Genomic DNA, 57,076 nt, shown 5'->3' with positions numbered 1-57,076 from the left:
CTCCATCGACGGCTCCACCGGCAAGGTGTACCTCGGGGAGGTCCCCGTCGTGCCGTCCCCGGTCGTCGAGTACTTCGAGGGCCGGATGCACGCGGGCGCCGACGACGCCGACGAACTGGTCGCCGCCGTGCACCGGATCATGGCGTACGCGGACCGGGTCCGCCGACTGCGGGTGCGGGCCAACGCGGACAACGCCGAGGACGCCCTGCGGGCCCGGCGGTTCGGCGCCCAGGGCATCGGCCTGTGCCGCACCGAGCACATGTTCCTCGGCGAGCGCCGCGAGATGGTCGAGAAGCTGATCCTGGCCGACACCGACCAGGAGCGCGAGACGGCCCTGGAGGAGCTGCTGCCGCTCCAGAAGGCCGACTTCATCGAGCTGTTCGAGGCGATGGACGGACTGCCCGTCACCGTACGGCTGCTGGACCCGCCGCTCCACGAGTTCCTGCCCGACATCACCGAGCTGTCGGTCCGGGTGGCGCTCGCCGAGTCCCGCAAGGACGCCAACGAGAACGATCTGCGGCTCCTCCAGGCCGTGCACAAGCTGCACGAGCAGAACCCGATGCTGGGTCTGCGCGGGGTCCGGCTCGGCCTGGTCATCCCCGGACTCTTCGCCATGCAGGTCCGGGCGATCGCCGAGGCCGCCGCCGAGCGCAAGAACGCCAAGGGCGACCCGCGCGCCGAGATCATGATCCCGCTCGTCGGCACGGTCCAGGAACTGGAGATCGTCCGCGAGGAGGCCGACCGGGTCATCGCCGAGGTCCAGGCCGCCACCGGCACGAACCTCAAGCTGAAGATCGGCACCATGATCGAGCTGCCGCGCGCCGCGCTGACCGCCGGTCAGATCGCCGAGGCGGCGGAGTTCTTCTCCTTCGGCACCAACGACCTGACCCAGACCGTGTGGGGCTTCTCCCGTGACGACGTGGAGGCCTCGTTCTTCACCGCGTACCTGGAGAAGGGCATCTTCGGGGTGTCGCCGTTCGAGACGATCGACAAGGACGGCGTCGGCTCGCTGGTGCGCAGCGCGGTCGCGGCCGGCCGGGCCACCCGCCCCGATCTGAAGCTCGGCATCTGCGGCGAGCACGGCGGCGACCCCGAATCGGTGCACTTCTTCCACGAGGTGGGCCTGGACTACGTCTCCTGCTCCCCGTTCCGCATTCCGGTGGCGCGCCTCGAAGCGGGCCGGGCGGCGGCCGAGGCGAAGGGCAGCGACAGCCGCTGACCCCGGAGCGACCGATTCCGGAGGCCGGTGCCGGACCGGGTGACCCTCGGCGGTCCCGGCGGCGGCCACGGAATTCCCCCTGAGCGGCGGCACCCTGTGCGGGGGTGCCGCCGCTCCGCCATTCCCCTTTTCGTTTAATGCGCAAAGAGATCGGCCCATGACTCCGGGCGGGCCCGGAACGGACCGGGGTGCGGTCCATGGATCCCCACCCATGGACCGCACCCCTCTTACCCCCGTCGCGTGCGGAGCCGCACCGTCACCAACCGCCGCCGAACGAGCAAAACCCCCCACGGCCTTCACCCGCTCTTCCGGTGGTTCCGGAATCGCACCCGACGCCGTACAGCCTTTCGGTTGGCGACGGGTCCGGGCGAGACGTTTCAGCTCTGGCCGAAACCCCGTGGTGACGGGTAGTTACGCTTCGCATACTCTTGGGCAGGGGTAATTGCACGTGCAAGGGGTGGGGGTTCGGTGCTGCGTATCCATGTGTCCGGATGGGACCTTTCCACAGTGCGGATGGCCACCCGGCCGGACGCATTATGGGAGACCATTCTCAGCTTTCACCGGCTCAGGGACCGCCGGGCTTCCACGGTCTTCGGGAAATGGCGTACGGAAACCCGGACCCGGTTGAATAGTGAAGTACGCCTGCTGTCCTCCGTCGTGCCATCCCGCGGCTATTTCCCCGACTTTCTGACGCCTTCCGGAGGCGGTCCCGAGCCGCTGGACTTCGCCACCGGAATCGAGGTCCTGCGCGACACCCCGCCCGAGCGGCTGCGCGCCGAGCTGGCGGTGCTCGACACCCAGGCCGCGGCCTGCGGCAGGGGCGCCGCCCGGCGCGCGGTCCGGCCGCTGGAGCCCGACGCGCTGGGGGAGGGGCGCACGGAGCCCCTGGGGCGGCTCATCGGCGCGCTGCGCGCCTACCACCGCGCCGCCGTCGAGCCCTACTGGCCGCACATCCAGGCGAGCATCGAGGCCGACCGGACCGTCCGCGGCCGGGCCCTGCTGGACGGCGGCCCCGAGGAACTGCTCGCCTCGCTCCCGCCGGTCATCCGCTGGCGCGCCCCGGTCCTGGAGGCGGACTACCCCTTCGACCGCGAACTGCACCTGGACGGCCGCGGGCTGCTCCTCCAGCCGTCCTTCTTCTGCCGGGGCACCCCGGTCGTCTTCCGGGACCCGCTGCTCCCGCCGGTGCTCGTCTACCCGGTCACCCACGCCGCGGCCCCCGCCTTCGCCGAACCGGGCCCCTGGCTCGGCCGGCTCCTCGGCTCCACACGGTCCACGGTCCTGAGGGTGATAGGCGACGGCTGCACGACCAGCGAGCTGGCCCGCAGGGCCGGGGTCTCCCTCGCCTCGGCCAGCCAGCACGCCTGCGTCCTCCGGGAGGCCGGCCTCGTGCACACCCTGCGCCACGGCAGCGCGGTCCTCCACACGCTCACCCCGCTCGGCGGGGCGCTGCTGCGCGGGGGCGCACCGCTGGCCGTGACCTGATCCCGGCCGCCGTCCCGCCACTTGAGGAAAGGTTTTCTCTCCGATGCCGCACGGAAGGGATTTTCTCGTCCGGCGCCGATGAGTTCCCGGCGGTCCGGGCGTCTACCCGGTGTGAGCGCGTTCGAGCGACGCACCGACCACACCACCGAGAGAGCGTGACGGCCATGCCCCAGATGATCTTCGTGAACCTGCCCGTCAAGAACCTGGCGACGACCAAGGACTTCTTCGGCAAGCTGGGCTACTCCTTCAACCCCCAGTTCAGCGACGAGCACACCGCCTGCATGGTGATCAGCGACGCGATCTTCGCCATGCTCCTGGAGGAGCCGCGCTTCAAGGACTTCACCAAGAAGGAGGTCGCCGACGCCTCCGCGACCACCGAGGTGATCCTCGCGCTGAGCGCCGACAGCCGCGAGAAGGTGGACGAGCTGGTCGACGCCGCCCTCGCCCACGGCGGTTCGCCCGCCAACGACACCCAGGACCTCGGCTTCATGTACGGCCGGTCCTTCCAGGACCCCGACCACCACATGTGGGAGGTCGTGTGGATGGACCCGGCGGCCGTCGAGAGCGGCGGCGAGCCCGCCTGATCGCCGGGGAGACAGCCGCGCGGCGGCCGGTGCGGACGCCGCGCGGCCGGGGCCGGGACCGGGGCGCTCAGCCGCGGAACGGCCCCGTGACCTCGTAGGTGATGCCGCCGGACGAACTGCCGCTCGTGCCGCGCTGCGAGGAGAAGTAGAGCCGGCTGCCGTCCGGGGAGAAGGCCGGGCCGGTGATCTCCGAGCCCGACTGGCCGCTGATCCGCAGGAACGGGGCGACCGTGTCGTCCGGGGTGATCAGGCAGATCTCCATGTTCCCGCCGTCCTCGGCGACGTACAGATCGCCCGAGGACGACCGGGTGACGTTGTCGACGCCCGTCAGCGGGGCGCTGCCGCCCGTGACCAGCGAGTCGTCGTAGGCGAGCGAGATGCTGGACGCGTCCGCGTCGTACGCCCACACCCGGTTGTCGCCCTTCGTGGTGAACCAGCAGGTGCCCGCCGCGTAGAAGCAGCCCTCACCGCCGTTGAACACCTTGGCGCCCGCGACCTGGTAGCGGGTCTGGGTGGGCGAGCCGTCCGGGTCGGGGACCGTCGACCAGGTCACCGGGCCCGAGGTGCCGGTCCCCGCCACCAGCACCTGGAGCGTGCCGGCGGACAGGTCGCCCCAGGTGGTGGGGCGGAAGCGGTAGAAGCGGCCGTCCGTCTCGTCCTCCGTGAGGTAGACGTATCCGTGGTCCGGGTCGGCCGCCGCGGCCTCGTGCTTGAAGCGGCCCAGCGCCGGGCGCTGCACGGCCGCGTTCACCCCCCACGGGTCGGTCTCGTAAACGAAGCCGCGGCTGACCTCCTCGCAGGACAGCCAGGTGTTCCACGGGGTGCGACCGCCCGCGCAGTTGTTGTTCGTGCCGGACAGGATCCGGTACGCGGAGGTGACGGTGCCGGAGGCGTTGAAGCGCACCGCGCTCGCCCCGCCGCCGCTGCCGGAGGAGACCTCGGCGTTGGAGACGTAGATCCAGCCGCTGCCGTCGGCGAACGTGGCGCCCCCGTCGGGCGCGCTGTGCCAGGCGTACGAGGTGCCGGGGACGGTCTGCCCCGAACGGGCCACGATCCTGCTGGTGAAGCCGGCCGGCAGCAGGATCCCGTTGCCGTTGGCCGCCTGGAGCGCGCCGTACGGGCCGGTGGCCGGCTGGGCGGGACCGGCGAAGGCGGCACCCCGCCACAGGGTGCCGCCGAAGGCCGCGGCCGAGCCGCCGATCACGGCGGTGCGAAGGAAGGTCCGACGTTCCACGATCACTCCACGGGTGAGTGAGGGCCCGCCGGTCCGGGCGGCCGGCGGGTCGAACGTCAGGACAGTAGAGGCACGCAGTTGACGGAGCGTCAACACGCGGTGAACGGAACGCGATCAGTCCGCCCGGACCTCGAAGACCGGTACGGACACCTCGTCGTCGTCCAGACAGGCCCCCGTCGCCAGGTCGAAGCGCTGCTTCAGCAGCGGCGAGGCGACGAACGGCTGCCCGTCCGCCGAGCCGAGCAGTCCGCGCGAGAGGACGTACGCCCCGGTGAACGGATCGCGGTTGTCGATCGCGTACGCCCGCCCGGCCCGGTCCAGGAACAGCGCCACCTGCCGGCCGTCCGGCAGCAGCGCCGCGACGCCCCGGCCGGGCGTCAGCACCGAGCGGTCGCACACCGTGAGCCAGCCGTCCCCGGCCGCCAGCCGCACGGCACCGGCCGCCGCCCGCTCCGGCCGCGGGGCCGTCGTCCGCGGGGTCATCGTCTCTGTCGTCATCAGGAGGGGGTCCCTTCAAGCGTGCGGATGGCGAGTACGGGGCCGGCGAGGATGTCCAGGTCGGGCTTGACCTGGTCGCGCTCGGGCACGAACCTCACCGACGGATCGGGCGCGTCGGGCGCGTTGACGAAGGTGACGAAGCGGCGCAGCCGCTCCGGGTCGTTGATGGTCTCGGCCCACTCGTCGCGGTAGCCGCGGACGTGGTCGGCCATCATCCGCTCCAGCTCGTCGCAGAGCCCGAGCGAGTCGTGCACGACGACGTCCCGGACGTGCTCCAGGCCGCCCTCGATGCGCTCCAGCCAGGCGGAGGTGCGCTCCAGCCGGTCCGCGGTGCGGATGTAGAACATCAGGAAGCGGTCGATCAGCCGCACCAGTTCGGCGTCGGACAGGTCCTGGGCGAGCAGATCGGCGTGGCGCGGGGTCGCGCCGCCGTTGCCGCCCACGTACAGGTTCCAGCCCCCGGCGGTGGCGATGATCCCGAAGTCCTTGCCCCGGGCCTCCGCGCACTCCCGGGCGCATCCCGAGACCGCCGACTTCAGCTTGTGCGGGGAGCGCAGGCCCCGGTAGCGCAGCTCCAGGTCGATCGCCATCCTCACGGAGTCCTGGACGCCGTAGCGGCACCAGGTCTGCCCCACACAGGACTTGACCGTCCGCAGCGACTTCCCGTACGCGTGCCCCGATTCGAAGCCCGCGTCGACGAGCCGGGTCCAGATCAGCGGCAGCTGGTCCACCCGGGCGCCGAACAGGTCGATCCGCTGGCCCCCGGTGATCTTCGTGTAGAGGCCGAAGTCGCGGGCCACCTCGCCGATCACGATCAGCTTCTCCGGGGTGATCTCGCCGCCGGGGATGCGCGGCACGATCGAGTACGAGCCGTTGCGCTGGAGGTTGGCGAGGAAGTGGTCGTTGGTGTCCTGGAGCGCGGCCTGCTCGCCGTCCAGGACGTACCCGCTCGCGCCGACCGTGGGGGCCAGCGAGGCGATGACCGAACCGACCGCGGGCTTGCAGATCTCGCAGCCGTCGCCGCCGCGCGCCTCCTCCCGCCCGTGCGAGTCGAGCAGTCCGGCGTAGGAGGTGATCCCCAGGGTGCGGACGATCTCGTACAGCTCGCTCCTGGTGTACGCGAAGCAGCCGCACAGCCCCTGGTCCACGCTCTGCGGGAGCAGTTGGCCGATCACCTTGACGCAACTGCCGCAGCCGGTGCCCGCCTTGGTGCACTTCTTCACCTCGGGCAGGGTGGTGTGCTCGCAGATCGCGCCCTTGGTGACGTTGTGGCAGGAGCAGATCACCGCCTCGTCGGGCAGCGCGGACGGGCCGAGGGCGACCGGTGCGCCGGCCCCGGCGGGCAGGACCAGGTGCTCCGGGGCGACCGGCAGCACCGTGCCGGTCAGCGGGCGCAGCGTGCCGTACTGTTCGGCGTCCCCGACCAGCACCCCGCCCAGCAGCGTGCCGTCCCGGCCGATGACGAGCTTCTTGTAGACGCCGGAGCGGGCGTCGGCGTACACCACGTCGAGGCAGTCCTCCGCGGTGCCGTGCGCGTCGCCGAAGGACGCCACGTCCACCCCGAGCAGCTTCAGCTTCGTCGACAGGTCGGCGCCCGTGAACGCGGCCTCCTCGCCCGCGATCACCTCGGCGGCCGTCCGCGCCATCTCGTAGCCCGGCGCCACCAGCCCGTACACCCGGCCGTCGGAGGCGAGCGCGCACTCGCCGATCGCGAAGACCGCCGGGTCGGAGGTGCGGCACGCCTCGTCGACGACGACGCCGCCGCGCTCCCCGACCTCCAGTCCGCACTCCCGGGCCAGCTGGTCGCGGGGGCGCACCCCGGCCGAGAACACCACCAGGTCCGTGGCGAGCACGGAGCCGTCCGAGAGCGCCATCCCGGTCACCGCGCCGTCCTCGCCGGTCAGGACCTCCTGGGTGCCGACCCCCGTGTGGACGCCCAGCCCCATCTCCTCGATGGTGCGCAGCAGCGCCGCGCCGCCGCCCTCGTCGACCTGGACGGGCATCAGCCGGGGCGCGAACTCCACGACGTGCGTCTCCAGGCCGAGGCCCTTCAGCGCGCCCGCCGCCTCCAGCCCGAGCAGTCCGCCGCCGACCACCGCGCCGGTCGTCGCGTTCTTCGCGTACGCCTCGATCGCCAGCAGGTCCTCGATCGTCCGGTAGACGAAGCAGCCCGTGCCGTCCCTGCCGGGGACCGGCGGGACGAACGGGTACGAGCCGGTGGCCAGCACCAGCGTGTCGTACGCGAGGACCTCCCCGGACCGCGCGGTGACCGTGCGCGCCGACCGGTCCACGGACACCGCCGGATCGCCGGTGCGCAGCTCGAAGCCGTGCCGCTCCATGAAGCCGTCCTCGACCAGCGACAGCTCCTCGGGGGTCCGCCCCGCGAAGTACGAGGTCAGCTGCACCCGGTCGTAGGCGGGGCGGGGCTCCTCGCAGAGCACGACGACCCGGGCGGTGCCCGCGGCGGCCGTCAGTCCGCGCTCGGCCAGGGACTCCAGGAAGCGCTGGCCGACCATGCCGTGCCCGACGACCACGATCGTCGGCACGGTCGTCGCGGTGGAGGTGCGGTCGGTCGGGGAAGGGGACACCGGCATCTCAGAGGCCTCCGTCGTCGCTCAGCGGACACCACGTCCGTGTCCTCATGCCAGGAAGCGTGCCGGGAGGGTGTTACCCGGCCGGATCCCCGCTGTTTCCCGGGAGGAACCGTGCGCTCAGCGCCCCGGACCGCCGTCTGTGAGGGGCCGGGGGAGGGCCGTCGGCGTCCCCCGCCCGCCGCCGGGCTCAGATGTAGCTCAAGCTTTCGATCACGGTTGGACGCGATACATGCCCCTTCCATACAGTCGCGGACATGCCTGACATCACCCTGACCACCCTGGTCGTGCTGTGCCTCGCCGCGGCCGCGGCCGGCTGGATCGACGCCGTGGTCGGGGGCGGCGGACTGCTCCTGCTGCCCGCGCTGCTGCTCGGCCTGCCGCACCTGCCGGCCGCTCAGGTCCTCGGCACCAACAAGGCCGTCGCGATCGTCGGCACCTCGGGCGCGGCCGTCACCTACGCGCGCAGGGCGCCGGTCCGCGTCGGCACCGCCGTCCGGATCGGTCTGGCCGCCCTGGCCGGTTCGATGACCGGGGCCTTCTTCGCCGCCGGGATCAGCAGCGAGGTGCTGCGCCCGGTGATCATGGTGGTGCTGCTGGCGGTCGCCGCGTTCGTGATGCTGCGGCCCCAGTTCGGCCGGGCCTCAGGCGACGGTACGGCTCCGAAGGTCACCCGGGCCCGCACCGTCACCGCGATCGTCCTGGTCGGCGGCGGGATCGGCCTGTACGACGGGCTCTTCGGGCCGGGCACCGGGACCTTCCTGGTGCTGGCGCTGACCGCGGTGCTCCACCTCGATCTGGTGACGGCCTCCGCCACCGCCAAGATCGTGAACGTCTGCACCAACGGCGGCGCCCTCGCGATGTTCGCCTACCAGGGCAATGTGCTGTGGCAGCTGGCCGCCCTGATGGCCGTGTTCAACCTGGCGGGCGGGCTGCTCGGGGCGCGGATGGCGCTCAGCCGGGGCAGCGAGTTCGTGCGCGGCGTGCTGCTGGTGGTCGTCTTCTCCCTGGTCGCGAAGCTCGCCTTCGACCAGTGGCAGGCCTGAGCGGCACCGCCCCGGGCGGTCCGGTCAGCGCACCCCGGTGAGATGGGCGTACGCCACCACGTTCCCCCGGTAGCCGGTCGCGGGGGAGAAGCCGCCGCCGCAGGTGATCAGCCGCAGCGAGGCGTGCTCCGAGGCCCCGTAGACCCGCCGGTCGGGGAAGTCCTCGTTCTCGTACACCTCGATCGCGTCGAGCGCGAAGACGGCCGTGCGGCCGTCCTGGCGCAGCACCTCGATGGTGCTGCCCTTCTTCATCGCCCCGAGGTCGTAGAAGACCGAGGGCCCGTCGGCGTTGTCGACGTGGCCGGCGACGATCGCGGTGCCCTTGGCGCCGGGCGGGGTGCCGTCCTTGTACCAGCCGACGATGTCGGTGTTCCCGGCCGGAGGGACGTCGAGACTGCCGTCCGGACCGAGTCCCAGCCGCATCATCGGGGCGTCCACCCGGATGGCGGGGATCCTGATGCGCACCGGCGCCGAGGGCTTCAGCGGTGCGGCGACCGGGGAGCCGGGCAGCAGCCCGGGGCCGGCGGCGAACGCGTCGGCGGCGGCCGGGGCGGGCGGCGTCAGCTGGGTGCCGGCCCCGTTGCGGATCAGCCAGAGACCGGCCAGCGCCGCGACGACGAGCAGCCAGCCCTTGGCCTTCTGGGACACGGTCGTCCTCCGGGAGACGAGTGCCGGACGGGGGAAAAAGGGGTCCCGTCCCGGTGGCGCGGGGCCACCGGGACGGAGACCGGGCGGTCACGGAGAGGTGGAAGTCTCCGTCAGCCGTCCCGCGTGCCGCTCGCCCGGCGACGCAGGAGCCAGGCTCCGCCGACGGCGGTCGCGGCGAGGACGCCGGCTCCCGCCGCGATCTGGGTGGTGTCCGGGCCGACGCTGCCGCCGACACCGGTCTTCACGTGCCCCGTGGGGGCGGTGGGCTCGGCCGAGGGGTGGCGGCCGGCCGGGGTCTCGTGGCCGGAGGACGTGCCGTCCCGGCCGGGGGAGGAGCTCGCGTGACCGGGTGCGCTCGGGCGCTGCGACGGGCTCGCCCAGTCGCCGGACGAGGACAGGCCGGCGGCGTCCGGGGCGTCCGGCACCAGCGCCGAACCCTCCGCCTCCGCCTCGTCGAGCCCGGCCGACCCGTACGGCTCGGTGCCGTACGCGTCCGAGGGCAGACCGCTCCCGGCGGCGTCGTCCGCGGGCTCGTCCGACCCGGGCGCGCGGTCCGCGGCGTCCTGTCCGGCCGTGTCGCCCCCGGGCCGGTCCCCGGCGGCCTGCCCGGTGCCGGCCGGCTGCGTACCGGCGTTCTCCTTGTCCCCGGCGGCGGCCGCGCGCACCTCGATCTCGCCCGTGGCCCGCTTGCCGTTCGCGCAGTCCACACCGATGCGGTACGGCCCCGGCTCGGCGTTGCCCGGCACGGTGAACGTCCCGGCCAGCACCTCCTGGAGCGTGGCCGGGGCCAGCGGGAACTCCGGCGCGTCCAGCGACTTCGCGTCCCCGGTGGCGGCCGTGTCGCCGCCGCACGCGGTGGTGTTCACGGTGACCACGGCACCCGGGGCGGCGCTCGCCGGAGTGATCTCCAGGGACGCCGCCGGCTCCCCGTACGCGGACGGGGCGGCGGCGCCCAGGCCGAGCGCGGCGGCGGTGAGGGCAGCGGCGGCGGTGCCGGTCACGAGGCGGGCAGGACGGCGCATGGGGAGTTCCTCCGAGCGGGACGGCGCGGGCTGGTGTGTCCTGCCCCGAGCCAACCGCCGCCCCGCCGCCGACGCGCGCTGACACCGGGTCAGCTTTCACCCGACCGGACCGGTGCCGCCTCCTTGCCAACCGGCATGACCGCAGGTCACAGCGGTGAGAGCGGGGAACGGCGTGGCCGGTCCGGTGCCGGGTGCCGATCGGGTGACTCCGCCGCGCGGAAAATCTCGTACGTCCCGCGCATGAGCCGGCCGACGGCGGGCACATGAAGCACACCCCCCACGGGACGGTGCGACACCGCCGCCCCCGGCCACCGCCCCCACCGGACCCACCCCCCCCTGGGCCCGGTGGGGGCGGATCGTCGGAGACGGGCGGGCGCCCTCCCCGTCGGGTCCGGTCCGGGACCTCAGATCTCGTCCGCCGGGACCGCCTCGTACACCGCGGCCAGCCGGCCCATCAGCTCCTCGTCGACGGCGAACCGGGCCTCCCCGATCCGGGCGACCGGGGCCATGCCCCGCGCGTTGGTGACGAAGGCCGCGCGGTAGGCGCCGAGCCCGTCCACGGTCACCCGCCGGCGCACGGAGGGGACGCCCGCGCCCGGCAGGTCCCGCTCCAGCAGCGCCATCGTGATGCCCAGCAGCGCGGGGGCCTGCGGCCACACGACCGACGCCCCGTCCCAGAACCCGATGTTGGTGATCGCGCCCTCGGTCACCTCGCCGTCCGGCAGGGTCAGCAGCGCGTCGTCGAAACCGGCCCGGCGGGCCAGCTCCCCGTGGTGGACCGGTCCGAAATCGCCGGGCCGCTTGAGGTGCGGCGCGGTGCGCGCGTGCGCGACCGGCAGCAGGCTCGTGGGCCCCGGCGCCATCCGGGCCGGCTCGCGCACCGTGACCACCGGCACCGCCCCGGCCCCGTCCGGCGCCCGCATCCCGTACACCCGGACCGAGGCGTCCACCGCCCCCGCCCGCTCCAACGCCCCCCGGACCAGCTCCCGCACCCGGTCCCCCTCCAACGGCAGCCCGAACAGCTCCCGGTGCGCGGAGTCCAGCCGCGCCAGATGCAGCGCCAGGCCCCGCACCCGGCCGTCCCTGACCTGCATGGCCGTGAAGTGCCCGAATCCGGCGAAGGCCATCGCCCGCAGATCGTCCTCGGTGGCGGGGCGCCCGTCGAACTCGGCGTACGGGAGCGGGGTGGTGGGAGTCGTCATGGCGCCCACCGTAAGCCGCGCGGAGACGCGCGCCGGAACCGGCCGCTTGACCTCAACCAAACTTGATGTACGAACCTCTCGGCATGGACCTCACCACAGCCGGAAACCCGGCCACCGCCGCATCCCCGACCGCCCCGCTGAAGGTCGCGGTCATCCTCGCCAGCAACCGCGAGGGACGCTTCGCCCCCGTCGTCGCCGACTGGTTCCTCTCCCGGACCGGGGAGCACTCCGACATCACGACCGACCTGGTCGACGTCGCCGAGCTGGATCTGCCGACCGCCCTCTCCTACGCCCCCGGGCCCGAGGACCGGGCGCTGCTCGCGGAGGTGTCGGCGCGGCTGGCGGCGGCCGACGCGTTCGTCGTCGTCACCCCGGAGTACAACCACTCCTACCCCGCGCCGCTCAAGAACCTCATCGACTGGCACCGCGCCGAATGGCAGGCCAAACCGGTCGCGTTCGTCTCCTACGGCGGGATCTCCGGCGGCCTGCGCGCGGTCGAGCACCTGCGCCAGGTCTTCGCCGAACTGCACAGCGTCTCCATCCGCGACACCGTCTCGTTCCACAACGCCGGCGCGCTCTTCGACGACGAGGGCCGGCACCGCGAGCCGGCCGCCCCCGCGGCGGCCGCCAAATCGCTCCTGGACCAACTGGTCTGGTGGGGAAGGGCGCTGAGGGAGGCCAGGGCCGCGCACCCGTACGCCGGCTGAGCCGCGGACCCGGGCGGCGGGACCGACAATGGAGAGGACCCGCCGCCCGCACCGAGGAGAGACCGACCATGACCCGGACACCGCCCGCCTGGCTGACCGTGCTCACCACGACGGACAGCGAGGAGAAGGCCCGGACGCTCGCGCGGGGCGTGGTGGAGGCCCGGCTCGCCGCCTGCGTCCAGATCTCCGGCCCCGTCACCTCCGTCTACCGCTGGCAGAACGGCATCGAGACCGCCGAGGAGTGGCAGCTGTTCCTCAAGACGACGGCCGAACGGTACGAGGAACTGGAGGCCCACATCCAGCGCGAGCACGACTACGACACCCCGGAGATCATCGCGCTCCCCGTGGTCCGGGGCAGCGCCGGCTATCTGGGCTGGGTCTCGGCGGAGACGGCACCGGTCACCGCGCTCTGACCCGGGCCGCCGGCCGGTGCCGTCACCGCCCGGCCGCCGCCAGCGCCTCGCGGACCCCCGGCTCCTTCGGCCCCAGGAAACGGGGGTCCGGTGCGAACAGCGCGTCCAGCGCCGCCTTCCCGGCGGCGAACACCTCGCGCGTCCCGCCGTAGTACCAGGTCACATCGTGGACGTCGTCGACCCCGACGCCGTACGCGTCGATCCCCGCCGCCCGGCACAGGGCCGTCGCCCGCCGGATGTGGAAGCGCTGGCTCACCAGGACCGCCCGGTCGACGCCGAAGATCTTCTTGGCCCGGACGCAGGAGTCCCAGGTGTCGAAGCCCGCGAAATCGCTGACCACACGGTCGTCCGGCACGCCCCGGGCGACCAGATAGGCGCGCATCGCGTCCGGCTCGTCGTACTCCTTCCGGCTGTTGTCGCCCGTCACCAGCACGACCCGCACCTTCCCCTCCCGGTACAGCCCGGCCGCCGCCCGCAGCCGTTGCGCCAGATACGGGGACGGCTTCCCGTCCCACAGCCCCGCGCCGAACACCACGGCCACGTCCCGGGCGGGCGCGTCCGCCGCCGTCCCGGTCCGCCCGTCGGCCGCCAGATACAGCCAGGTGGCCGGGGCCAGCGCCAGCACACACGCGGCCATCACCCCCTGAACGGCCCGCCGCCGCCCGCGCCGGGTCCGCGGCACGCAGCGCCCGGCGGCCCCGCGCACCCGCGTCGCGGCCCTCCGCAGCCGCTCCCGCACCGCCCGGCCGCTCCGTGGCCTCCACCGCATCCGGCATCCCGTCCCTTCGTCACCGGGGCGGTGTTCCACCGCACCACCCCTCAGAGACGGACGAACTGACGGCCGAAAGGGTTCTCCGGACCCGGCCGCCGGTAACATCACCCGATGGTGTTCCCACGGCTGATCGCCTCAGATCTCGACGGCACGCTCCTGCGCAACGACGGCACCGTGTCGCCCCGCACGCTGCGCGCCCTGCGCAGGGCGGAGGAGGCCGGTACGGAGATCGTCATCGTCACCGCCCGGCCGCCCCGCTTCGTCGACCGGCTCGCCGAGGCCGCCGGCCTCACCGGCACGGCCGTGTGCAGCAACGGCGCCCTCGTCTACGACATCGCCACCCGCACCGTCGTCACCTCCCGCGTCCTGCCCCTGCCCACCGCCCGCCGGGTGGCCGACGCGCTCGCCGCCGCACTGCCCGAGGTCGGCTTCGCCCTGGAGACCGGCAACCAGGTCCTGTACGAACCCGCCTACCGGCTCAGGCTGTCCGAGGACGCCGGCGCCGAACTCCCCGTCCCCTCCCTCGCCGACCTCTGGCTGACCGAGGCCCCCGTCACCAAACTGCTCGCCTGGTCCGACCGGCTCGACGCCGACACCCTGCTCGCCGCGGCCCGGCGCGGCACCGGCGACGAGGTGCAGCTGACCCACTCGGGCGGCCACGGCCTCCTGGAGATCAGCGCCCCCGGCGTCACCAAGGCCGGCACCCTGGACCTGCTCTGCGCGGCCCGGGGCATCACCGCCGCCGAGGTCATCGCCTTCGGCGACATGCCCAACGACCTCACCGTGCTCACCTGGGCGGGCACCGGCTACGCCATGGCCAACGCCCACCCGTCCGTCCTCGCCGCCGTCCCCGTCCACACCACCAGCAACGAGGCGGACGGCGTCGCCGAGGTCATCGAACGCCTCTTCACGGACTGACCACCCGGGCCGGTCCGGACACGCTCCGGGCCTGACGGCGGTCCGGGGCGCCCCGTGAGGCGGTCCGAAAGCTCCCGTGACCGGCACGCAACGCGGCGGCAACCCGCACCCGGCACCCTCGGTCCATGAACCCGTCGGCATCCCAGGAGCCCCCGCCCCTCGACAGCACGGCGCACCTGCTCACGCGCATCGGCGCCGAGCTCGGTGCCGGGCTCGGCACGCTGCGCCCGGCGCACCGCACCCGGCCGCGCCCCGCACCGTCCGGGCCCCCCGCCCTCGTCGCCGTCGCCCACGGCAGCCGTGACCCCCGGGCCCTGCACACCGTGACCCGGCTGCTGGACCGCGTACGGGAACTGCGCCCCGGACTCGACGTCCGGCTCGGCCACATCGAGCTGAACGCACCGCTGCTGCCCGACACCCTGGCCGGGCTCCGGGGCCAGGACGCCGTCCTCGTCCCGCTGCTGCTGGGCCGGGGCCACCACGTCACGTACGACATCCCGCGCGCCGCCGAGGCCGCACCCGCCGTCCGCACCCGCCGCGCCGCCCCGCTCGGACCGCATCCGCTGCTGGTCGAGGCGCTGCACGGGCGGCTCACCGAGGCGGGCTGGCGGACCTCGGACGACGGCAACCGGAACAGCGCCGTGGTGCTGGCCGCCGCCGGCTCCCGCGCCCCCGAGTCCGCGGCCGACACCCGCCGCACCGCACACCTGCTGTCCGAACGGCTCGGTGGAGTGCCCGTCGTGCCCGCGTACGCCTCCGCCGCCTCCCCCACCGTCCCGGCCGCCCTGCGCGCGCTCGCCGCCCGGGGCCACCGCCGGATCGCCGTCGCCTCGTACTTCACCGCACCCGGACGCTTCGCCTCCGCCGCGGCCGACGCCGCGCCCTGGATCGCGGCCGAACCGCTGGGCGCGCATCCGGCGATGGCCCGGCTGCTGCTCCACCGCTACGACCGCGCCCTGACGGATCCGGGCCCGTGGGAGGCCGGCCCCGGCCGGGACCACCGCACCCCGGTGCCCACCCGCTCCCCGGCCCCCGCCTGAGCCGTACGGCCGCCGCCGCGGCCCGTTCGTCAGAGGCGCGGATTACTGTCGATGCCATGGACGGCACCCAGCCCACGCACCCCGCAGCCGGCAGACAGGACCACGGCACCGCGCCCTACGGCCCGGCCGACGCCGAGCGCTGGGACCCCGAGCCGGACAAGCGGCCCGGCCGCACCGCGTTCCAGCGCGACCGCGCCCGGGTGCTGCACTCCGCGGCGCTGCGCCGGCTCGCCGGGAAGACCCAGGTCGTCGCCCCCGGCACCCGCAGCCACGTCTGGGACGCCAGCCCCCGCACCCGGCTCACCCACTCCCTGGAATGCGCCCAGGTCGGCCGGGAACTCGGCGCCGCGCTCGGCTGCGACCCCGACCTCGTCGAGGCCGCCTGCCTCTCCCACGACATGGGACACCCGCCCTTCGGCCACAACGGCGAACAGGCGCTGAACGACTTCGCCTCCGACTGCGGCGGCTTCGAGGGCAACGCCCAGTCGCTGCGGCTGCTCACCCGCCTGGAGCCCAAGCGCTTCGTGCCCGACACCCGCACCGGCGACCTCGTCAGCGTCGGCCTCAACCTCACCCGCGCCGCGCTCGACGCCGCGACCAAGTACCCCTGGCCCCGGGGCGCCCACCCCACCGCCCCCGGCTCACCCAAATTCGGCGTCTACGAGGACGACCTGCCCGTCTTCCGCTGGTTCCGCGAGGGCGCCCCCGAGGACCGCACCTGCTTCGAGGCCCAGGTCATGGACTGGTCCGACGACGTCGCCTACTCCGTCCACGACTTCGAGGACGGGCTGCACGCCGGACACATCGACCCCAACTGCCTGGACGCCGAACCCGAGCGCCGCGCGATCTGGGACGTCGCCGTCGGACGGTACGTCCCCGCAGGCACCGACCCGGGGGAACTGGCCGAGGCCCTCGACCGGCTCATGGACCAGGAGTGGTGGCCGCACGGCTACGACGGCTCGGCCGTCGCCCAGGCCCGGCTGAAGGACGCCACCAGCCAGCTCATCGGCCGCTTCTGCCTGGCCGCCGAGAGCGCCACCCGGCAGACGTACGGAGGCGGCCGGCTCACCCGCTACGGGGCCGCGCTCGTCGTCCCCCGCGAGACCCGCAACGAATGCGCCGTCCTCAAGGCGGTCGCCGACCGCTATGTGATGCAGCGCGCCGAACAGGAGACGATCCGCGCCGAACAGCGCGTCGTCATCGCCGAACTCGCGGCGGCGCTGACCGCCCGCGCCCCCGAGGGCCTCGAACCGCAGCTGCGCGCCCTCTACGAGTCCGCCCCGGACGACCGGGCCCGCAAGCGCGTCCTGGTCGACCAGATCGCCGCGCTCACCGACGCCTCGGCCCGCACCCTGCACCACACCCTCACCACACACCCCCGCTGACCCGCCCGGCCGGCACCGCCGCCCGCGCGTCCCGCCGGTGCGCCCCGGCGGACGGCGCCGGGCACGCCCGCGCGGGCCGCGCCGGGTACTCCCCGTTCATCAGCGCGTCGCCCAGCGCCGTCCGCCGGTGCACCACCGAGGGCCCGCACCGCTCCGACACGACCAGCCCCGCCTCCCGCAGCACCGAGGCGTGCCGGCTCGCCGTCGACAGCGCCAGCCGCAGCACCGTGCCCAGCTGCGTCGTGCTCAGCGGCCGCTCCAGCACCTCCAGCACCGCCGCCCGGGTGTGACCGACCAGCTGCGCCACCGCCGGCCGGACCGTGTCCCCCTGCTCGCCCCGGTCCGCCCCGGCCCGCTCCAGCCAGCCCGGCCGCGGGGTCAGCGGATGGACGAGGACCTGGTCCAGCCCCGGATCGGCCAGCGCCACCGGATGACGGACGCAGAAGAACGCCGGGATCAGCGTCAGCGCCCGCCCGTCCAGCCACTTCTCGCTCGTCACCGGATACGGCGCCTCCAGCACCCGGTTCTCGTCCCGCCAGGTCAGATCCGGCTGATAGGTCGCGAGCAGCCCGTCGCTGCCCCGGTCCAGGGCCGCCTGCGCCCGCACCGGCCGGTCGGCGGCCACCGTCGCCCCGATCTCCGCGGCGTACGGCGCGACCGCCACCGCGTAGTAGCGGCGCAGCGCGTCCCCGAGCCGGTCCAGTGCCGCGCGGTCGCCCCCGGCCAGCCGCCGCGCCCCCGCGGGCATCCGGCCCGGACCGTACAGCTGGGACACCTCGGCGGACAGCCGGGGCACCGGGGTGGACAGCACCCGGTCGATCCCGGTCTCCAGCTCCGTGACGCCCTGCCCCGGCGTCAGGAAGTCCGGGAAGTACGTGGCGAACGGGCAGAGCCGGGCCAGGCCCGCCACCGTGTCCGTCAGCCCGGCCCGCGCGAGCCCCGCGCGGACCTCCCGGCGCCACGGGTCGAAGACCAGCGCCGCCTGCCGGTTCTGGAGCAGGTGCAACGACAGCACGAGCTCCCACATGGGATCGGGACCCGTGGCCACGCGCAGCCTGGTCAGGTCCTCGCTGGTGAAGTGGATACGTAACATGCGTCCCCCGAGCGCTCCACGTACACACCGCCCGGCGCGCCGCGAGTCAGGTGCGCACCGGCCGGACCTTCACCGTAACCGGATCCCGGTCCCCTCCGCCCGCCCTGCGGACACCTTTGCGTTCTCGTCGAAAGGTGCGGCGCGGCCGCCGGCGAGGGGTTCGGCGGATCCGCGGCGACCACTGGGCGTGACCTGATCGGGCCACACCCCCTTTCGCCATTACGCTGCGTGCGGGACGCTCGCAGTTGGCGCCGCGCAGCAAGCACCGAGGAGGCATCAAGTGGTCGACGCACATCGGACGTTCGTGATCGTGGGCGGAGGGCTGGCCGGGGCGAAGGCCGCCGAGACGCTCCGGGCGGAGGGGTTCAGCGGCCGGGTCATCCTGATCGGCGACGAGCGGGACCACCCCTACGAACGCCCGCCGCTGTCCAAGGGCTACCTCGCCGGGAAGGAGGACCGCGACAGCGTCTTCGTCCACGAGACGGGCTGGTACGCGGGGGCCGAGGTCGAACTGCACCTCGGCCAGCCGGTCACCGCGCTGAACCGCGAGGCCCGCTCCGTGGAGCTGGGCGACGGCACCGTCGTCCGCTACGACAAGCTGCTCCTGGCCACCGGCGCGGAACCGCGCCGCCTCGACATCCCCGGCACGGACCTGGCCGGCGTCCACCATCTGCGCCGCCTCGCCCACGCCGACCGGCTGCGCCACGTGCTGGCCGCCCTCGGCCGCGACAACGGGCACCTGGTGATCGCCGGGGCCGGCTGGATCGGCCTGGAGGTCGCGGCGGCCGCCCGCGGCTACGGCGCCGAGGTCACCGTCGTCGAACCGGAACCGACCCCGCTGCACCGCGTCATCGGACCCGAACTCGGCCAGATCTTCACCGAGCTGCACCGCGACCACGGCGTCCGCTTCCACTTCGGCGGCCGGCTCACCGAGATCGTCGGCCAGGACGGCATGGTCCTCGCGGTCCGCACCGACGACGGCGAGGAGCACCCCGCCCACGACGTCCTCGCCGCGATCGGCGCCGCCCCGCGCGCCGCGCTCGCCGAGGCCGCGGGCCTGGCCGTCGCCCCGCGCGAACAGGGCGGCGGCATCGCCGTGGACGCCTCGCTGCGCACCAGCGACCCGCACATCTTCGCCGCCGGGGACGTCGCCAACGTGGCCCATCCGCTGCTCGGCTCCCGGCTCCGCGTCGAGCACTGGGCCAACGCGCTGAACAGCGGCCCGGCGGCGGCCCGCGCCATGCTCGGCCAGGAGGTCTCCTACGACCGGGTGCCGTACTTCTTCTCCGACCAGTACGACCTCGGCCTGGAGTACTCCGGCTGGGCCCCGCCCGGCTCCTACGACCAGGTGGTGATCCGCGGCGACGCCGGAAAGCGCGAGTTCATCGCGTTCTGGCTGAAGGACCGCAAGGTGCTCGCCGGGATGAACGTGAACGTGTGGGACGTCACCGAGACGGTCCAGCAGCTGATCAGGGCGGGCAGCCCGGTCGACCCGGACGCCCTGGCCGACCCCTCGGTGCCCCTGGAATCACTGATCTGAGCCGGTCCCGCCCCGGCCCCGCGCCCCGCCCGTACCCCGGCCGGCGGGGGCGGGGCCCGGACCGGATCACACCCGGCCGCGGCCGGACTGTCCGCCCCCACCCGTAGACTTCACTCGTGGCAGGCAGGATCAATGACGACGATGTGAAGGCGGTGCGGGACGCGGTCCCGATCGACGCCGTCGTGTCCGAGTACCTCCAGCTGCGCAACGCGGGCGGGGGCAACCTCAAGGGGCTGTGCCCCTTCCACGACGAGAAGTCCCCCTCCTTCCAGGTCAGTCCGAGCAAGGGTCTCTTCCACTGCTTCGGCTGCCAGGAGGGCGGCGACACGATCGCCTTCGTCCAGAAGATCGACCACCTCACGTTCGCCGAGGTCGTCGAGCGGCTGGCCGCCAAGGCCGGCATCACCCTGCGGTACGAGGAGGGCGGGTACAACCCCTCCCACCAGCGCGGCGAGCGGATCCGCCTGGTCGAGGCGCACAAGGCGGCCGCGGCGTTCTACGTGCAGCAGCTGGAGAGCCCCGAGGCCGAGATCGGCCGGAAGTTCCTCGCCGAGCGCGGCTTCGACCAGACCGCCGCCGCCCATTTCGGCATCGGCTACAGCCCGGCCGGCTGGGACCACCTCACCCGCTTCCTGCGCGGCAAGGGCTTCACCGACCGCGAGCTGATCACCTCCGGCCTCTCCCAGGACGGCCGGCGCGGCCCCATCGACCGCTTCCGCGGCCGGCTGATGTGGCCCATCAGCGACACCTCCGGCGACATCGTCGGCTTCGGCGCCCGCAAGCTCCGCGACGACGACAACGGACCGAAGTACCTCAACACCCCCGAGACCCCGATCTACAAGAAGTCCCAGGTGCTCTACGGCATCGACCTGGCCAAGAAGGACATCGCCAAGTCCAGCCGGGCCGTCGTCGTCGAGGGCTACACCGACGTGATGGCCTGCCACCTCGCCGGGATCACCACCGCCATCGCCACCTGCGGCACCGCCTTCGGCGGCGACCACATCAAGATCCTGCGCCGGCTCCTCATGGACAACGGCAGCGCCCGCGTGATCTTCACCTTCGACGGGGACGCGGCCGGCCAGAAGGCCGCCCTGCGCGCCTTCGAGGACGACCAGAAGTTCGCCGCCGAGACCTACATCGCGATCGCCCCGGACAACATGGACCCGTGCGATCTGCGCCTGGTCAAGGGCGACGACGCCGTCCGCGACCTGGTCGAGCCGCGCACCCCGCTCTTCGAGTTCGCCCTGCGCCAGATCGTCGCCCGCTACGACCTGGAGACCCCGGCCGGCCGCGCCGCCGCGCTGGACGAGGCCGCCCCCGTCGTCGCCAAGATCAAGACGGGCAGCATGCAGCGCGAGGTCGCCGTCCAGCTGGCCGGCCTCGTCGGCATCCTGGACCAGGAGTACGTGGTCCACCGGGTCAACCAGCTCGCCCAGTGGGCCCGCGGCCGCGGCGGCGACCGGCGCGGCCCCGGCCCGTCCGGCGGCCGCGGCACCCCGCGCCACCAGGAGGCACCCGCCCCGGTGGCCCACTCCGGCCCCGCGCTCAACCTCCGCAGCCCCGCCCACCGCACCGAGCGCGAGCTGCTCAAGCTCGCCCTGCAGAAGCCCGAGCTGGTCTCGCCCGCCTTCGACGCCTACGGGGCCGACGAGTTCACCGCCCCGCCCTACGCCTCCGTGCGCCAGTGCGTCGCGGAGGCCGGCGGCGCCGAGACGGGCCTCGCCGACAACCGCGAATACCTGGTCAGGGTGCTCGACGCCACCCCCAACGAATCGGTCCGCAAGCTGATCACGGAGCTGGCCGTCGAGGTCTTCCACGGCAAGTCCATCGACGAGACCTACGCCGGTGAGCACCTGGTCAAGGTCCGGCTGCGCGCCGTCGACCGCCGCATCGCCGACGTCCAGGGCAGCCTGGCCCGTCTCGGCAGCAACGTCGCCCCGGACCACCTGGCCGCCGCGCAGAACGAGGTCTGGGTCCTCCAGCAGTACGCCCAGTCGCTGCGCAGCCACGGCGCCGACGCGCTCTGACGCCTCGCCCCGCCCCCAGAAAGTGCCCGCACGCCCCTCGTGGTGGCTGTGTGTCGTACCCCACACTGGGGAGCGGTGCAGGAGTCATCGGAACGCGGCCGGCCCACCGAGCGGTGGCCCCCGTCCCGCGGTCCGGCAGCGATCACCTGGAGGTCGCCCCCGTGCAGACCCGGACCGTGACCGAAACCGGGCATGTCCCGGCCGTCCCCGCGCAGAACCGGGCCGCGCGTCACCCCGAGGCCGCGGTGGACCCGCCGTCGGCCCCGCCCGCCCGGCCGGACCCGGCCCCGCCGGAGGCCGCCGAACCGCCCGAGGCCGCCATGGAGGACTCCCGGCTCCCCGAACCGCCGGAGCCCCGCGCCCGCCCGGACACCGGCGGACCCACCTCCGACCTGTTCCGCCAGTACCTGCGCGAGATCGGCCGCATCCCGCTGCTCACCGCCGCCGACGAGGTGGAACTGGCCCGCCGCGTCGAGGCCGGGCTCTTCGCCGAGGAACGCCTGGCCCGCACCCCGGACCCCGACACCCGCCTCGCCGTCGACCTGGACCGGCTCGTCGTCATGGGCCGGATGGCCAAGCGCCGCCTCATCGAGGCCAACCTCCGCCTGGTCGTCTCCGTCGCCAAACGCTACGTCGGACGCGGGCTCACCATGCTCGACCTGGTCCAGGAGGGCAATCTCGGCCTGATCCGGGCGGTCGAGAAGTTCGACTACGCCCGCGGCTACAAGTTCTCCACGTACGCCACCTGGTGGATCCGCCAGGCCATGTCCCGCGCCCTGGCCGACCAGGCCCGGACCATACGGGTCCCCGTCCACGTCGTCGAACTCATCAACCGCGTCGTCCGCGTCCAGCGCCGGATGCTCCAGGAACACGGCTGCGAACCGACGGCCGAGGAGGTCGCCGCCCAGCTCGACCTCACCCCGGAGCGCGTCGGCGAGGTGCTGCGGCTGGCCCAGGAGCCCATCTCCCTGCACGCGCCCGTGGGGGAGGAGGACGATGTCTCCCTGGGCGATCTGATCGAGGACGGCGACGCCGCCTCCCCCGTGGAGTCCGCGGCCTTCCTGCTGCTGCGCGAGCACCTGGAGGCGGTGCTCTCCACCCTGGGCGAACGCGAGCGCAAGGTCGTCCAGCTGCGCTACGGACTGGCCGACGGCCGCCCGCGCACCCTGGAGGAGATCGGCCGCATCTTCGGTGTGACCCGCGAGCGCATCCGCCAGATCGAGTCCAAGACCCTCTCCAGACTCCGCGACCACGCCTTCGCGGACCAGCTCCGCGGCTACCTGGACTGACGCGTACGCGACGCGCGAGCCCTGGTAGCCGCGGAGGAACGACCGGACCCCCGCCGGACCGCTGCGGACCGGCTAGTCGACCTCGACGACCGCCTGGGCGAACTGCGCCGCGTACAGCCGCGCGTAGGCCCCCTGCGCCTCCAGCAGCTCGTCGTGCGTGCCCTGCTCGACGATCGAGCCGTTCTCCATCACCAGGATGACGTCTGCGTCCCGGATCGTGGAGAGGCGGTGGGCGATCACGAAGCTGGTGCGGCCGTGCGCGAGCCGCGCCATCGCCTTCTGGATCAGCACCTCGGTCCGGGTGTCGACCGAGCTGGTCGCCTCGTCGAGGACGAGTATCACCGGGTCGGACAGGAACGCCCGCGCGATGGTGATGAGCTGCTTCTCGCCCGCGCTGACACCCGAGCCCTCGTCGTCGATCACCGTGTCGTAGCCCAGCGGCAGGGTCCGGATGAAACGGTCGGCGTGGGCCGCCCGCGCCGCCTCCTCGATCCGCTCCCGGCCGACGTCGCCCGGCGCCCCGTAGGCGATGTTCTCCGCGATGGTCCCGCCGAACAGCCAGGTGTCCTGGAGGACCATGCCGATCCCGGCCCGCAGGTCGTCGCGGGACATCGACGCGATGTCGACCCCGTCGAGCGTGATGCGCCCGCCGGTCACCTCGTAGAACCGCATCAGCAGATTGACCAGCGTCGTCTTGCCGGCCCCGGTCGGGCCGACGATCGCCACCGTGTGGCCCGGCTCGACGCTCAGCGACAGGTCCTCGATGAGCGGCTTCTCCGGGTCGTAGCGGAACGACACCTTCTCCAGCGAGACGTTGCCGCGCAGCTCCTCGGGGTGGGCCGCGTCGCCCTTCGCCGGGTCGGGGCTCTGCTCCTCGGCGTCCAGCAGCTCGAAGATCCGCTCGGCCGACGCCACCCCGGACTGCACCAGGTTCGCCATCGAGGCGACCTGGGTCAGCGGCATGGAGAACTGCCGGGAGTACTGGATGAACGCCTGCACATCACCGATCGACAGCGCGCCGGAGGCGACCCGCAGCCCGCCGACCACGGCGATCAGCACATAGTTCAGGTTCGACACGAACATCATCAGCGGCTGCATGATCCCGCTGTTGAACTGCGCCTTGAACCCGGCCTCGTACAGCGCCTCGTTCTGCTCGGCGAAGTCCCGCGCGGACTCCGCCTGGCGCCCGAAGACCTTCACCAGGGTGTGGCCGGTGTACATCTCCTCGATGTGGGCGTTGAGCTTGCCCGTCACCTTCCACTGCTGGACGAACTGCGGCTGCGAGCGCTTGCCGACCTTCGTGGCGACGACCACCGACAGCGGCACCGTCACCAGGGCGACCAGCGCCAGCAGCGGCGAGATCCAGAACATCATCACGAGTACGCCGACGATGGTCAGCAGCGAGTTGATGAGCTGGCCCATCGTCTGCTGCATCGTCTGCGAGATGTTGTCGATGTCGTTGGTCGCACGGCTCAGCACCTCGCCGCGCTTCTGCCGGTCGAAGTACGACAGCGGCAGCCGCGCCAGCTTGGTCTGGATGTCCTCGCGCAGCTGGAAGACGACCCGGTTGATCACCCGGATCGACAGACGCGTCGCCACCAGCATCAGCAGCCCCGCGCCGACGTACACGGCCAGCGCCATCAGCAGCACCCGGCCGATGGCGTCGAAGTCCATGCCCTGGCCGGGGACGAAGTCCACCGAGGAGAGCATGTCCGCCAGACCGCTGTTGGTCCGGCGGATGCCCTCGACGGCCTGTTCCTTCGTGGCCCCCGGCTCCATCCGCCCGCCGACGACCCCGGCGAACACCAGGTCGGTGGCCCGGCCGAGGATCTTCGGGCCGACCACGGAGAACGCCACGCTCACCGCGACGGCCGCCAGCATCAGATACAGGGTCGACTTCTCCGCCGCGAAGCGCTTCAGCAACCGCTTCGAGGACCCCTTGAAGTCCATGGACCGCTGGGTCGGCGCCCCGCCCGCCATCATGCGTCCGCCAGGCCCGGCCATTACGCGGCCTCCGCTTCCGTCAGCTGGGAGAGCACGATCTCCCGGTACGTCTCATTGCCTTCCATCAGCTCGTGGTGGCTGCCGGTGCCGACGACGCGGCCCTCGTCCAGCACCACGATCCGGTCGGCGTCGCGGATGGTGGACACCCGCTGCGCGACGATCACCACCGTCGCCCCCGCCGTCTCCCGCTGGAGCGCCGCGCGCAGCGCCGCGTCCGTGGCGTAGTCCAGCGCCGAGAACGAGTCGTCGAACAGATAGATCTCCGGCTGCTGCACCAGCGTCCGGGCGATCGAGAGCCGCTGGCGCTGTCCGCCGGAGACGTTCGTGCCGCCCTGCGCGATCGGGGCGTCGAGACCGTGCTCCAGGCCCTCGACGAACTCCTTGGCCTGCGCGATCTCCAGCGCGCGCCACAGCTCCTCGTCGGTGGCGTCCGGATTCCCGTACCGCAGGTTCGTGGCGACCGTCCCGGAGAAGAGGTACGGCTTCTGCGGCACCAGGCTCACGGTCTTCGCCAGCAGCGCCGGCTCCAGGGTCCGCACGTCCGTGCCGTCGACCAGCACCTGGCCGTCCGTCACGTCGAAGAGCCGGGGGACCAGCCCGAGCAGCGTGGACTTGCCGCTGCCGGTCGACCCGATGATCGCGGTCGTCTCACCGGCCCGCGCGACGACGTCGATCGAGCGCAGCACCGGCTCCTCGGCGCCCGGGTAGCGGAAGTCCGCCCCGCGCAGCTCCAGATGCCCCCGGGCGCGCAGCTCCGTCACCGGGTCCACCGGCGGCACCACGCTGGACTCGGTCTCCAGGACCTCCTGGATGCGCTCGGCGCAGACCTCGGCGCGCGGCACCATCATGAACATGAAGGTGGCCATCATCACCGACATCACGATCTGCATGAGGTACGAGAGGAACGCGGTGAGCGCCCCGATCTCCATCCCGCCGCTGTCGATGCGGTGCGCGCCGAACCAGACGACGGCGATCGACGACACGTTCACGACCGTCATCACGGTCGGGAACATCAGCGCCATCAGCCGGCCCGTGGACAGCGCCACGTCCGTCAGCTCGGTGTTGGCCCCCCGGAACCGCTCCTCCTCGTAGCCGTCGCGGACGAAGGCGCGGATGACGCGGTTGCCGGTGATCTGCTCGCGCAGCACCCGGTTGACCGTGTCGAGCCGCTCCTGCATCAGCCGGAACAGCGGGCGCATCTTCCGCACGATGAGGCTCACCGCGATGCCGAGCACCGGCACCACCGCGAGGAGCACGGCGGAGAGCGGGACGTCCTGGCCGAGCGCCATGATGACGCCGCCGACGCACATGATCGGCGCCGACACCATCAGCGTGAACGTCATCAGGGCCAGCATCTGGATCTGCTGGACGTCGTTGGTGGTCCGGGTGATCAGCGAAGGGGCCCCGAACCGGCCGACCTCGCGGGCCGAGAAGGACTGCACCCGGTCGAAGATCCCCGCCCGGATGTCACGGCCGAGCGCGGACGCCGTACGGGCACCGATGTAGACGGCTCCGATGTTGCAGACGACCTGGGCGATGCTGACGACGATCATCACGCCGCCGTACTGAAGGATGTAGCCCGTGTCGCCCTGGACGACACCGTTGTCGATGATGTCGGCGTTGAGCGTCGGCAGATAGAGCGTGGCGCAGGTCTGCAGCAGCTGGAAGACGACCAGGAGCGCGATCGGTTTCTGGTACGGACCGAGATAGGCCCGCAGGATTTTTATGAGCACGCGTGTCTCTCGGAGTCGGCGTAGGTCGGGAGTCGACCCATCTTCGAGCACCGGGCGCCGGGACAGCGAACGTTTTTATTCAAGTCCAGGTCAAAATACGGACCGGGTCCACAATTTTCGCGGCCGGACTCACCGGGGGTCCCGCGCGCGTCACCATGCGTAGGACCCCACCCCTCAGCCCGCCGGGTCGAACGCCCCCGGATGGATCTGGTCCCGCGTCGCCACGTACTGCTGGCGCACCGCCTGCCCCACCGGCAGCTCGTCACCCGGCTCCAGCACCTGCGCCGCCGCCTCCTGCCACACCGGAGGCGTCCGCGCGTCCAGCGCGCCCTGCGAGACGCCCAGCGCCCAGGCCGCCTGCCGGGCCGCACCCAGCGCCGCGTACTGGGCCGGCTGCGGTACGACGATCTGCGTGCCGAGCAGCGCGGGGGCCAGCGCCTGGACGGCGGGCAGCTCGGCCGCGGCCCCCAGCAGGAAGACCCGGCGCACCTCGACGCCCCGGTCGCGCAGGACGCCCAGGGCGTCGGCCAGCGAGCAGAGCATGCCCTCGAAGGCGGCCCGCGCCAGATGCTCCGGCTTCATCGACTCGCGCCGCAGCCCGCACAACGTGCCGGCGGTGTGCGGCAGATCCGGGGTGCGCTCGCCCTCCAGATACGGCAGCAGCACCAGCCCCGAGGAACCGGGCGTCGACTTCAGGGCCAGCTCCGACAGCTCGTCGAGCCCGGCCAGCCCCAGCATCTCGGCCGTGCCGCGCAGCGCGCGCACCGCGTTCGAGGTGTGGACGACCGGAAGGTGCATACCGGTGGCGTCGGCGAAGGAGGTGATCATCCCGGTCGGATCGGCGAGCGCCTCGTGGTGCACGGCCATCACCGAGCCCGAGGCCCCCAGCGACACCACCGCGTCGCCGACCCCGACCCCGAGCCCGAAGGCGGCGGCCATCGTCTCGCCGGTCCCCGCCGAGATCAGCAGCCCCTCGGGCGTCGTCCCGGCCGCGTCGGCCGGGCCGAGCACCTCGGGGAGCGCCGCCTGCCGCCCCAGCGCCAGCTCGACCAGATCGGGCCGGTAGGCCGCCTCGCGCGCCGACCAGTACCCCGTACCGGACGCGGCCCCCCGGTCGGTGGTCCGCCGGGCCGGCCGCCCCAGCAGCTGCCACACCAGCCAGTCGTGGGGCTGGAGCACCGCGGCGACCCGCTGCGCCAGCTCCGGCTCGGTCCGCGCCAGCCAGCGCAGCTTCGCCACCGGCTGCGCGGCCTGCGGCACCGCCCCGACCGCCTCGGCCCAGGCCTGCCGCCCGCCCAGCCCGTCGACCAGGTCCGCGGCGGCCACCTGGGCGCGCTTGTCGTTGCCGAGCAGCGCCGGACGCACCGGATTGCCCTGGTGGTCCAGCGGCACGAGCCCGTGCTGCTGTGCGGCGACCCCGATGGCCTGCACCCCTTCGAGGAGCCCGCCGGTGGCGGCCTCACCGAGGGAGAGCAGCCAGGCCTGCGGGTCGACCTCGGCGGCCTTCGGGTCGACGGGATGCGCGGCGTACCCCTCGCGCAGCACGGCGCCCGTGTCCGTATCGCAGACCACGATGTGAGTGAAGGCGGATGAACTGTCCAAGCCGGCGACTATCCCCATGCACAGAATTCTGCCGCACCAGCGGCGGTTTCCCGTACCGATGGTGCGGCAGACGTGGCGCCGCGGCTCAGGTGTTCGTCGTCCCCCAGTCGTCCTCCAGGTCGCCGCCCCGCCCGCGCAGCGACCGCACCCGGTCCGCCACCGACGCCGGAACCTTCTCCCCGACCTTCTCGCCCACCGCGTGGTACGCCTTCCCCGCGAACTCGCGGCCGCTCTGGGCCGCCGTCTCGCAGGTGTTGCGCACGGCCGGGTTCTGGGCGAACCGGCGCGCGGACTTCCTCAGCTGCTCGTAACGTTCGCGCCCGGCCCGCGTGCCGAGCACGTAACCGAGCGCCACTCCGGCGATGAACGTGAGCCGGTACCGCATGGCTGCCACCCTTCCTTCGCTCCGTCTTCGCTCCGTGCGACGTGTGCTGCTCGCCTACCCGTGGGCGCCCGAGATCACCCCGGGCGATACCGATTGGCAAAGCACCCCCCTGCTTGCGCTAATGTATGTGTCGCAGCGAACGCGCGCCGCCCGGCAACAGCCAGGCAGGTACGTTCGAGGCAACGCAGCAATCCCCTGTAGCTCAATTGGCAGAGCAGCCGGCTGTTAACCGGCAGGTTACTGGTTCGAGTCCAGTCGGGGGAGCGCGATCCCCTGTAGCTCAATTGGCAGAGCATTCGGCTGTTAACCGGAGGGTTACTGGTTCGAGTCCAGTCGGGGGAGCGGATCGGAAGAGGACCCTCCGGGGTCCTTTTTCGTATGCCCGGAACCGGGCGTCGAGCAGCGCCGTCTTCAAGGTCACGAGTACCCGGGCACCCGGAGCGAGAGATCGTATGACCGGCTATGCTGCGGCAGACGGAGCGCACACATGTACGCGCCACGCCGAAACGGGGCGGTAGCTCAGCCGGTTAGAGCAGCGGACTCATAATCCGTCGGCCGTGGGTTCGAGTCCCACCCGCCCCACCGCACTGAAGAACCGGTTCGCCTTACCGGCCCGGCACACCGACGACGCCCCCGCTCCGGCGGGGGTCTCCTCGTTTCGGAGGGCTCCGTAGCCGGTCGATACCATCCCCTGTGACCGAATCCCTGACCGAAGCCACCGACGCGGCCGACGAGCCGACGCCACGGCGGCGGATATTCGCCGACCTGACGCCCCTGCGGATCTCGCCGGACTACCGGCGGCTGTGGTTCGGGAACACGGTGTCGTGGGTGGGGCAGGGGATGACCTCGCTGGCCGTGTCGTTGCAGGTGTACGACCTGACGGGGTCGGCGTTTTCGGTGGGGCTGATCGGGTTCTGCTCGTTGGTGCCGCTGGTGGTGTTCGGGCTGTACGGCGGGGCGATCGCGGACACGGTGGACCGGCGGAAGCTGGGGCTGGTGAGTGCGGCCGGGTCGTTTCTGCTGTCGGTGGGGCTGTTCGGGGTCACGGTGGCCGGGGTGGAGGCGGTGGGGCTGCTGTACGGGGTCGTGGCGCTCCAGGCGGTCTGCTTCGCGCTGAACTCACCGGCCCGCAGCTCGATGATCGCGCGGCTGCTGCCGGCCGAGCAGCTGCCCGCGGCGAACGCGCTGTCCTCGATGACCAGTACGACGGGGATGCTGCTGGGGCCGATGCTCGGCGGGCTGGTGGTCGGCTGGTGGGGGTACCGGGCCGCGTACGGGGTCGACGCGGTCACCTTCACGGCCTCGCTGTACGCGATGTGGCGGCTGCCCGCGATGCTGCCCGAGCGGGGCGAGGGGGAGACGGGGGCGGTCAAGCGCGCCTCGGTCCTGGACGGGCTGCGCTTCCTGGGCACCCGGCCCAATCTGCGGATGACGTTCTTCACCGACCTGTGCGCGATGGTGCTCGCCCACCCCCGCGCCCTGTTCCCCGTCGTCGCCGGGCTCTGGTACGGGGGCGACGCGAAGACCACCGGGCTGCTGGTCGCGGCCCCGGCGCTCGGGGCGCTCCTGGGCGGGGTGTTCTCCGGCTGGCTCGGGCGGATCCGGCGGCACGGACGGGCGGTGCTGTTCGCCGTGGCGAGCTGGGGCGCCGCCGTCGCCGCGTTCGGGCTGACCCGGCAGCTCTGGCTCGGGCTGGTGTTCCTGGCGCTCGCGGGCGCCTCGGACACCACCTCGATGGTCTTCCGGAACACCATGCTCCAGGCCGCCGTGCCGGACGAGATGCGCGGCCGGCTCCAGGGCGTGTTCATCGTCGTGGTGGCGGGCGGCCCGAGGCTCGGCGACTTCATCGCCGGGTCCGTCGCGGACCTGGCCTCCCCGGGCTGGGCCGTCACCGGCGGCGGGATCGCGTGCGTCCTCGCCGTGGGGCTGCTGGCGCTGCGGTGGCCCGGGTTCGCGCGCTACGACGCGCGCGCCCCCGAGGCCTGAGCCGTCAGGTGGGCGATCCCACGCCTGCCCGGGAGCGGGGAGCGGGGAGCCGGATGCGTCAGGACACGTCCGTGAGCGTCGGCATGTCGCCGCCCGTCGTGGTGCCGTCGATCAGCGAGAACGGTGCGCCCTGCGGGTCGGTCAGGGCGGCGAACCGGCCGAACGGGATGGTGAGCGGGCCGAAGCGGAGCGTCGCTCCGAGGGACTGCGCCTTCGCCACCGCCGCGTCGCAGTCGTCCACGGTGAAGTACACGTTCAGATACGGCGGCACCTGCGGCGGGAAGTCCTCCGTCATCTTCATCCGGCCGAGCACCGGGTCGGAGCCCAGGTCGTACAGGGTGAAGTCGACGGCGTCGTCCTCCATGCGCTTGACGCCGTACCCGAAGACGGCCGGGAAGAAGGCGTCGGCCTTCTCCGGATCCCGGGTGAAGATCTCGGCCCAGCTGTACGCGCCGGGGACGTTGCGGGCCTCGAAGCCCTGGTGGGTGCCGGGCTGCCAGACGCCGAAGACGGCGCCGCCGGGGTCGCTCGCCACCACCATCGTGCCGAACTCCCCGACCTGCATCGGTTCCACCAGGACCGTGCCGCCGTGCTCGCGGATCTTCGCGGCGGTGGCCGCGGCGTCCGGCGAGGCGAGGTACAGGCACCACGCCGACGGCACGTCGTGGCCCGGAGGCGGCGGCATCAGCGCGGCGACCGCCTTGCCGTCCGCGTACGCCTGCGTGTAGTTGCCGAACTCGGGCGACGACGCGCCGTACGTCCAGCCCAGCAGCTCACCGTAGAAGTGCTTGGCGGCGTCGAGGTCGGCGAACGTCGCGTCGGCCCAGCACGGTGTGCCCTCCGGCTCTGCGGCCATGACCGGTCATCTCCTCAGTCGATGAATGGCCCCCTCGCCACGCTAGTCACCCCGGCCCGCCCTCGCGCGGCGGCACGCCTCCGTCCTCCGGTGGAGCCGCCCCGACGACCGAGCGGGCCACCCCCAGCTCCACCAGGTCCTGCGGGCGCAGCCGCAGCTGGTCGGCGGTGGCCCGGACCCGGTCGGGGGAGCGTTTGAGGATCGCCGCGGCCAGTTCCGGGGCGATGACCGAGAAGTAGCTGTCGGCCGTCACATGGGTGCGGTCCGGGGACGCCAGGGCCAGCGCCCCGCCCGAACCGCCCTCGCCGATCACCAGGGTCGTGACCGGCACCCGGGCCGCCGCGATCGCCGCGAAGGCGTCCGCGATGGCCGGGCCCGCCCCGCTCCGCTCGGCCTCCGCGTCGTTGGCCGCGCCCGGGGTGTCCACCAGGGTGAGCACCGGGACGCCCAGCCGGCCGGCCAGCCGGATCACCCGGGCCGCCGTCCGGTAGCCCGCCGGGCGCGTCGCCGTACCGCACTGCGCGACGTACGCGACGGGTGCGCCGTCCCGCAGTCCGAAGCCGCACAGCAGCCCCGGGTCCCGGCCGCCGCAGCGGTCCCCGCTCAACGGCATCCGCAGGGCGAAGTAGGCGTCCAGATAGGTGTGCGCGCGGGGCCGCTCCGCGCTCCGCGCCCGCAGCACCGCGTCCCAGCCGGTCCGGGGCAGCTCCGTCGCGACGGGCGCGGAGGGGACCGGGGCGGGGGGCGGGAGTGGTGGGGCTGCCGGGGCCGGTGTGCCGGGGGCCGGGAGCGGTGCACCGTCCGGGAGCGGCGTGCCGCCGTCCGATACCGGCCACCCGGACACCGAAACGGTCGCGGACGCGTCCGTGCGGCGGCCCAGCAGCCGCAGCCAGTGGCCCACCGTCTCCCGCAGGTCCTCCGGAGCCACGATCGCGTCGACCTGGCCGGCGGCGAACTGGCCCTCCGCGGTGTAGGCGGACGGGTCGGCGTCGGGCGGCCGTACGCGGGATCCGGCGAAGCCGACCTGGGCCCCGGGCAGGGCGAGGATCACGTCGGCGCCCGCGCCCAGGGTCGCCCAGCCGCCGCCGGTCGTGGGGTTGCGGACCACCGCGATCTGGGCCGGCCCGGCCGCCCGGAGGCGGGCCGAGGCGCGGGCCACCCGGTGCAGCTGGGTGAGGGCGATCATGCCCTCCTGCATGCGGCTGCCGCCCGTCGCGATCAGGGAGACGAGGGGGAGGCCGCGCCGGGCGGCCTCCTCGTACGCGGCCTCCAGCCGGTCGCCGGTGCGCTGCCCGAGCGAGCCGCCGAGGAAGCCGAACTCGAAGGAGATCAGCACACAGCGCTGCCCGCCGACGGTGGCCAGGCCGTGCACGACGGACTCCTGCTCGCCGGTGCGTGCGGTGGCCCGGACGCGGGAGTCGGCGTACCCCTCCCAGTCGAGCGGTCCGTCACCCGCGGTGTCCCCGACCGGGGCGGTGGACTCGGTGAAGTCGTCGGTGAGCGCGGCGACGGCCGCACGGGCCGTCCCGCCCGCCGCCCGCTCAGCCATGGAGGGACCGCTTCATGATCTTGCCCAGGTCGTTGCGGGGGAGGGCGTCGAGATAGCGGACCGTGCGGGGGCGCTTGTGGGGGGAGAGCTGGGCGGCGACATGGGCGGCCAGTTCGTCGGCCGGGGGCGGGTCGGCCGGGTCGGCCGGGACCACCCAGGCGACGACGCGCTCGCCCAGGTCGGGGTCCGGTTCGCCGGTGACGGCGGCCTCCCGGACGCCCGGGTGGTCCAGCAGGGCGTTCTCGATCTCCCCGGCCCCGATCTTGTAGCCGCCGCTCTTGATCAGGTCCGTGGCCTTGCGGCCGACGATGCGTACATAGCCGTCGGGGTCGAGTGTGGCCATGTCGCCGGTCCGGAACCAGCCGTCGGCGGTGAGCGCGGCGGCGGTGGCGTCGGGGCGGTTGAGGTAGCCGGTGAACAGGTTCGGCCCGCGCACCTGGATCTCCCCGATGGCCGACGGATCGTCCAGCGGGGTGCCGTCCTCCTCGACCAGCCGCAGTTCCACGCCGCGCAGCGGGGCGCCGACCGTGCCGGGGCGGGGCGCGCCGTCGGCCCGTACGCCCGTGTTCATCAGGGTCTCCGTCATCCCGTACCGCTCGATGACCCGGCGGCCGGTCGCGGCGGCGATCCGCTCGTGGTCGTGGACGGGGAGCGCGGCCGAGCCGGAGACCAGCAGCCGGGCGCCCGCGAGCGCCTTCGTCAGACCCTCCGGGCCCGCCGGGTCCGCAAGCGCTTCCGCGAGCCTGTGGTACATCGTCGGGACGCCGAACAGCATCGTGCCGCCGTCGTTCAGCTCCCGGGCCACGCCCTCGGTGGAGAACCGGCCGAGATGGCGCACCGAACCGCCCCGGCGCAGCGGGCCGAGGATGCCGAGGATCAGCCCGTGGACGTGGAAGAGGGGCAGCGCGTGCACGAGGACGTCGTCGCCGGTCCACCGCCAGGCGTCCTCCAGTGCGTCCAGCGACGCGGCGATCGCCCGGCGCGGCAGCACGGCGCCCTTCGGCGGGCCGGTGGTGCCGGAGGTGTAGACGACGAGGGCGGCGGACTCCGGGGAGGGCTCGGGCGGGGCGGGGCGGACAGTGCCCGCGGCGGTCGTGGACACGTTGATCCGGGGCAGACCGGCCAGTGCCGGGGGCAGCGTCTCGCCCGCGGCGGCCAGCACGGCGGTGGGTGCGCTGTCGGCGACGATGTGGGCCAGTTCGCGTGCGCCCGTCTTCGGGTTGAGCGGGACGGCGGGGACGCCCGCGCGCAGCGCGGCCACCACCGCGACCACGGTGTGCGCGGTGGGCAGCGCCCACACGGCGACCGGTCCCGGGGCGGGGAGTTCGGCGGCCAGCGCGTCCGCCGCGGCGGCCAACCGCGCGTAGGACAGGGAGGTTTCGTCGAAGCGGACGGCCTCGCGGGCCCCCGCGGATCCGGTCGGGTCCTGGAGTGCAGGCAGAAGTGGCATCACTCTGCGCACCCTAGATCGGTGAAGCGCTTCCGGCCCTCGAATGTGCCTCGAAGCACGCCCCGACAGGGGTCGGGTCCGGGGGCCGATGGCTGTACGGGGCATCCTGCGCGAATTTGGATACAGGGTTGACTTATTAATTTTGCGTTGCCAGCATGCAAAAAGTTCACTCCGGGCGGAGCGCCAGTGCGGCAGACAAGAAAAAACCTGTCTGTGTCGGCGCGTCCGCCGTCCGCCCGGCCGCTCACGCACGTCGCAAAGCGCGACAGCGCCTTGCCTGACAACCCCACGCACCGTCAGGAAGGAACAGCGTCCATGCCCTTGTCATCCCCACGGTGGTGGAGAGCGCTCACGGCTCTCACCCTGGTGGCCGCCGGAGGACTCGCCTCCGGCACCGCGACGGCCGTCCCCACGGCGGACCGCGCCGCGGCGGAGATCCCCGCCGCCGACTACCAGCAGGTCCCCCTCGCCCTCGGCCCCGCCGAACTCGGCGAGGCGATGTCCCTCGCCGTCCTCCCCGACCGCTCCGTCGTCCACACCGCCCGCGACGGCACGGTCCGGCTCACCGACGCCTCCGGAGCCACCAGGACCGCCGGGAAGCTCAACGTGTACACGCACGACGAGGAAGGGCTCCAAGGCGTCGCCGCCGACCCGGACTTCGCCGTCAACCGCCATCTCTACCTGTACTACTCGCCCGCCCTGGACACCCCGGCCGGCGACGCCCCGGTGACCGGCACCGCCGCCGACTTCGAGGCCTGGAAGGGCCACCTCAACCTCTCCCGCTTCACCCTGAGGGCGGACGGGACGCTGGACACCGCCAGCGAGAAGGTGATCCTCGAAGTCCCCAACGACCGAGGCCAGTGCTGCCACGTCGGCGGCGACATCGACTTCGACGCGGCCGGGAACCTCTATCTGACCACCGGCGACGACACCAACCCCTTCGACTCCGCCGGCTACGCCCCGATCGACGAACGCACCGAGCGCAACCCGCAGTTCGACGCCCAGCGCTCCTCCGGCAACACCAACGACCTGCGCGGCAAGCTGCTGCGGATCACCCCCACGGCCGACGGCGGCTACACGGTCCCGGCCGGCAACCTCTTCGCCCCCGGCACCCCCCGGACCCGCCCCGAGATCTACGCGATGGGCTTCCGCAACCCCTTCCGGATGTCCGTCGACAGACCCACCGGCACCGTCTACATCGGCGACTACGGCCCCGACGCCGGAGTCACCGACCCGGCCCGCGGCCCCAGCGGCCAGGTCGAGTTCGACCGCGTCACCGGCCCCGGCAACTTCGGCTGGCCGTACTGCACCGGCACGAACACCGCCTCGGAGACGTACAACGCGTACACCTTCCCGTCCGGCCCCTCCGGAGCGAAGTACGACTGCGCGGGCGGCCCGGCCAACGACTCCTTCCGCAACACCGGTCTGCCGACGCTCCCGGCCGCGCAGCCGGCCTGGATCCGGTACGCGGGCGACGCCGGCTCCCCGCCCGAGTTCGGCGGCGGCTCCGAATCGCCGATGGCCGGCCCGGTCTACCACTACGACGCGGACCTCGACTCCTCGGTGAAGTTCCCCGCCTCGCTGGACGGCCGCTTCTTCGCCACCGAGTACGGCCGCAAGTGGATCAAGCCCGTGGAGGTGCGCGCCGACGGCTCCCCGGGGGCCATCGACACCTTCCCCTGGACCGGCACCCAGGTCATGGACTCCGCCTTCGGCCCGGACGGCGCGCTCTACGTCCTGGACTACGGCACCGGCTCGGGCAACCAGGCCCTCTACCGCGTCGAGTACCTGGCCGGCAGCAACCGCTCGCCCGTCGCCAGGGCCGCCGCCGACCGCACCTCCGGATCCACCCCGCTCGCCGTCGCCTTCTCCTCGGCCGGCAGCGAGGACCCCGAGGGCGGGGCGCTGCGCTACTCCTGGGACTTCGGAGACGGGACCACCTCCACCGAGGCCGACCCCCACCACACGTACACCACCGCCGGGACCTACCGCCCGACGCTCACCGTCACCGACCCCGAAGGGCTCACCGGCACCGCCAGCCTCGTGGTCACCGCCGGCAACACCGCCCCCTCCGTCACCCTGACCACCCCGGTGGACGGCGGGCTCTTCTCCTTCGGCGACTCCGTGCCCTTCACGGTCACCGTCACCGACCCGGAGGACGGCGCCGTCGACTGCGCGAAGGTCAAGGTCACCTATCTGCTCGGCCACGACAGCCACCGCCACCAGATCACCTCGAAGAACGGCTGCACCGGCACCATCGACGTCCCCGTCGACGGCGAGCACGACAGCGCCGCCGACATCTACGGGGTCTTCGACGCCGAGTACACCGATTCCGGCGGACTGACCACCCACAGCGACAGCATCCTCCAGCCGCGCCACCGCCAGGCCGAGCATTACACGGACTCCTCCGGCATCGAGATCGCCGGACACGGGCCCGCCGAGGGCGGCGCCACCGTCGGCTTCACCGACGACGGCGACTGGATCTCCTTCACCCCGTACGCGGTCGGCAACGCCTCCCGGATCGCGGCCCGGGTCTCCTCGGCCGGACCCGGCGGCACCATCGAGGTCCGGACCGGCTCCGTCGGCGGGCCCCTGATCGCCACGCTGAACGTCGCCCCGACCGGCGGCTGGGAGACCTTCACCGAGGTGAGCGCCGCCGTGCACGATGCCCCGGCCGCCCCCACCACGCTCTTCCTCGTCCTCAGGGGGCCGACCGGACAGGGCAACCTGTTCGACATCGACTCCTTCACCTTCGAGACGGCGGGGTGAGCGGCGCATGAGCCACCGTCCGCTCCGCCGCGCCCGTCACGCCGTGTGCGCCGCCGTCCTCGCCCTCGGCGCCGCGCTCCTGGCCCCCGTCCCCACGGCGGGCGCCGCGCCCGCCGCCGACCCGTACGACGTCCTCGTCTTCTCCCGGACCGCCGGATTCCGGCACGACTCCATCCCCGCCGGGATCACCGCGATCCAGCAGCTCGGCGCCGAGGGGGGCTTCACCGTCACCGCCACCGAGGACCCCGCCGCCTTCACCCCGCAGAACCTCGCCGGCTACGAGGCGGTCGTCTTCCTCAGCACCACCGGCGACGTCCTGGACACCGCGCAGCAGGACGCGCTGCTGGCGTACGTCGACGGGGGCGGCGGATTCGTCGGCGTCCACGCGGCCGCCGACACCGAGTACGACTGGCCGGACTACGAGCACCTGGTCGGCGCCTGGTTCAAGAGCCATCCGGCGATCCAGCAGGCCCGGGTCGTCACCGAGGACCGCACCCACCCGGCCACCGCCCATCTCGGCGAGAGCTGGACCCGCACCGACGAGTGGTACAACTACCGCACCGATCCCCGCGACGGCGTCCATGTGCTCCAGAGCCTCGACGAGAGCAGCTACACGGGCGGCGAGATGGGCGGCGACCACCCCATCACCTGGTGCCATCCGCAGGGTTCCGGCCGGTCGTTCTACACCGGCCTCGGCCACACCGCCGAGTCCTACGCCGACGCGGACTTCCGCCGGCTGCTGCTGGGCGGCGTCCAGTACGCCGCGGGCGCGGTGACCGCCGACTGCGGCGCGGGCGGCCAGGACCCCGGTGACGCCCCCGTCGAGGCGGAGGCGTACACCACGTCCTCCGGTGTGCAGAGCGCCCCGCACGCCGGGGCGAGCGGCGGGGCCACCCTCGGCTACCTCGACGACGGCGACTGGGCGGGCTACGCCGGGGTGGACACGGCCGGGGCGACCACGTTCACCGCCCGGGTCTCCTCGGCCGGCGCGGGCGGCACCGTCGAGGTCCGCTCCGGCTCGGCCACCGGGCCGCTGCTCGGCTCCGCGGCCGTCGCCCCGACCGGCGGCTGGGAGACCTTCACCGAGGTCACCACCCCCCTCGCGGCCACCGGGACGGGCCCGCTGTTCCTGCGGTTCACCGGGGGAGCGGGCGCGCTCTTCGACATCGACCGGTTCACCCTCGGGCGAGGCGGGGAACCGAAGGCGGCGCTCTCCAGGGACGTCCACCTCTTCTACTACCCGTGGTACGGGAACCCGGGCACCCACGGCAGCTGGCGCCACTGGGAACAGGGCGGCCACACCCCGCCGGACGACATCGGGGCCGACCTCTACCCGAAGCTCGGCCCCTACGACTCCGGTGACGTGGCGGGCGCCGTCGAGCAGCACATGAAGTGGATCGAGCGGTCCGGTGCCGGGGTCATCGTCTACAGCTGGTGGGGGCGCGGCGGCTACGAGGACGCGCTCGCCGGACGGGTGCTGGACGCCGCCGCCCGGCACGGCGTCCGGGTCGCCTGGCACATCGAGCCGTACAGCGGCCGGACCGCGGCCTCCGTCGTCGACGACATCGCGTATCTGAACGCGACGTACGGCGGCCACCCCGCCTACTACCGGGACGCGGAGCACGGCAACCGCCCCGCGTTCTACGTCTTCGAGAGCCTGCGGATCCAGGACTGGTCCGCCCTGGACGCCGTACGGGACACCGCCGTCGTCCTCGCCCAGACCACCGACACCACCAAGGTGGCGCACTTCGGCGGGCTCTACACCTACGACGGCATCGCCGGGGCGACCGCCCCGGGCTGGCGGCAGGCCGGGGAGTACGCGAAGGCCAACGGCCTGGTCTGGGCGCCCTCGGTGGCCCCCGGCTACCTCGACGACCGGGCCGTGCCGGGCAACACCACCCCGACCCTGGACCGGGACGACGGCGCCGCGTACGACCTGGAGTGGAGCAACGCCCTGGACCCGGCCATCGGCGGATCACCCACCTGGGTCTCCGTCACCTCGTTCAACGAGTGGCACGAGGGCAGCCCGATCGAACCGGCGTCGAGCACCCCGCCGGCCGGACACGGCTACCGGACCTACGAAGGGGCGTACGGAAGGACCGGTGAGGCCGCCGAGACGGCCTACCTCGACCGGACGGCGTACTGGGCCGGGCGGTTCGAGGCCGGACAGCGGGCCGCGGCCCGCTGAACCGGCACCCACGGCGAACGGCAGCGTTCCGGCGGGAACGCTGCCGTTCTCGTATGCGGCGGGGAGGCGCTCAGGCGTCCCGCCGGATGTTCCGCATGCGCCCGTACGCGTACACGCAGCCCGCCAGCGCCAGATCGGACAGCAGCATGAAGCCGATCGAGTACGAGCCCTTCGCGCTGTAGATCGCGCCCATCACCAGCGGTGGCACGAAGCCGCCGAGACCGCCCATGGCGCCGACGATGCCGGTCACACTGCCCACCTTGGCCTGCGGGGTGACCTGCGAGACCAGGGCGAAGACGCTGCCGCTGGAGGTGCCGAGGCCGGCCGCCATGCAGAGCAGCGCGATCGTGCCGCCGGGCGACAGCTCGGGGTCGAAGGCCTGCACGATCGCGGTCACGGCGGCGAGGCCCAGCGCGGCCGAGGTCACGATCGCCGGGTGCATCCGGTCCGAGAGCCAGCCGCCGATCGGCCGGAAGATGACCGTGACCAGGGCGAACCCGGCCGCCTTGGTGCCGGCGTCGGTCGGCGTCAGTTCGTACCAGGTCTTCAGGTACGTCGGCAGATAGACGCCGAAGGCCACGATGCCGCCGAAGCCGATCGCATACAGCGCGGACAGCTCCCAGGTGACCCGCAGCCGGCCCGCCGCGCCCAGCCGGGTGGCGAGCGAGTCGGTGGGCACCTGGCGGTCCGGGCGGTCGCTGACCAGCACCGCCGCCAGCGCCGCGTAGACGACCAGGGCCCCGGCCACCACGAGGAACGGCAGGTTGTCGCCGTGCTTGGCGATGCGCGGGGTGAAGTAGCCGGACAGCGCGACGCCGCCCATGCCCATGCCGAAGACACCGAGCGCCAGACCCCGGTCGGAGGGCGGGAACCAGGAGTTGACCAGCGGGATGCCGATGGCGAACGTGGTTCCGCCCAGGCCGAGGAGGAAGCCCACGGCCAGCATCGCCCCGTAGGAGTCCTTCGCCGGGATCAGCAGCACCACCGGCACGATGGTCAGCGCCGAGACCAGCGGGAACATCAGCCGGGCGCCGTACTTGTCGGTGAGCGCGCCCACCGGGATGCGGCCCACCGAACCGACCAGCACCGGCACCGCGACCAGCAGCGACTGCTGGAAGGAGCTGAGGCCGAGCCGGTCCTTGTAGTCCGCGGACATCGGCGCGATCAGATTCCACGCCCAGAAGGTGAGCGCGAAGCCGATCGTGGCCATCACGAGGTTGCGGTAGGCGCCGGAGGGCGGGGCGTCGGCCGGCGCGGGGGACTGCTTGGCGGCTGTTTCCACAGCACCAGTCAAGAGCGGGTGCCGGTCACCGGCCCGCCGGACTGGGCCGAACGGGGAGGCCGGACGGCCCCCGGGACCGGGCCTCCCGCCTCCCCGCAGTCGCAATCCAGAAGAAACTGGGACAATCGCGGTATGGATCGTCTGGACAGGGAAATCCTCGGCGCCCTCCAGGAGGACGCACGGATCTCGTACCGCGACCTGGGCGCGCAGGTCGGACTGAGCGCCAACGCGGCCGCCGACCGGGTGCGCCGGCTGCGCCGCGACGGCGTCATCCGGGGCTTCACCGTGATCATCGACCCGGCCGCCGACACCCGGACCGGCCTGGTCGTCTTCATCGACGTCAGCCTGCGGTCGGACACCACCCACGAGGTCTTCGAACGCGCCGTGCTCACCCTCCCCGGGATCACCGAGGTGATCCATGTGACGGGCCCCCACGACTACCTCGTCCGGGCCACGGCCGCCGACACCGCCGCACTGGACACGCTGCTGCGCCGCCTCAAGCGCGAGGCGGGCGTCGCCCACTCCACCACCCGGATCGCCCTCAGGGCCGGCGCCGGATCGTGACCGGGGCGCGGACGGAGGCCCCGGGCACGTCCGTCCGCCGCACGGGCCCTACAGCGGCTCCTGCCAGGTGACCGGCGGGACCCGCGCCCCGTCCGGCCCGCGCCCGTCGTCCGCGACCGAGAGCCGCACCGCCGCCCGGCCGTCCGGGAGCACCGTCGTCGCGTCCACCTCCACCTCGATCGCCGACACCCCGCTGTGCCGGTGCGCGGCGGCCAGCGCCCCGCGCAGCGCCGCCAGCAGCCGGTCCGCCACATCCGCGCCCACCAGGGCGTCCACCGGCCCCTCGAAGTGCACCGAGGGCGGGAAGCCGAGCAGCGCGGCCGCCCCGCCGGTCTCCCGCAGCACCTGGCCCCGGAAGGTCGTCGGCGCCTCGGCGGGCGGCTGCTGGAGGGCGAAGATCGCGGTCCGCACCTCCTGGATCGTGGAGTCCAGCTCGTCCACGGCCCGGCCGAGCAGCTCGTCCGTCTCCGCGGCGGCGGTCCGGCGGCGGGTGGACTCCAGCATCATCTCGGTGGCGAACAGCCGCTGGACGACGAGATCGTGCAGATCGCGGGCGATCCGGTCCCGGTCCTCGTAGACCGCCAGCTGCTCGCGGTCGTGCTGGGAGTCGGCCAGCACCAGGGCGAGCGCGGCCTGCGAGGCGAACTGGGCGGCCAGCAGCCGTTCCACATCGGTGTACGGCCGGGCGCCGCGCCCGCGCGGCAGGGCCAGCGTGCCGATCAGCCGCCCGCCGCTCTGCAGCGGCAGCATCATGCTCGGGCCGAAGCGCGACCGGACCGGGGTGGTCATCCGGGGGTCGGTCGCCGAATCGTCGACGAAGACGGCCTCGCCGCCCAGCAGCTGTTCCAGGACCGGGGAGCCGGGCGCGATCGCGGTGCCCACCAGACCGGCCGGGTCCTCCCGGGTGGAGGCGGCGACGATCTCCATGCCGCCCTCCTCGGTCGGCTGGAGGATCACCCCGGCCACCGCGTCGCTCAGCAGCCGGGCCCGCTCGGCCACCGTCATCAGCGCGTCGGAGACGTTCTCGCCGGTCAGCAGGGTGTTGGTGACCGCGGCCGCGCCCTCGATCCAGCGTTCGCGCTGCCGGGCGCTCTCGTACAGCCGGGCGTTGCCGATCGCGATGCCCGCCTGGTCGGCGAGGACCCGCAGCAGGGTCGTGTCCGTGTCGGTGAAGGTCCCGGTCCGCTTGTCGGCGAGGTAGATGTTCCCGAAGACCCTGCGGTGGACCCGGACCGGGGCGCCGAGGAAGGAGTGCACCGGGGGATGGCCGGGCGGCACCCCCGAGGAGCGCGGATCGGCCGCCAGATCGTCCGAGCGCAGCGGCCGGCACTCCTCGATGAGGGCGCCGAGCAGACCCGTGTGCCCGTTGGGCAGCGCGCCGACCGCCCTCTTCTCGTCCGGGCTCAGCCCGGTCACGTACAGCTCGCTGATCGTGGTGCGGCCGGGGCCGAGGACGCCGAGCGCCCCGTAGCGGGCGTCGGTCAGCGCGGTGGCGGTGTCGATGATCTGCTGGAGGGTGGCCCGCAGCTCCAGTTCGGTGCCGACGGCGAGCACCGCCTCCAGCAGTTTCGGCAGCAGCGGCGACCTGGGGACGCCGGGCGCGGGCGCCGCCTCCTCCGGGGGACCGTTCATCGGCGCCCGCGGCTCAGCCGGCGAGCGGGTCGAGGACCATCGGGCTGATCTTGCCGTCCAGCATGGCGCCGAGCCCGAGGACGGAGCAGGTGTCGGGGCGTTCGGCGATGTGCACCGGCACGCCCGTGGCGTTCCGGAGCATCTGGTCGAGCCCGGGGAGCAGGGCGCTGCCGCCGACCATCATGATCCCGGAGTCGGCGAGATCGGCCACCAGATCGGGCGGGCAGTCCCGCAGCACCTTGCCGAGGCCGTCGAGGACGGCGGTCAGCGGGGTGTGGATGGCCTGGCGCACGGCGGCGGTGTCGACCTCCACGGAGCGGGCCAGGCCGGTGGCCACGTCCCGGCCGTGGATCTCGGTCACGGTGGGGCCCTGCGCGGTCAGGCCGTTGCCGCTGAGGGCCAGCTGGAGCGGGCGCACGGACTGGCTCGGCAGCATCAGCTCGTGGTGCTGGCGCAGATGCTGGATCACGGCGGCGTCGATCGCCTCGCCGCCGATCGGGATGCGCACGGCGGTCACGATCGAGCCGAGCGAGAGCACCGCGATCTGGGTGGTGGCCGCCCCGCACACCATGATCATGGTGGCGGTCGGCTGCTCGACCGGGAGCCCGCAGCCGACGGCCGCCGCGATCAGCGTGTCGACCAGCTCGACCCGGCGGGCGCCGAGACCGACCAGGGTCTCGACCGCGGCGCGCTGGGCCAGCGGATCGCTCTCGTGCGGAATGCAGGCGGCGGCCCGCAGCCGCGGCTTGCGCCGCAGCTGGCGGCGGAGCTTCTCGCCCAGCAGATGGCGCAGCATGCGCTGGGCCATCTCGATGTCGACGACGGTGCCGCCGGAGACCGGACGGACCACCCGGATGTAGTGGGGCGTACGTCCCGTCATCTGGTCGGCGAGCGCGCCGACCGCGATGAGCGAGCCCGTACGGGTGTTGACGGCGGCGACGCTCGGTTCGTCCACGACGAGCCCGAGCCCCTTGACGTACACCCGGGTCCGGGCGGCCCCGAGGTCGACGGCGACATGGCAACGGCGCAACTGCTCAAGGCTGACGGTCACGGCAGGTTCTCCCGAGAGCGCTGAGGGGGACCGACGGGCAGCCGGTTCTCTTCGCATCGTGCGCCGTTCGTGGGCGTGGTGCGCGCTGGGGTACGCCGGAGGAGGGACGGAGCTGACGGCGTGTCGGACCCGGACCGCCCGGCCGCGGGGGCGGCCCGGGAACGGGCCCCGCCTCAGCCGTCCGCGCGGCCGGGCAGCAGCCGCTGGAACAGCCCCCAGGTGAACTCCGCGACGTACGGGGTGCCGGTGGCGCCGTCGGTGAACGCGAGCGCCCAGCGGGTCGGCGCGCTGCCCTCCATCGGACGGACGGGCGCGAAGGCGCGGGCCACCTCGTCCACCGTGCACGACCAGGGCAGCAGGGTCGCGGCCGGGCCGAGGGCGGGGGAGGGCGCGCCCGGCGCCCGGACCAGCCACGCGTTCCACACCGCGCCGCCCGGGGCGGCCATCACCTCGAACCGCAGCTCCGGCCAGAGCGGCACCGGCCACAGCAGCGCGTCGCACTCCAGATCGCCGATCACGCGCCGCTCGGACGCCTCGGGCTCGCCCAGCACCGAGCGGTAGCGGCGCAGCGCGCCCCGCCCCCGGGGCGCCCGGCTCATCGCCTGCCAGCGGCGGTTGGCCTCGCGCATCTCGGAGAGCGGGGCGCCGAGGGCGTGCCGGGCGTCCTCGACCAGTCCGGGCTGGTGGTCGGCCATCCGGCGCAGCAGGACGAGCTGGAACTCACGGGGGCCGAAGGGGGCGGCGGCGGTCATGGGCCCCACGCTTCCACATCCGGGCGGGCGCCCGGGGCGCCGGCGGTCGGTGTGGGCCCGGCCGGGGGGAGTCAGCGCGGGGCGGCCGGATCCAGTCCGAGCATCCGCCGCAGCAGATCGCGCAGGGTGGCCCGGTCGGCCTCGGAGAGCCCGGCCAGCGGTTCGCCCGCGAAGTCCAGCGAGTCGCGCAGCTCCCGGGAGGTGCGGGCGCCCAGTTCCGTGGGGGCGGCCAGCTTGACGCGCCGGTCGGCCGGATCCGGGCGCCGCTCGACGAGGCCGCGCGCCTCCAGCCGGTCGATGATGCCGGTCACGTTGGACGGCTCGCACTTCAGCTTCTGGGCGATGCGGCGCATCGGCAGCGGGTCGAGGGCGAGGAGCCCGAGCACCCGGGCCTGGGCGCCGGTGAGCCCGTGCGCGGACGCGGCCTGCTCGTACTCGTCGTAGTACCGCGCGACGACGGTGCCGATCAGCTCGACGACTTCGAGGGTCAGCGGGTCTGTTCGGGGGGACGCCATACCGGTCAGGATACCCGGTTACTTGACAACATGAAATATCTGGGCGCATGGTTGTTTCACCTCATGAAGCTTTTGCGCCCCACCGGCGCGGCTTCCACCCCCGCACTCCGAGGAGACCCCCAGCGATGTCTTTCACCCTTCCCACGTCCGGCCGCGCTTGGCACCTGGTCGCCCGTCCGCACGGCTGGCCGAAGGCCGAGGACTTCGCGCTGCGCGAGGAGCCCGTCACCGCCCCCGCCGAGGGCCGGGTCCTCGTGCGCAATCTGCACTTCTCGGTCGACCCGTACATGCGCGGCCGGATGAACGACGTGAAGTCCTACGTCCCGCCGTTCAAGCTCGACCACCCCATGGACGGCGGGGCGGTCGGCGAGGTCGTCGCCTCGAACGCCGAGGGCTTCCAGGTCGGCGACCACGTCCTGCACGGCCTCGGCTGGCGCGAGTACGCCTCGGTGCCCGCGGAGCACGCGGTGAAGGTCGACGCCTCGCTCGCCCCGCTCTCCGCCTACCTCGGCGTGCTCGGCATGACCGGTCTCACCGCCTACGCCGGACTGTTCGACGTGGCCTCCTTCAAGGAGGGCGACGCGGTCTTCGTCTCCGGCGCGGCCGGCGCGGTCGGCAGCCAGGTCGGCCAGATGGCGCGGATCAAGGGCGCCTCGCGGGTCATCGGCTCGGCCGGCTCCGACGAGAAGGTCAAGCTCCTCGTCGAGGAGTACGGCTTCGACGCGGCCTTCAACTACAAGAACGGCCCCGTGGCGGAGCAGCTGCGCCAGGCCGCCCCCGACGGCATCGACGTCTACTTCGACAACGTCGGCGGCGAGCACCTGGAGGCCGCGATCTCCTCGTTCAACGTGCACGGCCGGGCCACCATCTGCGGCATGATCGCCCAGTACAACGCCACCGAGCCGACCCCCGCCCCGCGCAACCTCGCCCTCGTCATCGGCAAGCGCCTGCGCCTCCAGGGCATGCTCGTCGGCGACCACTACGGCCTCCAGGACCAGTTTGTCCGCGAGGTGGCCGGCTGGCTGTCCTCCGGTGAGCTGAAGTACCGCGAGACCGTCGTCGAGGGCATCGAGAACGGCTTCGACGCCTTCGACGGACTGCTCCGCGGCGAGAACACCGGGAAGATGATCGTCACCCTCGGCTGACCCGCGCCCGCCCGCGAAGGGGGCCGCACTCCCCACGGGGTGCGGCCCCCTCGGCGTGTTCCGGGACTCCCGGGCGGAATTCCGGTGCGGGCCATTGACGCGCAAGCGCTTCGATTCTACGGTCCGTTCGAAGTTACGGCCACCATTCGAAATCTCGAACATGTCGTACGCGCGCCGCCCGGTGCGCCGGACCCCGAAGGACGTCATGACCCGCACCGCCCGCTTCACGCTCGACCCCGCGTTCACCGTCGGAGACGTCGACCCCCGCCTCTACGGCTCGTTCGTCGAGCACCTCGGCCGCTGCGTCTACGACGGCCTCTACGAGCCCGGCCACCCCGCGGCCGACGACGCGGGCCTGCGCACCGACGTCCTCGCACTCGTCCGCGAACTCGGCGTCACCGCCATCCGCTACCCCGGCGGCAACTTCGTCTCCGGCTACCGCTGGGAGGACGGCACCGGCCCCGTCGACGAACGGCCCCGCCGGCTCGACCTCGCCTGGCGCTCCACCGAGACCAACCGCTTCGGGCTCTCCGAGTTCATGGACTTCCTCCGGAAGACCGGCCCGCAGGCCGAGCCGATGCTGGCCGTCAACCTCGGCACCCGGGGCGTCGAGGACGCGCTCGCCCTCCAGGAGTACGCCAACCACCCGTCCGGCACCGAACGCTCCGACCGCCGCGTCGCCCACGGCGACAAGGACCCCTTCGGCATCCGGCTGTGGTGCCTGGGCAACGAGATGGACGGCCCCTGGCAGACCGGCCACAAGACCGCCGAGGAGTACGGCAGGACCGCCGCCGAGACGGCCCGCGCCATGCGCCAGATCGACCCCTCCGTCGAACTCGTCGCCTGCGGCTCCTCCAGCCGCGCCATGCCCACGTTCGCCGCCTGGGAGGCGACCGTGCTCGCCGAGACCTACGACCTCGTCGACTACGTCTCGCTGCACGCCTACTACGAGGAGACCGGCGGCGACCGCGACTCGTTCCTGGCCTCCGCCGTCGACATGGAGTCCTTCATCGAGGCCGTCGTCGCCACCTGCGACCACGTCGGCGCCCGGCTGAAGTCGGAGAAGAGGATCAACCTCTCCTTCGACGAGTGGAACGTCTGGTACATGACCCGCAGCCTCCAGGAGGCCGAGGCCCACCCGCTCGACTGGCCCGAGGCACCCCGGCTGCTGGAGGACAACTACTCCGTCACCGACGCCGTCGTCGTCGGCAGCCTCCTCATCGCCCTGCTGCGCCACGCCGACCGGGTGTCCGTCGCCTGCCTGGCCCAGCTGGTCAACGTCATCGCCCCGATCATGACCGAGCCCGGCGGCCCGGCCTGGCGCCAGACCACCTTCTTCCCCTTCGCCCTGACGGCCCGCCACGGACGCGGCCGGGTCCTCGACGTCCGCGTCGACTCGCCCACGTACGACACGGCCAAGTACGGCGAGACGGACCTGCTGCACGCCACCGCGGTCCACGACCCGGAGACCGGCGCGGTCACCGTCTTCGCGGTCAACCGGGGCCGGGACACCGCCCTGCCCCTCGACATCGCCCTGCACGGACTGGAACTGACGGAGGTCACCGAGCACCAGGTCCTCGCCGACACCGACCCCGAGGCCCGCAACACCCTCGACGAGCCCGAGCGCGTCGCACCCCACCCGGCCGAGGGCACGACCCTGGAGGCGGGCGTGCTCCACGCGGTGCTGGAACCGATGTCCTGGAACATGATCCGGCTGGTCTGACGGGTGCCGGACGGGGCCCTCCGGGGCCCCGTTACGCTGACGCCCATGCGTGATCTCGGGGCGGGCTTCGGTTATCTGGTCAAGGGTCAGCGCTGGGTCGCCGGCCACGGCCGCTGGTTCGGCTTCGGGCTGCTCCCCGGCCTCATCACCCTCGTCCTGTACGCGGGCGCCCTGATCGGCCTCGCCTACGGGGCCGACGACCTCGTGGACTGGGCGACACCCTTCGCCGACGACTGGTCCTCGCCCTGGAACGGGCTGCTGCGCACCACGCTGACCGTGCTCGTCTTCGCCCTCGGCCTCTTCCTCGCCGTCATCACGTTCACCGCCGTGACGCTCCTGGTCGGACAGCCCTTCTACGAGGCGCTGTCCGAGGAGGTCGAACGGGCCGAGGGCGGCGAGGTCCCCGAGTCCGGGCTGCCGCTCTGGCGGGAGCTGTGGATCTCGGCCCGGGACAGCGTGCGCGTTCTGGCCCGGGTCGCGCTCTACTCCGTCCTGCTCTTCGCGTTCGGCTTCGTGCCGGTCGCCGGCCAGACCGTCGTCCCGGTCATCGGCTTCTGCGTCACCGGCTACTTCCTCGCCGAGGAGCTCACCGCCGTCGCCCTCCAGCGCCGGGGCCTGGTCCTCAAGGACCGGCTCGCCCTGCTGCGCGGCCGCCGGCTGCTGACCCTCGGCTTCGGCGTCCCCCTCGGCCTCGCCTTCCTCGTCCCCTTCGTCGCCGTCCTCCTGATGCCCGGAGCCGTCGCCGGAGCGACCCTGCTGGCCCGCGACCTGGTGGGCGGGGACGCGGCCGGGGACGGCTCGGGCGACGGCAAGGAGGACGACTGACCGTCAGCTCGCGTGGACCTCCAGGGCCGCGCGCACCGCCGATTCCAGCGCGCCCTCGATCCAGGCCGGCTTGACGGAGGTGTGGCAGCCCGCGAAGTGCAGCGGGCCCTCCACCGACCGGATGTCGGCGAGGAGTTCGGTGTGCTGGCCGGGGAGCAGCACGGACGCCTCGCCGTACGCGTACGGGTCGCGCATCCACGACTGGGTGGCGCCGACGCCCGTGTAGAAGACCTCGATCCGCTGCCCGTACACGTCCTGCACCCCGCCCAGGGCGTGCGGATAGCGCTCGTCGTCGTCCAGGGAGTCCCACTTCAGGGCGTCGTCGGCCCAGCTGTACGACGCCAGGAGGACACCGCCCTTGCTGCCGGGGACCGGGTGGGAGGGCTGGTACATGAAGCGGTTGGCGTTGTCCGTGACCGAGCCGCCGCCGATGACGTGGGCGGCCTCGGGCTGGTTGCGCGCGGTCGCCCGGTACGCGGCGTAGTGCACGCGCTGGTTGGGCGGGATGTGGCCGGCCGGCACCGAGGGGTGGGCGCCCAGCAGCGAACCGTCCGCCGGGGCCCTGCCGAGGCGGTAGTCGTCGTACAGACCGGGCCGGACCGCGTCCAGCTCCCGCTTCCAGTCCTTCTCCTCGAACTCCCACCAGCGGCGGCTGAATTCGAGCAGCACCTTGGTGGCCGAGTCGTAGTGGACCTCGGTGATCGCGCGCCGCTTGCCGTACGAGAGCGCGGGCGTGACCGGGACGTGGCGCAGTCCGGAGAACGGCACGGTGACGATCGCCCGGTCCCCGGTGAAGGTCTCCCGCACGACCGTGCCGTCGCGGCCCTCGGACACCGTCTCGACCCGCACCCCGTCCTCGCCGTGGGTGATCCGGGCCGCCCGGCGGTCCAGGTGCACCAGCTTCTTCACCGGCGCGTACATCGCGTCGGCCAGCGTCGCCGTGCCCTCGGGCAGTTCGTAGAAGGCGGTGTCGGGGCTGATCAGGGCGGCGCCGATGAAGCTGTGCACGAAGGCCAGCGGGAGCCGGGAGGTGAGGTTCTCGACGGTGCCGATCAGATCGATGGTGCGCTCGTCGAGCTTGGCGGCCTCGGTGAGGAAGCGGAACATCGACCAGTGCCCGTAGCGCTGGATGACCCGGGCCCAGCCCTCGACCAGCTCCGAACCCTCCTTGCCCTCGAACTCCGCGCGCACCGGGGCGAAGGCCTCGCGCACGATGACGGCCGCGGGCTTGTCCTCGAAGGCGGCGGGGACCCCGAAGGAACGGTTGACCGCCTGCGGCTTCTTCGCGTAATCCGCCTTGCGGACCCGGATGCCGTTGACGTGGATCCAGGTGTGGTTGACGGGCTTCCCGGTCGGGTCCACGTCGACCAGGTAGAAGCGGCGGCGCTTGAGGCCGAGGCTGTCCATCAGCCCGGTGACGAGCGGGTGGCTGTCCGGAATGCGCATCGCCCCGGCCTCGGCGTACTGCTTCGGATCGGCGAACGGGGCCTTGGCGTGCTCGTGGCCGCCGGTGCGGAAGGTCTTGATCCGGCCGCCGACCCGGTTGCCGTTGGCCTCGATGACGGTCACCTGGTGGCCGGCCTCGTGGAGCAGCCGGGCGGCGGCCAGTCCGGCCGGGCCGGCGCCGACGACCAGCACCTTCTTGGGCGCCTTGCGGCTGCGCGGCAGCCCCTTGGTCAGCAGGACGTCGCGGTAGTGCGGGACGAGCGAACGGTCCTGCTCGTCCCGGACGAGGATCGCGCGCGCGACCTCCAGGCAGGCGTTCCAGTCGGAGCCGGGGGCCGCGAGGGGGGCGGCGGGGGCCGCGGGGACGGCGGCGCCCGCCGGGGTGGCCGTGGTGGCGGCGAGGGCGGCGGCACCGGCCGCGGCCCCCGCGGCGGCCCCCGCGATCAGGGAACGGCGGGAGGGCAGGGCGGACGTGGGCCCGGAGGGTTCGGTAGTCATGCCGACACCCTGGGGGGCGTGGAACGGGGCGCATTGCGCGAACGCGCGTAGATCCGCCCGGAATCACCCGCAGGTGCCGCAAGCGATCTTGTCGTACTGCCGCCCGTACGACGTCGCCGCAGGTGGAACCGTTCCTGCCGACGTCCTGTCAGCGCACCCCGAAGCCGTAGACCGTGGTCGACCCGTACACCTCGCCCGGCCGCAGCACCGTGCTCGGGAACTCCGGCCGGTTCGGCGAGTCCGGGAAATGCTGGGTCTCCAGCGCGATCCCGGCGCACGGGCCGAACGGCTGCCCGTCGAAGTGGTCCGCGGTGTACAGCTGCAGGCCCGGCTCCGTCGTCGTGACGGTCAGGACGCGCCCCGACACCTCGTCGTACAGCTCGGCGGCCGGGCCCTCCACCGCTTCGTCCAGCACGAAGTTGTGGTCGAACTCCTTGGAGACCGGACGCGGCTCCCGGAAGTCGAAGCGGGTCCCCTCCACCGGCAGGAACTCGCCCGTCGGCAGCGACTCCCCGTCGGCCGGCGTGATCCGCCCCGCCGCGATCCGCAGCCGCTGGCCCAGCGCGCTGCCGGAGTCCGCGCCCGCCAGGTTCCAGTACGTGTGGTTCGTCAGATTGACCACGGTCGGCGCGTCCGTCGTCGCCCGGTAGCCGATCCGCAGCGCCCCGTCCTCGTCCAGGGTGTACGCCACCGTCACCTCCAGCCGCCCGGGGAAGCCCTCCTCGCCGTCCGCGGAGACCAGCGACATCTCCACCCCGCCCGGGACCTCGCGGGTGTCCCACACCCGCTTGTCGAAGCCCGTCGCCCCGCCGTGCACATGGTTGCGGCCCTCGTTGCGGGTGAGGTGGTGGGTCCGCCCGTCGAGCGCGAACGCGGCTCCGCCGATCCGGTTGGCGTACCGCCCGACGAGCGCGCCGAAGTACGGCCCGGTGTACCGGAGGTACGAGGCCAGGTCCGGCAGCCCCAGCGCCACCGGGGCGACGGCGCCGTCCCGGTCCGGCACCTCGACGGACTGCACGATCGCGCCGTACGTCAGCACGCGCACCCGCGTGCCGCCCCGTTCCAGCGTCCAGCGGTGCACGGCGGTGCCGTCCCCGAGGGTGCCGAAGTGTTCCGTGCGCGTGACCGTGGTCGAACTCGTGTCCATGATCGGAAACTCTACGCGGGAGGACGCGTCGACGTGACCGTGCGATAGGCGATCTCGGCGAGCCTGGCCTGCCCGTCGCGCCCCGGATGGAACCAGTCCCACTGGCTGAGCTGCTTGCCCGTGAACCGGTAGTCGAACACCGCCCCGCCGTCGTCCCGGCAGCGCGCGTCCTTCGCGCAGACCTCGTGCAGCACCCGGTTGTACGCCACGACCCGGTCCCGCACCGCCGCGCGCCGGGCCACCGCCGCCGGGCCCACGTCGTCCGCGTCGGCCAGCATCGACTTGCAGATGCCCAGCTTCCAGATCTGCTTGCCCAGCGGATTGCCCCGCCCGGTCGACCAGAGCCGCTTCAGGTCCGGCACGCTCGACACGTACACCTGCGCCTTCGGCGCCTTCTTGCGCAGGGCGCGCATCGAGGTCTCGAAGGACGTACGGAAATCGGCCACCGGGGTCATCGCCCGCACCGAGTCCCGGCAGGCGTCGTTGGCGCCGATCATCACCGTCACCAGGTCCGGGCCCTCCTCCGCCGCCCGCGCCATCTGCTCCGGCAGCTCGGCGATCCGGGCCCCGGTCCTGGCATGGTTCCAGCTGTGCGCCTGCGCGCCCGAGGCGCCGAGCAGCCGCACCGCGAGACTGCGCACCTCCCGGTCCGTACCGGTCGCCCAGGAGGCCTCGGGACAGTCCGCCAGCACCGAGCAGGCGTCGAAGCCGCGCGTGATGGAGTCACCCACGGCGGCGACCGAATCCGGACTGCGGTTCCAGACCGGAGGCGCGGGCGCGGGCCGCCTGGCCTCACCGGCCGCGGCCCCCTTCGTCGTCTCCCCGGGCCCGGAGTCGCACCCCGTCAGCACCGCGCCGCCGAGGAGCGACACGGCGGCCAGCGCGGCCAGTGCGGTGCGCGGGCGGAGCCGTGCGGAGCCATCCGGCATGTCCTCGTCCCCTCCTGTCCCATGCCCCCGGCACACCTGTCCGGCACCGGTCGGCGGGCCCGCGCGCCCCGTCGGGTGAATGGAGCGCGAATCATGGGCCCAGGACCGACGGTACGTCACACCTCGGACGGCGCGGCACGGTAGCTTTTCCCCGTCGAACCAGTGGCTCGTTCGGCCGTCCGGCTCCACTCGGGTGGCTTCCGTACATCACGTCACGTCAGCTCCTGTCCCTTTCCGGATATTAACTCCCGATGCTGTTAAATGATGACAGCCTCGGGGCCCGTCCGGTGAGAGGTCGTACGGGCACGAGGCCGCTGGGGAAGGCGAACCTCGTCCCACACTGGAGGTCCCGGTGACGACACGTGGAGTCCTGTACGTTCACTCCGCCCCGCGCGCGCTCTGCCCCCACGTCGAATGGGCGGTGGCGGGCGTACTCGGTGTGCGGGTCCAGCTCGACTGGATCAGACAGCCCGCGGCGCCCGGCACCTGGCGCGCGGAATTCTCCTGGGAGGCCAGGACCGGCACGGCGTCCAAACTCGCCTCCGCGCTGCGCGGCTGGGACCTGCTGCGCTTCGAGGTGACGGCCGAACCCTCCCCGGCGGCGGAGGGCGAACGCTACAGCTCCACGCCCGGACTGGGCATCTTCCACGCCGTCACCGGCATGCACGGCGACATCCTGGTCCCCGAGGACCGGCTGCGCGCCGCGCTGGCCCGTGCCCAGCGCGGCGAGAGCGATCTGGCGGAAGAGGTCGCCAAACTCCTCGGCAAGCCCTGGGACGACGAGCTGGAGTCCTTCCGCCATGCGGGCGAGGGTGCCCCGGTGCGCTGGCTCCACCAGGTGGTCTGAGCCGCCCGCGCGACGCGGGCCGGAGACGACGCGAGCCCGCCTCCCCACACGGGGGAGGCGGGCTCGCGCGCGTACGGCCGGGGGATCACACGGTGCGGAAGGCCAGCACCACGTTGTGTCCGCCGAAGCCGAACGAGTTGTTCACGGCCGCGATCGGGCCCTCGGGCAGCGGACGCGGCTTGTCGCGCACGATGTCCGCCTCCACCGCCTCGTCGAGGTGCTCGATGTTGATGGTCGGCGGGGCCATGCGGTGGTGCAGCGCGAGGACCGTCGCCACCGTCTCGATACCGCCGGCGCCGCCGAGCAGATGACCCGTCATCGACTTGGTGGCGGAGATCGCGACATGGTTCAGATCGTCGCCGAGGACCTTGCTCAGCGCCTTCAGCTCCGCCAGGTCGCCCTGCGGGGTGGAAGTCGCGTGCGCGTTGAGGTGCACCAGCTCGGACGGCTTGAGGTCCGTCTGGTCCAGCAGGTTCTGCATCGCCGCGGCGATACCGCGCCCGGTGGGCTCGGGCTGCGCGATGTGGTGGGCGTCCGCGGACAGGCCCTGGCCCAGCACCTCGCAGTAGACGCGGGCACCGCGCGCGGCGGCGTGCTCGGCGGACTCCAGGACGACGACGCCCGCGCCCTCGCCGAGGACGAAGCCGTCACGGTCCGTGTCGTACGGACGCGAGGCCTTCTCGGGCTCGTCGTTGTTCTTGGACATCGCCATCATGTTGGCGAACGCGGCGATCGGCAGCGGGTGGATCGCCGCCTCGGTGCCACCGGCGAGGACCACGTCGGCACGGCCGCTGCGGATCATCTCGACGGCGTAGCCGATGGCCTCGGCACCCGACGCACAGGCGGAGACCGGGGTGTGCACGCCCGCCTGGGCGTTCACCTCGATGCCGACGTTGGCGGCCGGGCCGTTGGGCATGAGCATGGGAACGGTGTGCGGGGAGACGCGGCGTACGCCCTTCTCCTTCAGCACGTCGTACTGGTCGAGCAGGGTGATCACACCGCCGATGCCGGAGGCGATGACCGACCCCAGCCGCTCGGGGCGGATGTTCTCGTCCTCACCGGCCTTGGCGGTGAAGCCCGCGTCCGCCCAGGCCTCGCGCGCGGCGATCAGCGCGAACTGCGCCGAGCGGTCGAGCTTGCGGGCCAGCGGGCGGGGCAGGACGTCCGCCGGGTCGACGGCCGCGAGGGCCGCGATCCGGACGGGCAGCTCGGCGAAACGTTCGCCCTCAAGAGGCTTGACGCCGGAACGGCCGGCCATCAGACCTTCCCAGGTCGATGCGGAATCGCCACCCAGCGGAGTGGTTGCGCCGATACCGGTGACGACCACGGTGCGATTGGTCGGGCTCACTGGAAAATCTTCTCCACGTGTAGAGGGTCGTGAATCAGCGGCGCCACCGCCGGGTGGCGACACACGAACCGACTGGATCAGTCCTGGTGCTTGAGGATGTAGTCGGCAGCGTCGCCGACGGTCTTGAGGTTCTTGACGTCGTCGTCGGGGATCTTGACGTCGAAGCGCTCCTCGGCGGCGACGACGACCTCGACCATGGACAGCGAGTCGACGTCCAGGTCGTCCGTGAAGGACTTGTCCAGCTGGACGTCCTCGGCCGGGATGCCGGCGATCTCGTTGACGATGTCGGCGAGACCCTTGAGGATCTCTTCCTGCGTGGCGGCCATGTCGGCGCTCCTATCGGTGTGTATCTGCTGGGTTCGGACGTCCGGGCGAAAAGACCCGGTGTGCCTAGGGGAGGGTAACGACCGTCGCGGCGTAGACGAGACCCGCCCCGAAGCCGATGACGAGCGCGGTGTCGCCGCTCTTCGCCTGACCGGTCGCCAGGAGCCGCTCCATCGCGAGCGGGATCGAGGCGGCGGAGGTGTTGCCGGTGGTCTCCACGTCACGGGCGACCGTGACGTGCTCCGGCAGCTTCAGGGTCTTCACCATCGAGTCGATGATCCGCATGTTGGCCTGGTGCGGAATGAAGACGTCCAGGTCTTCCGGAGCGATCCCGGCCGCGTCCAGTGCCTGCTGCGCGACCTTCGCCATCTCGAAGACGGCCCAGCGGAAGACCGCCTGGCCCTCCTGCGTGATGGCCGGGAACTTCTCCGGACGGTCGGCGTGGAAGGTGTCCCACGCCACGGTCTGCTTGATCGTCTCGGACTTGTCGCCCTCGGAACCCCAGACCGTCGGACCGATGGCCGGGACGTCCGAGGGACCGACGATCACGGCACCGGCACCGTCGCCGAACAGGAACGCCGTCGCGCGGTCGCTCAGGTCGGTGAGGTCGCTCAGCCGCTCCACGCCGATCACGAGGACGTACTCCGCCGAGCCCTCGACGATCATGCCCTTGGCGAGCGTCAGCCCGTAGCCGAAGCCCGCGCAGCCGGCCGAGATGTCGAAGGCGGCGGGCTTGCCCGCACCGACCTTGTGGGCGATCTCGGTCGCGATGGCCGGGGTCTGCTTGAAGTGCGAGACGGTCGAGACGATGACCGCGCCGATCTGCTCCGGGGTGATCCCGGCGTCGGCGACGGCCTTGCCCGCGGCCTCCACGGACATCGCGGAGACGGTCTCCTGGTCGGAGGCCCAGTGACGGGTGGCGATACCGGACCGGGAGCGGATCCACTCGTCGGACGAGTCGATCGTCTCGAGGATCACCTCGTTGGGCACGACCCGGGTCGGCCGGTAACCGCCGACGCCCATGATCCGTGCGTACGGGGCGCCCTTGGCGGGCTTGATCTTCGACATGCTCTCGGGCTCCTTAGGCGCTCGCGTGCTCAGCGATGAGCGCGCGGGCCGCGTCGAGGTCGTCGGGGGTCTTGAGCGCGAGGGTCTTCACACCGGGCAGCGCGCGCTTGGCCAGGCCCGTCAGCGTGCCGCCGGGGCAGGCCTCGATGAGCGCGGTGACGCCCAGCTCCTGGAACGTCTCCATGCACAGGTCCCAGCGGACCGGGTTGGCGACCTGGCCGACCAGCCGGGAGATGACCTCCGCACCGGTGGCGACGGTCTTCCCGTCCGCGTTCGAGACGTACGTCACGGTCGGGTCGGAGACCTCCAGGGCCGTCGCGGCCTCCCGGAGCCGCTCCACCGCGGGCGCCATGTGGTGCGTGTGGAACGCTCCGGCGACCTTCAGCGGGACGACCCGGCGCACGCCCTCGGGCTTGTCCTCGGTCAGCGCGGCGATCTGCTCGGCGGTGCCGGCGGCCACGATCTGCCCGCCGCCGTTCACGTTCGCCGGGGTCAGTCCGAGCTTCTCCAGATGCGGCACGGTGACCTCGGGGTCACCGCCGAGCAGCGCCGCCATGCCGGTCTCGGTGACCGCGGCGGCCTCCGCCATGCCGAGCCCGCGGGTGCGGACGAACCGCAGCGCCGCCTCGTCGCCGATGACTCCGGCGAGAGCGGCCGCGGTGATCTCACCGACGCTGTGACCGGCCACGACACCCGGCGACGCGTCCAGCGCGGCGGCGGAGAGCAGTCCGGCGGCGACCAGCAG

General features: G+C 73.1%; 47 protein-coding genes and 3 tRNA genes (2 of these 50 cut by a window edge). 23 read left to right on the top strand and 27 right to left on the bottom strand.

Annotated features, from left to right (window positions below; all coding sequences use genetic code 11):
- The 3 genes from ppdK to ACZ4FH_RS20850 all read left to right on the top strand — a co-directional run.
- Positions 1-1,219: the end of a pyruvate, phosphate dikinase gene (ppdK, locus tag ACZ4FH_RS20860; RefSeq protein WP_467306451.1), read on the top strand. 1,493 nt of this gene lie to the left of the window's left edge; 1,219 of the gene's 2,712 nt are visible here — the last part of the coding sequence; its start codon lies off the left edge, out of view; it ends in the stop codon at positions 1,217-1,219.
- A gap of 468 nt (positions 1,220-1,687) precedes the next feature.
- Entirely contained in the window at positions 1,688-2,704 is a 1,017-nt protein-coding gene (locus ACZ4FH_RS20855; RefSeq protein WP_467306449.1) for an ArsR/SmtB family transcription factor, read from the top strand.
- A gap of 164 nt (positions 2,705-2,868) precedes the next feature.
- The gene (locus ACZ4FH_RS20850; protein ID WP_383633030.1) at positions 2,869-3,288 is read left to right on the top strand and encodes a VOC family protein; all 420 of its coding nucleotides are present in this window, start codon (positions 2,869-2,871) and stop codon (positions 3,286-3,288) included.
- 67 nt (positions 3,289-3,355) lie between these two features.
- On the opposite strand, the gene ACZ4FH_RS20845 is transcribed toward ACZ4FH_RS20850, so the two are convergent.
- The 3 genes from ACZ4FH_RS20845 to nirB all read right to left on the bottom strand — a co-directional run bounded on the left by ACZ4FH_RS20845 (position 3,356) and on the right by nirB (position 7,614).
- A complete protein-coding gene (locus ACZ4FH_RS20845; protein ID WP_467306447.1) occupies positions 3,356-4,522 on the bottom strand; it encodes an alkaline phosphatase PhoX in 1,167 nt (388 codons plus the stop codon).
- A 114-nt stretch (positions 4,523-4,636) separates the two neighbouring features.
- A complete protein-coding gene (gene nirD, locus ACZ4FH_RS20840; protein ID WP_467306567.1) occupies positions 4,637-5,005 on the bottom strand; it encodes a nitrite reductase small subunit NirD in 369 nt (122 codons plus the stop codon).
- Between the two features lie 14 nt (positions 5,006-5,019).
- Positions 5,020-7,614: a nitrite reductase large subunit NirB gene (gene nirB, locus ACZ4FH_RS20835; RefSeq protein WP_467306445.1), complete on the bottom strand. Its 2,595-nt coding sequence runs from the start codon at positions 7,612-7,614 to the stop codon at positions 5,020-5,022.
- Between the two features lie 254 nt (positions 7,615-7,868).
- Between nirB and ACZ4FH_RS20830 the strand changes: the two genes are divergently transcribed.
- Positions 7,869-8,657 (top strand): sulfite exporter TauE/SafE family protein, encoded by a 789-nt coding sequence (locus ACZ4FH_RS20830; RefSeq protein WP_467306444.1) that lies wholly within the window; start codon positions 7,869-7,871, stop codon positions 8,655-8,657.
- 24 nt (positions 8,658-8,681) lie between these two features.
- On the opposite strand, the gene ACZ4FH_RS20825 is transcribed toward ACZ4FH_RS20830, so the two are convergent.
- The 3 genes from ACZ4FH_RS20825 to ACZ4FH_RS20815 all read right to left on the bottom strand — a co-directional run bounded on the left by ACZ4FH_RS20825 (position 8,682) and on the right by ACZ4FH_RS20815 (position 11,529).
- A complete protein-coding gene (locus tag ACZ4FH_RS20825) occupies positions 8,682-9,305 on the bottom strand; it encodes a class F sortase (protein ID WP_383633018.1) in 624 nt (207 codons plus the stop codon).
- A 110-nt stretch (positions 9,306-9,415) separates the two neighbouring features.
- Positions 9,416-10,327: a hypothetical protein gene (locus tag ACZ4FH_RS20820; RefSeq protein ID WP_467306570.1), complete on the bottom strand. Its 912-nt coding sequence runs from the start codon at positions 10,325-10,327 to the stop codon at positions 9,416-9,418.
- A gap of 404 nt (positions 10,328-10,731) precedes the next feature.
- A complete protein-coding gene (locus ACZ4FH_RS20815; protein WP_467306443.1) occupies positions 10,732-11,529 on the bottom strand; it encodes an aminotransferase class IV in 798 nt (265 codons plus the stop codon).
- An 83-nt stretch (positions 11,530-11,612) separates the two neighbouring features.
- On the opposite strand from ACZ4FH_RS20815, the gene ACZ4FH_RS20810 reads away from it, so the two are divergent.
- Together ACZ4FH_RS20810 and cutA are read left to right on the top strand one after the other, a co-directional pair.
- Positions 11,613-12,236, top strand: a complete 624-nt coding sequence (locus ACZ4FH_RS20810) for an NADPH-dependent FMN reductase (RefSeq protein WP_467306442.1) — start codon at positions 11,613-11,615, stop codon at positions 12,234-12,236.
- 68 nt (positions 12,237-12,304) lie between these two features.
- On the top strand, positions 12,305-12,649 hold the full coding sequence (cutA, locus tag ACZ4FH_RS20805) for a divalent-cation tolerance protein CutA (RefSeq protein WP_467306441.1): 345 nt from the start codon (positions 12,305-12,307) through the stop codon (positions 12,647-12,649).
- 22 nt (positions 12,650-12,671) lie between these two features.
- On the opposite strand, the gene ACZ4FH_RS20800 is transcribed toward cutA, so the two are convergent.
- Positions 12,672-13,418 carry a SanA/YdcF family protein gene (locus tag ACZ4FH_RS20800; protein WP_467306440.1) on the bottom strand — a complete coding sequence of 249 codons (747 nt, stop codon included), beginning with the start codon at positions 13,416-13,418 and terminating at the stop codon, positions 12,672-12,674.
- 129 nt (positions 13,419-13,547) lie between these two features.
- Here ACZ4FH_RS20800 and ACZ4FH_RS20795 point away from each other — a divergent pair, with 129 nt between their 5' ends.
- From ACZ4FH_RS20795 to ACZ4FH_RS20785, 3 genes are all read left to right on the top strand, one after another.
- Entirely contained in the window at positions 13,548-14,339 is a 792-nt protein-coding gene (locus ACZ4FH_RS20795; RefSeq protein ID WP_467306565.1) for a Cof-type HAD-IIB family hydrolase, read from the top strand.
- 125 nt (positions 14,340-14,464) lie between these two features.
- Entirely contained in the window at positions 14,465-15,379 is a 915-nt protein-coding gene (locus ACZ4FH_RS20790) for a sirohydrochlorin chelatase (protein ID WP_467306438.1), read from the top strand.
- A 56-nt stretch (positions 15,380-15,435) separates the two neighbouring features.
- Positions 15,436-16,764 carry a deoxyguanosinetriphosphate triphosphohydrolase gene (locus ACZ4FH_RS20785; RefSeq protein ID WP_467306437.1) on the top strand — a complete coding sequence of 443 codons (1,329 nt, stop codon included), beginning with the start codon at positions 15,436-15,438 and terminating at the stop codon, positions 16,762-16,764.
- Here ACZ4FH_RS20785 and ACZ4FH_RS20780 read toward each other — a convergent pair.
- Positions 16,745-17,857 carry an ArsR/SmtB family transcription factor gene (locus ACZ4FH_RS20780; RefSeq protein ID WP_467306436.1) on the bottom strand — a complete coding sequence of 371 codons (1,113 nt, stop codon included), beginning with the start codon at positions 17,855-17,857 and terminating at the stop codon, positions 16,745-16,747. The genes ACZ4FH_RS20785 and ACZ4FH_RS20780 overlap by 20 nt on opposite strands.
- Positions 17,858-18,137: 280 nt before the next feature.
- Between ACZ4FH_RS20780 and ACZ4FH_RS20775 the strand changes: the two genes are divergently transcribed.
- From ACZ4FH_RS20775 to ACZ4FH_RS20765, 3 genes are all read left to right on the top strand, one after another.
- Entirely contained in the window at positions 18,138-19,397 is a 1,260-nt protein-coding gene (locus ACZ4FH_RS20775) for an NAD(P)/FAD-dependent oxidoreductase (protein WP_467306435.1), read from the top strand.
- A 116-nt stretch (positions 19,398-19,513) separates the two neighbouring features.
- Positions 19,514-21,424, top strand: coding sequence for a DNA primase (gene dnaG, locus ACZ4FH_RS20770; RefSeq protein WP_467306434.1), 1,911 nt, complete (start codon positions 19,514-19,516; stop codon positions 21,422-21,424).
- Positions 21,425-21,585: 161 nt separating this feature from the next.
- Positions 21,586-22,713 carry an RNA polymerase sigma factor gene (locus tag ACZ4FH_RS20765; protein WP_467306433.1) on the top strand — a complete coding sequence of 376 codons (1,128 nt, stop codon included), beginning with the start codon at positions 21,586-21,588 and terminating at the stop codon, positions 22,711-22,713.
- Positions 22,714-22,785: 72 nt separating this feature from the next.
- On the opposite strand, the gene ACZ4FH_RS20760 is transcribed toward ACZ4FH_RS20765, so the two are convergent.
- From ACZ4FH_RS20760 to ACZ4FH_RS20745, 4 genes are all read right to left on the bottom strand, one after another.
- Complete coding sequence (locus tag ACZ4FH_RS20760) at positions 22,786-24,717, bottom strand: ABC transporter ATP-binding protein (protein WP_467306432.1); 1,932 nt, start codon at positions 24,715-24,717, stop codon at positions 22,786-22,788.
- Positions 24,717-26,450 carry an ABC transporter ATP-binding protein gene (locus ACZ4FH_RS20755; protein WP_467306430.1) on the bottom strand — a complete coding sequence of 578 codons (1,734 nt, stop codon included), beginning with the start codon at positions 26,448-26,450 and terminating at the stop codon, positions 24,717-24,719. The genes ACZ4FH_RS20760 and ACZ4FH_RS20755 overlap by 1 nt, the downstream gene beginning before the upstream one ends.
- Positions 26,451-26,624: 174 nt before the next feature.
- Positions 26,625-28,070: an FGGY family carbohydrate kinase gene (locus ACZ4FH_RS20750; protein ID WP_467306428.1), complete on the bottom strand. Its 1,446-nt coding sequence runs from the start codon at positions 28,068-28,070 to the stop codon at positions 26,625-26,627.
- 67 nt (positions 28,071-28,137) lie between these two features.
- A complete protein-coding gene (locus tag ACZ4FH_RS20745; RefSeq protein WP_467306563.1) occupies positions 28,138-28,437 on the bottom strand; it encodes a YtxH domain-containing protein in 300 nt (99 codons plus the stop codon).
- 191 nt (positions 28,438-28,628) lie between these two features.
- On the opposite strand from ACZ4FH_RS20745, the gene ACZ4FH_RS20740 reads away from it, so the two are divergent.
- The 4 genes from ACZ4FH_RS20740 to ACZ4FH_RS20725 all read left to right on the top strand — a co-directional run bounded on the left by ACZ4FH_RS20740 (position 28,629) and on the right by ACZ4FH_RS20725 (position 30,423).
- Positions 28,629-28,701 (top strand) — tRNA-Asn (locus ACZ4FH_RS20740).
- A gap of 5 nt (positions 28,702-28,706) precedes the next feature.
- A tRNA-Asn gene (locus tag ACZ4FH_RS20735) sits at positions 28,707-28,779 on the top strand.
- A 166-nt stretch (positions 28,780-28,945) separates the two neighbouring features.
- Positions 28,946-29,019 (top strand) — tRNA-Ile (locus ACZ4FH_RS20730).
- Between the two features lie 111 nt (positions 29,020-29,130).
- Entirely contained in the window at positions 29,131-30,423 is a 1,293-nt protein-coding gene (locus tag ACZ4FH_RS20725; protein WP_467306426.1) for an MFS transporter, read from the top strand.
- A gap of 58 nt (positions 30,424-30,481) precedes the next feature.
- On the opposite strand, the gene ACZ4FH_RS20720 is transcribed toward ACZ4FH_RS20725, so the two are convergent.
- From ACZ4FH_RS20720 to ACZ4FH_RS20710, 3 genes are read right to left on the bottom strand one after another with little or no spacing between them, the layout of a single operon-like run.
- Positions 30,482-31,279: a VOC family protein gene (locus ACZ4FH_RS20720; protein ID WP_467306425.1), complete on the bottom strand. Its 798-nt coding sequence runs from the start codon at positions 31,277-31,279 to the stop codon at positions 30,482-30,484.
- 46 nt (positions 31,280-31,325) lie between these two features.
- Positions 31,326-32,828, bottom strand: a complete 1,503-nt coding sequence (locus ACZ4FH_RS20715) for a carboxyl transferase domain-containing protein (RefSeq protein ID WP_467306423.1) — start codon at positions 32,826-32,828, stop codon at positions 31,326-31,328.
- On the bottom strand, positions 32,821-34,278 hold the full coding sequence (locus ACZ4FH_RS20710) for an acyl-CoA synthetase (RefSeq protein ID WP_467306421.1): 1,458 nt from the start codon (positions 34,276-34,278) through the stop codon (positions 32,821-32,823). The genes ACZ4FH_RS20715 and ACZ4FH_RS20710 overlap by 8 nt, the downstream gene beginning before the upstream one ends.
- A gap of 315 nt (positions 34,279-34,593) precedes the next feature.
- Here ACZ4FH_RS20710 and ACZ4FH_RS20705 point away from each other — a divergent pair, with 315 nt between their 5' ends.
- Together ACZ4FH_RS20705 and ACZ4FH_RS20700 are read left to right on the top strand one after the other, a co-directional pair.
- Positions 34,594-37,047: a PQQ-dependent sugar dehydrogenase gene (locus ACZ4FH_RS20705; protein WP_467306420.1), complete on the top strand. Its 2,454-nt coding sequence runs from the start codon at positions 34,594-34,596 to the stop codon at positions 37,045-37,047.
- 7 nt (positions 37,048-37,054) lie between these two features.
- A complete protein-coding gene (locus ACZ4FH_RS20700) occupies positions 37,055-39,235 on the top strand; it encodes a glycoside hydrolase family 99 protein (RefSeq protein WP_467306418.1) in 2,181 nt (726 codons plus the stop codon).
- Positions 39,236-39,305: 70 nt separating this feature from the next.
- On the opposite strand, the gene ACZ4FH_RS20695 is transcribed toward ACZ4FH_RS20700, so the two are convergent.
- Positions 39,306-40,517, bottom strand: coding sequence for an MFS transporter (locus ACZ4FH_RS20695; RefSeq protein ID WP_467306417.1), 1,212 nt, complete (start codon positions 40,515-40,517; stop codon positions 39,306-39,308).
- A gap of 132 nt (positions 40,518-40,649) precedes the next feature.
- Here ACZ4FH_RS20695 and ACZ4FH_RS20690 point away from each other — a divergent pair, with 132 nt between their 5' ends.
- Entirely contained in the window at positions 40,650-41,081 is a 432-nt protein-coding gene (locus ACZ4FH_RS20690; RefSeq protein WP_383632947.1) for an Lrp/AsnC family transcriptional regulator, read from the top strand.
- A gap of 48 nt (positions 41,082-41,129) precedes the next feature.
- Here the strand turns inward: ACZ4FH_RS20690 and ACZ4FH_RS20685 are convergent, their stop codons facing one another.
- The 4 genes from ACZ4FH_RS20685 to ACZ4FH_RS20670 all read right to left on the bottom strand — a co-directional run bounded on the left by ACZ4FH_RS20685 (position 41,130) and on the right by ACZ4FH_RS20670 (position 45,031).
- The gene (locus ACZ4FH_RS20685) at positions 41,130-42,713 is read right to left on the bottom strand and encodes a sensor histidine kinase (protein ID WP_467306415.1); all 1,584 of its coding nucleotides are present in this window, start codon (positions 42,711-42,713) and stop codon (positions 41,130-41,132) included.
- Between the two features lie 13 nt (positions 42,714-42,726).
- On the bottom strand, positions 42,727-43,764 hold the full coding sequence (locus ACZ4FH_RS20680) for a rod shape-determining protein (RefSeq protein ID WP_467306414.1): 1,038 nt from the start codon (positions 43,762-43,764) through the stop codon (positions 42,727-42,729).
- 173 nt (positions 43,765-43,937) lie between these two features.
- Positions 43,938-44,516, bottom strand: a complete 579-nt coding sequence (locus ACZ4FH_RS20675) for a hypothetical protein (protein WP_467306413.1) — start codon at positions 44,514-44,516, stop codon at positions 43,938-43,940.
- Between the two features lie 71 nt (positions 44,517-44,587).
- On the bottom strand, positions 44,588-45,031 hold the full coding sequence (locus tag ACZ4FH_RS20670) for a MarR family winged helix-turn-helix transcriptional regulator (RefSeq protein ID WP_467306412.1): 444 nt from the start codon (positions 45,029-45,031) through the stop codon (positions 44,588-44,590).
- Between the two features lie 125 nt (positions 45,032-45,156).
- Between ACZ4FH_RS20670 and ACZ4FH_RS20665 the strand changes: the two genes are divergently transcribed.
- The 3 genes from ACZ4FH_RS20665 to ACZ4FH_RS20655 all read left to right on the top strand — a co-directional run bounded on the left by ACZ4FH_RS20665 (position 45,157) and on the right by ACZ4FH_RS20655 (position 48,724).
- Positions 45,157-46,176: an NADP-dependent oxidoreductase gene (locus ACZ4FH_RS20665; protein ID WP_467306411.1), complete on the top strand. Its 1,020-nt coding sequence runs from the start codon at positions 45,157-45,159 to the stop codon at positions 46,174-46,176.
- Positions 46,177-46,381: 205 nt separating this feature from the next.
- On the top strand, positions 46,382-47,899 hold the full coding sequence (arfA, locus tag ACZ4FH_RS20660; RefSeq protein ID WP_467306409.1) for an arabinosylfuranosidase ArfA: 1,518 nt from the start codon (positions 46,382-46,384) through the stop codon (positions 47,897-47,899).
- Between the two features lie 45 nt (positions 47,900-47,944).
- Positions 47,945-48,724, top strand: coding sequence for an EI24 domain-containing protein (locus tag ACZ4FH_RS20655; RefSeq protein WP_467306408.1), 780 nt, complete (start codon positions 47,945-47,947; stop codon positions 48,722-48,724).
- A gap of 3 nt (positions 48,725-48,727) precedes the next feature.
- On the opposite strand, the gene ACZ4FH_RS20650 is transcribed toward ACZ4FH_RS20655, so the two are convergent.
- From ACZ4FH_RS20650 to ACZ4FH_RS20640, 3 genes are all read right to left on the bottom strand, one after another.
- On the bottom strand, positions 48,728-50,668 hold the full coding sequence (locus ACZ4FH_RS20650) for a flavin monoamine oxidase family protein (protein WP_467306406.1): 1,941 nt from the start codon (positions 50,666-50,668) through the stop codon (positions 48,728-48,730).
- Between the two features lie 148 nt (positions 50,669-50,816).
- Positions 50,817-51,815, bottom strand: a complete 999-nt coding sequence (locus tag ACZ4FH_RS20645) for an aldose epimerase family protein (RefSeq protein WP_467306404.1) — start codon at positions 51,813-51,815, stop codon at positions 50,817-50,819.
- An 11-nt stretch (positions 51,816-51,826) separates the two neighbouring features.
- Positions 51,827-52,744, bottom strand: a complete 918-nt coding sequence (locus tag ACZ4FH_RS20640) for an SGNH/GDSL hydrolase family protein (RefSeq protein WP_467306403.1) — start codon at positions 52,742-52,744, stop codon at positions 51,827-51,829.
- Positions 52,745-53,096: 352 nt separating this feature from the next.
- Between ACZ4FH_RS20640 and ACZ4FH_RS20635 the strand changes: the two genes are divergently transcribed.
- Positions 53,097-53,591 carry a DUF3145 domain-containing protein gene (locus tag ACZ4FH_RS20635; RefSeq protein ID WP_383632913.1) on the top strand — a complete coding sequence of 165 codons (495 nt, stop codon included), beginning with the start codon at positions 53,097-53,099 and terminating at the stop codon, positions 53,589-53,591.
- Between the two features lie 85 nt (positions 53,592-53,676).
- Here the strand turns inward: ACZ4FH_RS20635 and fabF are convergent, their stop codons facing one another.
- The 4 genes from fabF to ACZ4FH_RS20615 form a co-directional block, all read right to left on the bottom strand.
- Positions 53,677-54,939: a beta-ketoacyl-ACP synthase II gene (gene fabF, locus ACZ4FH_RS20630; RefSeq protein ID WP_383632910.1), complete on the bottom strand. Its 1,263-nt coding sequence runs from the start codon at positions 54,937-54,939 to the stop codon at positions 53,677-53,679.
- Positions 54,940-55,016: 77 nt separating this feature from the next.
- Positions 55,017-55,265 carry an acyl carrier protein gene (locus ACZ4FH_RS20625; RefSeq protein ID WP_383632907.1) on the bottom strand — a complete coding sequence of 83 codons (249 nt, stop codon included), beginning with the start codon at positions 55,263-55,265 and terminating at the stop codon, positions 55,017-55,019.
- 64 nt (positions 55,266-55,329) lie between these two features.
- Positions 55,330-56,331, bottom strand: coding sequence for a beta-ketoacyl-ACP synthase 3 (locus tag ACZ4FH_RS20620; protein ID WP_467306400.1), 1,002 nt, complete (start codon positions 56,329-56,331; stop codon positions 55,330-55,332).
- Positions 56,332-56,344: 13 nt separating this feature from the next.
- Positions 56,345-57,076, bottom strand: partial view of an ACP S-malonyltransferase gene (locus ACZ4FH_RS20615; RefSeq protein ID WP_383632901.1) — the 3' portion only. The gene runs 183 nt beyond the window's last position; only the last 732 of its 915 coding nucleotides appear in the window; its start codon lies off the right edge, out of view; it ends in the stop codon at positions 56,345-56,347.

Source organism: Streptomyces sp. NPDC024555 (assembly GCF_055559335.1).
This window is presented reverse-complemented; position numbering and strand designations above follow the sequence as displayed.

Coding starts and splice junctions, on each gene's coding strand:
- ACZ4FH_RS20850 (WP_383633030.1), top strand. CDS start 2,869: ATGCCCCAGATGATCTTCGTGAACCTGCCCGTCAAGAACCTGGCGACG.
- nirD (WP_467306567.1), bottom strand. CDS start 5,005: ATGACCCCGCGGACGACGGCCCCGCGGCCGGAGCGGGCGGCGGCCGGT.
- nirB (WP_467306445.1), bottom strand. CDS start 7,614: ATGCCGGTGTCCCCTTCCCCGACCGACCGCACCTCCACCGCGACGACC.
- ACZ4FH_RS20830 (WP_467306444.1), top strand. CDS start 7,869: ATGCCTGACATCACCCTGACCACCCTGGTCGTGCTGTGCCTCGCCGCG.
- ACZ4FH_RS20820 (WP_467306570.1), bottom strand. CDS start 10,327: ATGCGCCGTCCTGCCCGCCTCGTGACCGGCACCGCCGCCGCTGCCCTC.
- ACZ4FH_RS20815 (WP_467306443.1), bottom strand. CDS start 11,529: ATGACGACTCCCACCACCCCGCTCCCGTACGCCGAGTTCGACGGGCGC.
- ACZ4FH_RS20810 (WP_467306442.1), top strand. CDS start 11,613: ATGGACCTCACCACAGCCGGAAACCCGGCCACCGCCGCATCCCCGACC.
- cutA (WP_467306441.1), top strand. CDS start 12,305: ATGACCCGGACACCGCCCGCCTGGCTGACCGTGCTCACCACGACGGAC.
- ACZ4FH_RS20800 (WP_467306440.1), bottom strand. CDS start 13,418: ATGCGGTGGAGGCCACGGAGCGGCCGGGCGGTGCGGGAGCGGCTGCGG.
- ACZ4FH_RS20790 (WP_467306438.1), top strand. CDS start 14,465: ATGAACCCGTCGGCATCCCAGGAGCCCCCGCCCCTCGACAGCACGGCG.
- ACZ4FH_RS20785 (WP_467306437.1), top strand. CDS start 15,436: ATGGACGGCACCCAGCCCACGCACCCCGCAGCCGGCAGACAGGACCAC.
- ACZ4FH_RS20780 (WP_467306436.1), bottom strand. CDS start 17,857: ATGTTACGTATCCACTTCACCAGCGAGGACCTGACCAGGCTGCGCGTG.
- ACZ4FH_RS20760 (WP_467306432.1), bottom strand. CDS start 24,717: ATGGCCGGGCCTGGCGGACGCATGATGGCGGGCGGGGCGCCGACCCAG.
- ACZ4FH_RS20750 (WP_467306428.1), bottom strand. CDS start 28,070: ATGGGGATAGTCGCCGGCTTGGACAGTTCATCCGCCTTCACTCACATC.
- ACZ4FH_RS20745 (WP_467306563.1), bottom strand. CDS start 28,437: ATGCGGTACCGGCTCACGTTCATCGCCGGAGTGGCGCTCGGTTACGTG.
- ACZ4FH_RS20720 (WP_467306425.1), bottom strand. CDS start 31,279: ATGGCCGCAGAGCCGGAGGGCACACCGTGCTGGGCCGACGCGACGTTC.
- ACZ4FH_RS20715 (WP_467306423.1), bottom strand. CDS start 32,828: ATGGCTGAGCGGGCGGCGGGCGGGACGGCCCGTGCGGCCGTCGCCGCG.
- ACZ4FH_RS20710 (WP_467306421.1), bottom strand. CDS start 34,278: ATGCCACTTCTGCCTGCACTCCAGGACCCGACCGGATCCGCGGGGGCC.
- ACZ4FH_RS20705 (WP_467306420.1), top strand. CDS start 34,594: ATGCCCTTGTCATCCCCACGGTGGTGGAGAGCGCTCACGGCTCTCACC.
- ACZ4FH_RS20700 (WP_467306418.1), top strand. CDS start 37,055: ATGAGCCACCGTCCGCTCCGCCGCGCCCGTCACGCCGTGTGCGCCGCC.
- ACZ4FH_RS20690 (WP_383632947.1), top strand. CDS start 40,650: ATGGATCGTCTGGACAGGGAAATCCTCGGCGCCCTCCAGGAGGACGCA.
- ACZ4FH_RS20685 (WP_467306415.1), bottom strand. CDS start 42,713: ATGAACGGTCCCCCGGAGGAGGCGGCGCCCGCGCCCGGCGTCCCCAGG.
- ACZ4FH_RS20675 (WP_467306413.1), bottom strand. CDS start 44,516: ATGACCGCCGCCGCCCCCTTCGGCCCCCGTGAGTTCCAGCTCGTCCTG.
- ACZ4FH_RS20670 (WP_467306412.1), bottom strand. CDS start 45,031: ATGGCGTCCCCCCGAACAGACCCGCTGACCCTCGAAGTCGTCGAGCTG.
- ACZ4FH_RS20665 (WP_467306411.1), top strand. CDS start 45,157: ATGTCTTTCACCCTTCCCACGTCCGGCCGCGCTTGGCACCTGGTCGCC.
- arfA (WP_467306409.1), top strand. CDS start 46,382: ATGACCCGCACCGCCCGCTTCACGCTCGACCCCGCGTTCACCGTCGGA.
- ACZ4FH_RS20655 (WP_467306408.1), top strand. CDS start 47,945: ATGCGTGATCTCGGGGCGGGCTTCGGTTATCTGGTCAAGGGTCAGCGC.
- ACZ4FH_RS20650 (WP_467306406.1), bottom strand. CDS start 50,668: ATGACTACCGAACCCTCCGGGCCCACGTCCGCCCTGCCCTCCCGCCGT.
- ACZ4FH_RS20645 (WP_467306404.1), bottom strand. CDS start 51,815: ATGGACACGAGTTCGACCACGGTCACGCGCACGGAACACTTCGGCACC.
- ACZ4FH_RS20640 (WP_467306403.1), bottom strand. CDS start 52,744: ATGCCGGATGGCTCCGCACGGCTCCGCCCGCGCACCGCACTGGCCGCG.
- ACZ4FH_RS20625 (WP_383632907.1), bottom strand. CDS start 55,265: ATGGCCGCCACGCAGGAAGAGATCCTCAAGGGTCTCGCCGACATCGTC.
- ACZ4FH_RS20620 (WP_467306400.1), bottom strand. CDS start 56,331: ATGTCGAAGATCAAGCCCGCCAAGGGCGCCCCGTACGCACGGATCATG.